Annotated in this window: 55 protein-coding genes and 1 tRNA gene (2 of these 56 running past the window's edge); 37 read left to right on the forward strand and 19 right to left on the reverse strand. The window is 72.2% G+C overall.

All coding sequences use genetic code 11. The features are described from left to right. Positions 1–45, forward strand: partial view of an MFS transporter gene (locus RNC47_RS12925; protein WP_449657347.1) — the 3' portion only. The gene continues 1,101 nt to the left of window position 1, outside the view; the window shows 45 of its 1,146 coding nt (coding positions 1,102–1,146); the start codon falls outside the window, past its left edge; its stop codon occupies positions 43–45. 13 nt (positions 46–58) lie between these two features. Here RNC47_RS12925 and RNC47_RS12930 read toward each other — a convergent pair whose 3' ends face one another. The 3 genes from RNC47_RS12930 to RNC47_RS12940 form a co-directional block, all read right to left on the reverse strand. Continuing rightward, positions 59–1,564, reverse strand: coding sequence for a helix-turn-helix domain-containing protein (locus RNC47_RS12930; protein WP_311598423.1), 1,506 nt, complete (start codon positions 1,562–1,564; stop codon positions 59–61). 103 nt (positions 1,565–1,667) lie between these two features. Next, on the reverse strand, positions 1,668–2,246 hold the full coding sequence (locus tag RNC47_RS12935; RefSeq protein WP_311598425.1) for a hypothetical protein: 579 nt from the start codon (positions 2,244–2,246) through the stop codon (positions 1,668–1,670). Between the two features lie 186 nt (positions 2,247–2,432). After that, positions 2,433–3,317 (reverse strand): LysR family transcriptional regulator, encoded by an 885-nt coding sequence (locus RNC47_RS12940; protein WP_311598427.1) that lies wholly within the window; start codon positions 3,315–3,317, stop codon positions 2,433–2,435. A 70-nt stretch (positions 3,318–3,387) separates the two neighbouring features. Here RNC47_RS12940 and RNC47_RS12945 point away from each other — a divergent pair, with 70 nt between their 5' ends. The 3 genes from RNC47_RS12945 (at position 3,388) to RNC47_RS12955 (ending at position 5,038) form a co-directional block, all read left to right on the forward strand. Next, positions 3,388–3,771, forward strand: a complete 384-nt coding sequence (locus RNC47_RS12945; RefSeq protein ID WP_311598429.1) for a YybH family protein — start codon at positions 3,388–3,390, stop codon at positions 3,769–3,771. 64 nt (positions 3,772–3,835) lie between these two features. Beyond that, positions 3,836–4,663: a transporter substrate-binding domain-containing protein gene (locus RNC47_RS12950; protein ID WP_311598431.1), complete on the forward strand. Its 828-nt coding sequence runs from the start codon at positions 3,836–3,838 to the stop codon at positions 4,661–4,663. A gap of 9 nt (positions 4,664–4,672) precedes the next feature. Beyond that, positions 4,673–5,038, forward strand: coding sequence for a PH domain-containing protein (locus RNC47_RS12955; RefSeq protein WP_311598433.1), 366 nt, complete (start codon positions 4,673–4,675; stop codon positions 5,036–5,038). Between the two features lie 6 nt (positions 5,039–5,044). On the opposite strand, the gene RNC47_RS12960 is transcribed toward RNC47_RS12955, so the two are convergent. Beyond that, positions 5,045–6,478, reverse strand: a complete 1,434-nt coding sequence (locus RNC47_RS12960) for a glycoside hydrolase (protein ID WP_311598434.1) — start codon at positions 6,476–6,478, stop codon at positions 5,045–5,047. A gap of 125 nt (positions 6,479–6,603) precedes the next feature. Between RNC47_RS12960 and RNC47_RS12965 the strand changes: the two genes are divergently transcribed. The 9 genes from RNC47_RS12965 (at position 6,604) to RNC47_RS13005 (ending at position 21,184) form a co-directional block, all read left to right on the forward strand. After that, positions 6,604–7,161 carry a GNAT family N-acetyltransferase gene (locus RNC47_RS12965; RefSeq protein ID WP_311598435.1) on the forward strand — a complete coding sequence of 186 codons (558 nt, stop codon included), beginning with the start codon at positions 6,604–6,606 and terminating at the stop codon, positions 7,159–7,161. Positions 7,162–7,273: 112 nt separating this feature from the next. After that, entirely contained in the window at positions 7,274–8,077 is an 804-nt protein-coding gene (locus RNC47_RS12970; protein ID WP_311598437.1) for a TIGR03936 family radical SAM-associated protein, read from the forward strand. A 204-nt stretch (positions 8,078–8,281) separates the two neighbouring features. Then, complete coding sequence (locus RNC47_RS12975; protein ID WP_311598438.1) at positions 8,282–12,196, forward strand: Rne/Rng family ribonuclease; 3,915 nt, start codon at positions 8,282–8,284, stop codon at positions 12,194–12,196. Between the two features lie 245 nt (positions 12,197–12,441). Beyond that, a complete protein-coding gene (gene rplU / locus RNC47_RS12980; protein ID WP_132928975.1) occupies positions 12,442–12,771 on the forward strand; it encodes a 50S ribosomal protein L21 in 330 nt (109 codons plus the stop codon). Positions 12,772–12,785: 14 nt separating this feature from the next. Next, entirely contained in the window at positions 12,786–13,046 is a 261-nt protein-coding gene (rpmA, locus tag RNC47_RS12985) for a 50S ribosomal protein L27 (protein WP_311598442.1), read from the forward strand. Positions 13,047–13,168: 122 nt separating this feature from the next. Further along, positions 13,169–14,623 (forward strand): GTPase ObgE, encoded by a 1,455-nt coding sequence (obgE, locus tag RNC47_RS12990; RefSeq protein ID WP_311598444.1) that lies wholly within the window; start codon positions 13,169–13,171, stop codon positions 14,621–14,623. A 164-nt stretch (positions 14,624–14,787) separates the two neighbouring features. Next, a complete protein-coding gene (locus RNC47_RS12995; protein ID WP_394814771.1) occupies positions 14,788–16,302 on the forward strand; it encodes an SDR family NAD(P)-dependent oxidoreductase in 1,515 nt (504 codons plus the stop codon). After that, a complete protein-coding gene (locus RNC47_RS13000; protein ID WP_311598448.1) occupies positions 16,299–18,353 on the forward strand; it encodes a hypothetical protein in 2,055 nt (684 codons plus the stop codon). The genes RNC47_RS12995 and RNC47_RS13000 overlap by 4 nt, the downstream gene beginning before the upstream one ends. Before the next feature lie 62 nt (positions 18,354–18,415). Then, positions 18,416–21,184: a CDP-glycerol glycerophosphotransferase family protein gene (locus RNC47_RS13005; RefSeq protein WP_311598449.1), complete on the forward strand. Its 2,769-nt coding sequence runs from the start codon at positions 18,416–18,418 to the stop codon at positions 21,182–21,184. A gap of 81 nt (positions 21,185–21,265) precedes the next feature. On the opposite strand, the gene RNC47_RS13010 is transcribed toward RNC47_RS13005, so the two are convergent. Further along, positions 21,266–22,351 (reverse strand): acyltransferase family protein, encoded by a 1,086-nt coding sequence (locus RNC47_RS13010; protein WP_311598451.1) that lies wholly within the window; start codon positions 22,349–22,351, stop codon positions 21,266–21,268. A 77-nt stretch (positions 22,352–22,428) separates the two neighbouring features. Here RNC47_RS13010 and RNC47_RS13015 point away from each other — a divergent pair, with 77 nt between their 5' ends. After that, the gene (locus tag RNC47_RS13015) at positions 22,429–23,064 is read left to right on the forward strand and encodes an alpha/beta hydrolase family protein (protein WP_311598453.1); all 636 of its coding nucleotides are present in this window, start codon (positions 22,429–22,431) and stop codon (positions 23,062–23,064) included. On the opposite strand, the gene RNC47_RS13020 is transcribed toward RNC47_RS13015, so the two are convergent. Continuing rightward, a complete protein-coding gene (locus RNC47_RS13020) occupies positions 23,018–25,048 on the reverse strand; it encodes a hypothetical protein (protein ID WP_311598455.1) in 2,031 nt (676 codons plus the stop codon). The genes RNC47_RS13015 and RNC47_RS13020 overlap by 47 nt on opposite strands. A gap of 264 nt (positions 25,049–25,312) precedes the next feature. Between RNC47_RS13020 and proB the strand changes: the two genes are divergently transcribed. The 5 genes from proB to RNC47_RS13045 all read left to right on the forward strand — a co-directional run bounded on the left by proB (position 25,313) and on the right by RNC47_RS13045 (position 30,505). Beyond that, positions 25,313–26,434 carry a glutamate 5-kinase gene (proB, locus tag RNC47_RS13025; RefSeq protein ID WP_311598457.1) on the forward strand — a complete coding sequence of 374 codons (1,122 nt, stop codon included), beginning with the start codon at positions 25,313–25,315 and terminating at the stop codon, positions 26,432–26,434. Positions 26,435–26,547: 113 nt separating this feature from the next. Beyond that, positions 26,548–27,051, forward strand: a complete 504-nt coding sequence (locus RNC47_RS13030) for a hypothetical protein (protein ID WP_394814769.1) — start codon at positions 26,548–26,550, stop codon at positions 27,049–27,051. Between the two features lie 73 nt (positions 27,052–27,124). Then, positions 27,125–28,411, forward strand: coding sequence for a glutamate-5-semialdehyde dehydrogenase (locus tag RNC47_RS13035; RefSeq protein ID WP_311598459.1), 1,287 nt, complete (start codon positions 27,125–27,127; stop codon positions 28,409–28,411). A gap of 49 nt (positions 28,412–28,460) precedes the next feature. Next, on the forward strand, positions 28,461–29,252 hold the full coding sequence (locus tag RNC47_RS13040; RefSeq protein WP_311598461.1) for an SCO2584 family spore wall biosynthesis protein: 792 nt from the start codon (positions 28,461–28,463) through the stop codon (positions 29,250–29,252). A gap of 158 nt (positions 29,253–29,410) precedes the next feature. Further along, positions 29,411–30,505, forward strand: coding sequence for an SCO2583 family membrane protein (locus RNC47_RS13045; protein ID WP_311598462.1), 1,095 nt, complete (start codon positions 29,411–29,413; stop codon positions 30,503–30,505). Here the strand turns inward: RNC47_RS13045 and RNC47_RS13050 are convergent. Further along, complete coding sequence (locus RNC47_RS13050; RefSeq protein ID WP_311598464.1) at positions 30,471–31,652, reverse strand: M48 family metallopeptidase; 1,182 nt, start codon at positions 31,650–31,652, stop codon at positions 30,471–30,473. The two genes, RNC47_RS13045 and RNC47_RS13050, sit on opposite strands and share 35 nt — an antisense overlap. A gap of 149 nt (positions 31,653–31,801) precedes the next feature. On the opposite strand from RNC47_RS13050, the gene RNC47_RS13055 reads away from it, so the two are divergent. From RNC47_RS13055 to RNC47_RS13075, 5 genes are all read left to right on the forward strand, one after another. Next, on the forward strand, positions 31,802–31,960 hold the full coding sequence (locus tag RNC47_RS13055; protein WP_311598466.1) for a hypothetical protein: 159 nt from the start codon (positions 31,802–31,804) through the stop codon (positions 31,958–31,960). Between the two features lie 9 nt (positions 31,961–31,969). Continuing rightward, the gene (nadD, locus tag RNC47_RS13060) at positions 31,970–32,614 is read left to right on the forward strand and encodes a nicotinate-nucleotide adenylyltransferase (protein WP_311598467.1); all 645 of its coding nucleotides are present in this window, start codon (positions 31,970–31,972) and stop codon (positions 32,612–32,614) included. Positions 32,615–32,634: 20 nt separating this feature from the next. Beyond that, on the forward strand, positions 32,635–34,344 hold the full coding sequence (locus tag RNC47_RS13065; protein WP_311598469.1) for an LCP family protein: 1,710 nt from the start codon (positions 32,635–32,637) through the stop codon (positions 34,342–34,344). Positions 34,345–34,427: 83 nt separating this feature from the next. Beyond that, on the forward strand, positions 34,428–34,874 hold the full coding sequence (gene rsfS, locus RNC47_RS13070; RefSeq protein ID WP_311598471.1) for a ribosome silencing factor: 447 nt from the start codon (positions 34,428–34,430) through the stop codon (positions 34,872–34,874). Between the two features lie 35 nt (positions 34,875–34,909). Continuing rightward, the gene (locus RNC47_RS13075; RefSeq protein WP_394814770.1) at positions 34,910–35,527 is read left to right on the forward strand and encodes a histidine phosphatase family protein; all 618 of its coding nucleotides are present in this window, start codon (positions 34,910–34,912) and stop codon (positions 35,525–35,527) included. Here the strand turns inward: RNC47_RS13075 and RNC47_RS13080 are convergent. Beyond that, a complete protein-coding gene (locus RNC47_RS13080) occupies positions 35,524–36,351 on the reverse strand; it encodes a helix-turn-helix transcriptional regulator (RefSeq protein ID WP_311598572.1) in 828 nt (275 codons plus the stop codon). The genes RNC47_RS13075 and RNC47_RS13080 overlap by 4 nt on opposite strands. Before the next feature lie 111 nt (positions 36,352–36,462). Here RNC47_RS13080 and RNC47_RS13085 point away from each other — a divergent pair, with 111 nt between their 5' ends. The 3 genes from RNC47_RS13085 to RNC47_RS13095 all read left to right on the forward strand — a co-directional run bounded on the left by RNC47_RS13085 (position 36,463) and on the right by RNC47_RS13095 (position 38,488). Next, the gene (locus RNC47_RS13085; protein ID WP_311598473.1) at positions 36,463–37,896 is read left to right on the forward strand and encodes an MFS transporter; all 1,434 of its coding nucleotides are present in this window, start codon (positions 36,463–36,465) and stop codon (positions 37,894–37,896) included. 155 nt (positions 37,897–38,051) lie between these two features. Then, the gene (locus tag RNC47_RS13090; protein ID WP_120760294.1) at positions 38,052–38,285 is read left to right on the forward strand and encodes a hypothetical protein; all 234 of its coding nucleotides are present in this window, start codon (positions 38,052–38,054) and stop codon (positions 38,283–38,285) included. Positions 38,286–38,415: 130 nt separating this feature from the next. Continuing rightward, positions 38,416–38,488 (forward strand) — tRNA-Ala (locus RNC47_RS13095). Between the two features lie 185 nt (positions 38,489–38,673). Here RNC47_RS13095 and RNC47_RS13100 read toward each other — a convergent pair. The 5 genes from RNC47_RS13100 to RNC47_RS13120 all read right to left on the reverse strand — a co-directional run bounded on the left by RNC47_RS13100 (position 38,674) and on the right by RNC47_RS13120 (position 41,917). Next, positions 38,674–39,828 carry a site-specific integrase gene (locus RNC47_RS13100; RefSeq protein WP_311598476.1) on the reverse strand — a complete coding sequence of 385 codons (1,155 nt, stop codon included), beginning with the start codon at positions 39,826–39,828 and terminating at the stop codon, positions 38,674–38,676. After that, positions 39,825–40,055: a helix-turn-helix domain-containing protein gene (locus tag RNC47_RS13105; RefSeq protein WP_311598478.1), complete on the reverse strand. Its 231-nt coding sequence runs from the start codon at positions 40,053–40,055 to the stop codon at positions 39,825–39,827. Before RNC47_RS13105 ends, RNC47_RS13100 begins: the two co-directional genes overlap by 4 nt. Then, positions 40,052–40,255, reverse strand: a complete 204-nt coding sequence (locus RNC47_RS13110) for a hypothetical protein (protein WP_311598480.1) — start codon at positions 40,253–40,255, stop codon at positions 40,052–40,054. The genes RNC47_RS13105 and RNC47_RS13110 overlap by 4 nt, the downstream gene beginning before the upstream one ends. A gap of 277 nt (positions 40,256–40,532) precedes the next feature. Beyond that, positions 40,533–41,489: a hypothetical protein gene (locus RNC47_RS13115; protein ID WP_311598482.1), complete on the reverse strand. Its 957-nt coding sequence runs from the start codon at positions 41,487–41,489 to the stop codon at positions 40,533–40,535. 77 nt (positions 41,490–41,566) lie between these two features. Beyond that, positions 41,567–41,917: a hypothetical protein gene (locus RNC47_RS13120; protein WP_311598484.1), complete on the reverse strand. Its 351-nt coding sequence runs from the start codon at positions 41,915–41,917 to the stop codon at positions 41,567–41,569. Positions 41,918–42,150: 233 nt separating this feature from the next. On the opposite strand from RNC47_RS13120, the gene RNC47_RS13125 reads away from it, so the two are divergent. Together RNC47_RS13125 and RNC47_RS13130 are read left to right on the forward strand one after the other, a co-directional pair. After that, complete coding sequence (locus RNC47_RS13125; RefSeq protein ID WP_311598486.1) at positions 42,151–42,429, forward strand: hypothetical protein; 279 nt, start codon at positions 42,151–42,153, stop codon at positions 42,427–42,429. Positions 42,430–42,507: 78 nt separating this feature from the next. Next, positions 42,508–43,527, forward strand: coding sequence for an NAD-dependent epimerase/dehydratase family protein (locus tag RNC47_RS13130; RefSeq protein WP_311598488.1), 1,020 nt, complete (start codon positions 42,508–42,510; stop codon positions 43,525–43,527). A gap of 5 nt (positions 43,528–43,532) precedes the next feature. On the opposite strand, the gene RNC47_RS13135 is transcribed toward RNC47_RS13130, so the two are convergent. Then, positions 43,533–44,864, reverse strand: a complete 1,332-nt coding sequence (locus tag RNC47_RS13135; protein WP_311598489.1) for a hypothetical protein — start codon at positions 44,862–44,864, stop codon at positions 43,533–43,535. 244 nt (positions 44,865–45,108) lie between these two features. Between RNC47_RS13135 and RNC47_RS13140 the strand changes: the two genes are divergently transcribed. The 7 genes from RNC47_RS13140 (at position 45,109) to RNC47_RS13170 (ending at position 50,328) form a co-directional block, all read left to right on the forward strand. Beyond that, on the forward strand, positions 45,109–45,252 hold the full coding sequence (locus RNC47_RS13140) for a hypothetical protein (protein ID WP_311598491.1): 144 nt from the start codon (positions 45,109–45,111) through the stop codon (positions 45,250–45,252). Beyond that, on the forward strand, positions 45,245–45,994 hold the full coding sequence (locus RNC47_RS13145; protein WP_311598493.1) for a hypothetical protein: 750 nt from the start codon (positions 45,245–45,247) through the stop codon (positions 45,992–45,994). Before RNC47_RS13140 ends, RNC47_RS13145 begins: the two co-directional genes overlap by 8 nt. After that, complete coding sequence (locus tag RNC47_RS13150) at positions 45,978–46,208, forward strand: hypothetical protein (protein ID WP_311598495.1); 231 nt, start codon at positions 45,978–45,980, stop codon at positions 46,206–46,208. The genes RNC47_RS13145 and RNC47_RS13150 overlap by 17 nt, the downstream gene beginning before the upstream one ends. A 121-nt stretch (positions 46,209–46,329) precedes the next feature. Further along, the gene (locus tag RNC47_RS13155; protein WP_311598497.1) at positions 46,330–47,523 is read left to right on the forward strand and encodes a hypothetical protein; all 1,194 of its coding nucleotides are present in this window, start codon (positions 46,330–46,332) and stop codon (positions 47,521–47,523) included. Next, positions 47,520–48,446 (forward strand): lactate/malate family dehydrogenase, encoded by a 927-nt coding sequence (locus RNC47_RS13160; protein WP_311598499.1) that lies wholly within the window; start codon positions 47,520–47,522, stop codon positions 48,444–48,446. Before RNC47_RS13155 ends, RNC47_RS13160 begins: the two co-directional genes overlap by 4 nt. After that, complete coding sequence (locus RNC47_RS13165) at positions 48,443–49,615, forward strand: phosphoenolpyruvate carboxykinase (ATP) (protein ID WP_311598501.1); 1,173 nt, start codon at positions 48,443–48,445, stop codon at positions 49,613–49,615. Before RNC47_RS13160 ends, RNC47_RS13165 begins: the two co-directional genes overlap by 4 nt. A gap of 107 nt (positions 49,616–49,722) precedes the next feature. After that, positions 49,723–50,328: a hypothetical protein gene (locus RNC47_RS13170; protein ID WP_311598503.1), complete on the forward strand. Its 606-nt coding sequence runs from the start codon at positions 49,723–49,725 to the stop codon at positions 50,326–50,328. Positions 50,329–50,468: 140 nt separating this feature from the next. Here RNC47_RS13170 and RNC47_RS13175 read toward each other — a convergent pair whose 3' ends face one another. The 5 genes from RNC47_RS13175 to RNC47_RS13195 all read right to left on the reverse strand — a co-directional run bounded on the left by RNC47_RS13175 (position 50,469) and on the right by RNC47_RS13195 (position 55,305). After that, the gene (locus RNC47_RS13175) at positions 50,469–50,957 is read right to left on the reverse strand and encodes a hypothetical protein (protein ID WP_311598505.1); all 489 of its coding nucleotides are present in this window, start codon (positions 50,955–50,957) and stop codon (positions 50,469–50,471) included. Positions 50,958–50,997: 40 nt separating this feature from the next. After that, positions 50,998–51,828 carry an IclR family transcriptional regulator domain-containing protein gene (locus RNC47_RS13180; RefSeq protein ID WP_311598507.1) on the reverse strand — a complete coding sequence of 277 codons (831 nt, stop codon included), beginning with the start codon at positions 51,826–51,828 and terminating at the stop codon, positions 50,998–51,000. 87 nt (positions 51,829–51,915) lie between these two features. After that, positions 51,916–52,860: a quinone oxidoreductase family protein gene (locus RNC47_RS13185; protein ID WP_311598509.1), complete on the reverse strand. Its 945-nt coding sequence runs from the start codon at positions 52,858–52,860 to the stop codon at positions 51,916–51,918. A gap of 653 nt (positions 52,861–53,513) precedes the next feature. Next, on the reverse strand, positions 53,514–54,170 hold the full coding sequence (locus RNC47_RS13190) for a hypothetical protein (RefSeq protein WP_311598510.1): 657 nt from the start codon (positions 54,168–54,170) through the stop codon (positions 53,514–53,516). Positions 54,171–54,291: 121 nt separating this feature from the next. Next, entirely contained in the window at positions 54,292–55,305 is a 1,014-nt protein-coding gene (locus RNC47_RS13195; protein WP_311598512.1) for a C40 family peptidase, read from the reverse strand. 578 nt (positions 55,306–55,883) lie between these two features. Between RNC47_RS13195 and RNC47_RS13200 the strand changes: the two genes are divergently transcribed. Further along, positions 55,884–56,086 carry the 5' end (the start) of a hypothetical protein gene (locus RNC47_RS13200; protein WP_311598514.1) on the forward strand. The gene runs 376 nt beyond the window's last position, so only the first 203 of its 579 coding nucleotides appear in the window; its start codon is at positions 55,884–55,886; the stop codon falls past the right edge of the window.

A 56,086-nucleotide genomic window follows, 5' to 3' on the forward strand; every position in this document is an offset into this window, starting at 1 on the left:
ACCCTCCGTACGAGGCCCACGCCGGCCCCGACGCAGGTGGCCTGACCGCCGAGCCCCCTCAGGCCACCGTGAGCACGGGGGTGTCCTGGGAGATGCGGAGGGCGTGGACGAGGTCGTGGACGCCGGATCCGGTGTCGCTCAGCAGGGCGCGGTGCAGGAGCCGCTCCGCCGAGCGCACCCGGGCTCGTACCGTGTTCCGGCTGATGCCGAGGCGCGTGGCGGCCCGCTGGGCGTCGGTGTTGGCGCCGATCCAGGCGCGCAGGGTGGCGTCGAGGCCGCGGTGGTCGGCGTCCCGCAGCGGGCTGAGGAACGCCTCGGCCCACACGACGGCGGGCTGGGCGCGGAACAGTTCCTCCAGGGTGGGCGCCGGCTGCTCGACGTCGCCACCCGCGGCGAGCGGGGGGCCGGCGATGCCCAGTGCCAGGGCGAGCGCGGCGCGCGAGCTGACGTCGTTCAGGCCCGTCCCGAGGGCCTCCTCCGCGCGTCGGACGTGGGCCCGGACCGTGTTGCGGCTGATGCCGAGCAGGCGGGCGATCCCGGCCTGCGGCACGTCGGTCGCGAGGCGTGTCACGTTGATCGTGAGTCTGGGCGCGGAGCTCAACGGTCGCAGGAAGGCACGGGCCCAGGCGAGAGCCTCCTGCTCAGGGAGCAGGTGGACGAGCGGTGACTGGCCCTGGTAGTCGGCGACCCGGGTGGGACGGTCGCGGGCCACCGCCAGCGCGTTGGCGGCCTGGGCGTACGCCTCGGCCGTCGCGGCCAGCGGATGCGGGCCGCTGATCCCGAGCGTGTAGCCGGGGTTCTCACGGACCAGGCGGAGCAGCGTCTCCCGGTGGCCGTGGGCGTCGTTCGCACCCTCGGCCAGGACGCAGATCAGGTGATGGTTGTAGACGGGGCAGCGCACCAGGAGGTCGGGCCCGTGGAACCCCGTATGGTCCTGGTACGCCTCGGAGATCAGGTCCCGGTCGGCCGGCCCGCACCGCAGCAGGTAGACCCGGACGGCGGCGGCGTCCAACACCGCCGGGACGGCGCCAGCCATCATCCGCCGGGCCAGGAACGGCTGCCCCTCCATCAACGCGCTCAGCACGGCGAACCGTAACTGCCGCGCCCGATCCCGGCTGATCCTGGAAGCCGCGGCGGCCTCGCGCGTCCCGTGCAGCGCGGCCAGCACGCCGCACGCGGCCGAGACCAGCGAGCGTGACTCCTCGCTCGGCGCCGACGAGTCGATCACGACCAGCACCGGATGCGGCACCCGCGGCCCGATGGCCTCGCAGCGCACCCGCAGCCCGCCGGACTGTTCGGCCGCCGTCGCCAAATCCCCCAGGGCCAACCGGGGGAACACGCGCGCCAGCCAGTCGGGCATCCGCCGTGGGAACCCGGCGGTGCCGGCCGCCACGACCCCGCTCCCCGTCAGAAGACCGACCTCGGCACCGGTCCGCCGCCCCAACCACTCGACGACCTGACCGACGTCCGGCGCGGCGTCCCGTGACATCTGCCGCGTCAACTCCCGCAGCAGCTCCCGTTCCCCGTCCCCCCGCCGCGACGTCTCCTCGTCACGCTCGACCATGATCCGCCCCCTTTGTCCCCGTCCTCTCCCCAGAGGACCACGACACCGGCCGCCGTTCCAGACCCCGCCCCCGCGCCGCCGGCCGGTGTCGGTCGGGAGTGGCTCAGCTCAACTGGAGGGAGCTGGCGCGGTTGTTCCAGTTCAGCACCGTCGGGCAGTCGCCCTGTCCGGAGCCGGTGAGGTTGGTGCAGTAGTCGATCCAGCCGGACCGGGGCCCGTCGGGGTTGTTGTTGACCCAGTCGGAGAGCCTGACGTCGCACCGTTCGTGCGTGATCAGCGAGCTGATGGAGTCGTTCATGGAGACGCCGTCGGGGTTCGCGATGTTGTAGGTCAGTTGGTAGAGCGACGGAATGGCGTAGTCGACGTCCTCCGTGGTGGCCGTGCAGGGAGAGTCGCCGTAGAAGTAGGCGTACGGGCCGTCGGTGTTGAGCCCCACCCAGTCGTAGACCTCCAGCACGATCAGGGCGGCCTGTGCGTCGACGTGGGCGGTCGCCTCGTCCTCGGTCTCGAAGCAGAGGCTCTCCTGAGCCAGGTCATCGAGGTCGATCACGCAGTGCGCGCCGTCCGGGTCGGCGGCCGGCGCCGCCGCGGCGGCCGAGCCGGCGGTCGCCACCGTCACCGCCAGGACGGCGCTCGCCGCCATCGCCAGGCCCGCTAACGGGAGGCGCTTCCGTACGGTCATGTCCCCTCCTTGGTGTGCTTCGACTGATGACTTCGACTGATGACGGGGCCCCGGTAGGCACGAGCGTAGGGAGGCGGCGAGGGCGCCACCACGGTGCACGGTGGGCAGTCGGACCGGGTGGGGTGGGCACGGCGCTCAAGCCGATCACGGTCGACGACACGGCGTCGGGCCGAACCGCCGCCGCGGCTACCCGACCGGAGGCCACTCGCGGCGGGTGGCGGTCAGGAAGGCGCGGGTGGCGGCGCTCGGCGGGGGGTTCCAGACCATCGCCAGCAGGGCCGGCGTGTCGGCGTCCTCGATGGCGCGCGCGGTGAGGCGGTCGGCGTACGCGGGGGCCATGGACTCGCTCAGCACGGCCACGCCGAGGCCCCTGGCGGCCAGGTCGGCGATCGCGTCGGCGGCGCTGGCCTGGAGCGCGATGGTCGGCCGCGCGCCGCGCGCGGCGCAGGCGCGGTCGAAGGCGGTGCGCAGGCCGGTGCCCGGCGGCATGCAGATGACGGCGTGCTCGGCCAGCGCGCGCAGCGTCAGCCGGCGGCGACCGGCGAGCGGGTGGTCCGGCGGCACGGCGGCCACCAGCCGCTCGCTGAGCAGCGTCGACGAGCCGAGGTCCGCCGGCGCCGCCTCCGCCGCGCCGATCAGCGCCACGTCGAGCGTGCCGGCGCGCACGCCCTCCACCAGCCGGTCGGAGCCGTCCTCCAGCAGGGAGACCGTCACCCCGGGATGGGCCCGGTGGAAGGCGGCCAGCGCCTCGAACAGCGGGGTGAGGGTGCAGCCGACGACCATGCCGAGCGTGAGCCGGCCCCGGATCAGCCCGGTCACCTCGCCCACCGCCTGGCCGACGGAGGCCGCCGCCGCCAGCGCCGCCCTGGCCGGCTCCAACGCGGCCTTCCCCGCCACGGTGAGGGTCACCGCCCGCGCCGAGCGGTCGAAGAGCTCGGCGCCCAGCTCCCGCTCCAACTGCCGTATCTGGGCGCTGACCCCGGACTGGCTGATGTTCACCCGCTCGGCCGCCCGGGTGAAGTTCCGCTCCTCGGCGACCGCCACGAAGTACTCGAGCTGCCTCAGTTCCATGACCAGAAATTCTAGGTGCCAGCAGAACCAGCTGTTGGACTTCTGGTCTCCCGGGGGCCAGGCTGGGGACATGACCGAGAACGCCACGGACTACGACCGGTACGAGAAGGCCATGCGCCCCGAGGACATCACCCGCCTCTTCGTCGAGCGCTCCAACGCCGGCGACGCGGCCGGCGTCGCCGCGCTCTACGAGGAGGACGCCGTCCTGGCCTACCCGCCGGGTCAGCGGACCGTCGGGCGGGAGGCCATCCGCGCGCTCTGGGAGAAGGTGCTCGCGGGCCGCCCGCACTTCGAGCCCGAGCCGCCGCTGCCCACGCTGGTCAGCGGCGACCTGGCCCTGACCGCCACCCCGCCCAGGGACGAGGCGGGCGCCAGGGCCCAGGTGGTGCGCCGCCAGTCGGACGGCAGCTGGCTGCGCGTCCTCGACCAGCCCGAGTTCGTCCAGCCCCAGTGATAACGCCCCTTCCCGTGGCCATACTTGGCGGCGATCCAGCCACCCCCACCGGGAAGGGGCCGCCATGCGCCCGCTCCACCGCCGCACCGCCCTCTCCGCGCTCGCCCTCACCCTCGCCACCGCCGCCGGCGGCGCCGTCGTCGCCACCGCGGGCGAGCGGCCCGGCCGGCCGCCGGCCGACCGCACCCTGCTCGACACGGTCCGGGCCAGCGGCGAACTGCGCGTCTGCACCACCGGCGACTACCGCCCGTTCACCCATCTCGACCCCGCCACCGGCGAGTTCACCGGCATCGACGTCGACATGGCCGCCGACCTCGCGGAAAGCCTCGGCGCCGAGGCGGAGTTCGTGCCCACCACCTGGGCCGAGCTGCTCGACGACCTGACCTCGGACGCCTGCGACATCGCCATGGGCGGGGTCTCCGTCACCCTCGACCGCGCCCAGGAGGCGTACTTCAGCGTGCCCTACCTCGTCGACGGCAAGGCCCCCATCGCCCGCTGCGAGGACGCCGACCGGTACCGGACCCTGGAGGACATCGACCAGCCGGGCGTCCGCGTCATCGTCAACCCCGGCGGCACCAACGAGCGGTTCGTGAACGAGAACATCGAACGGGCCACCGTCGTCCGGCACCCCGACAACACGACCATCTTCGAGGAGATCGTCGCCGGCCGCGCCGACGTGATGATCACCGACGGCAGCGAGACCCGCTACCAGGAGACGCTCCATCCCGAACTGTGCGCCATCGCCCCCGACGACCCCTTCACCTTCGCCGAGAAGGCGTACCTGCTGCCGCGCGGCGACGAGGAGTTCCGCGCCTATGTCGACCAGTGGCTGCACCTCGCCCTCAACGACGGCACCTACGACGGTTACGCTGCCGAGTGGCAGAACAACTGAGGGGGCGCCATGGCACTGTTCGGCAACGCGCACGCGATCGACCCGGCCCAGGCACACCAGGAGTACGCGCGGCTGCTCGGCCCGCAGGAGCAGGTGCTGGCCGCCTACCTGCTGATCCGGGACACCATCCTGCTGACCGACCGGCGGCTGATCCTCGTCGACAAGCAGGGCATCACGGGTCGCAAGATCGAGTACCACTCGATCCCGTACAAGAGCATCAGCCACTTCGCCGTCGAGACCGCGGGCCATTTCGACCTCGACGCCGAGCTCAAGATCTGGCTCTCCGGCAACCCGACCCCGATCGAGAAGACCTTCACCAAGGGCGTCGACATCTACGAGGTGCAGGCCATCCTCACGCAGTACGTCGCCCGCTAGGGCCGGTCAGCGGTCCAGCACGATCGTCGTCAGTGAGCGCGGCGGCAGTTCGACCGAGAGCCTGCCGCCCGCCACGCTCGCCCGGCCGGTCCGCTCCAACGCGTGCGTGTTGTCGGTCAGATAGACGTCGCCGCGGGCCGGGCCCCGCACCCCCGACACGTCGAAGGACTGGCGCACCGGCGCCGCGTCGTAGTTCAGGATCTCCACCACCCGGCTGCCGTCCGCGTTGCGGAAGGCCGTCACCTCCACCGAGTCGTGCCCGGACGCGGCGTCCACCCGCACCGCCTCGGGCCGGATGAACCTGCTGTACGCGGCGAGCGCCCAGAGCCGCGAGGAGACGTGGTAGTCGGGTCCGTCCAGCTGGATCGCCGCCCTGGTCGCGCCGATCGACGCGCCGAACCAGTACAGGTACGCGTTGACCCCGGCGTCCGCGAGCGCCTCGTGGACGTCCTCGGCCAGGCTCATCCCGTCGTACCCGGTGCCGTCGTCCCAGCCCTCCGTCCACTGGTCGCCGGTCGGGTTCCACTCCGACATCCACACCGGCCGGTCGGTGGGCAGCGGGCTCGTCGCCGGGTTCCGGTACGGGTGGCCGGTGTGCAGGTCGACCAGCTCCGACGCCTCGGGGTGCGCCTCGATCGCCTCCGTGTAGGCCCGCTGCTCCGCCCAGCCGGCCGCGTCGCAGCAGGCCACGTTCATCCCGGCCAACTCGGACTCCGCCACCGTCCGGCCCAGCACCGCGGCCATGTCCGCCGCCTGCTCGGGAGTGAACCGCATCGACGCGTAGGAGGTCGTCAGATCCGGCTCGTTGGTGAAGTTGAGGTCCGTGATGTCGATGCCCTCCCGGGCGTAGAAGCGCGCGTACTGCACCAGGTACTCCGCGTACGCCCGCCGCCAGTCGCCGCTCGCGCAGTCGGTGCCCGGCACCCCGCACAGCTCGCCGCCGTTCGCGTCCGAGCCGTTGGTCTTCATGTAGCCGGGCGCGCTCCACGCGTTGGCGTAGAACCGCTCGACGCCGTACCCCTGGGCCTCCCGCGCCAGCCACACCTGGCCGCCGTCGTCGCCGTCCCACTCGTAGCGCGGCTCCGCCTCTGGCCCGCCGGGGTCGGTGGGCTGGATGGACCGCATGTGGTCGTAGACGTCGTCCGCCGAGGAGCCGATGCCGAGCCGCAGGATGCTGAAGCCGGCCCCCGACTCCCGGTCGAACAGCAGGTCGAGGACCTCCCGCTGGTGCTCCGGGGTGAGACCGCGCGCGCCGTGCATCACGTCCGCCCGCTGGAACGCCTGGGAGATGCCGAAGCCGTCGATGGCCTGCCGGTCGTCGCGGAAGTCGATGCTCCCCCTGGCGCCGACCGCCCGGCCGTCGCCCGACTCGGCCGTCGCCGAGGCCATCGGAAGCAGCGACGCCGCCAGCGCCGCCGCCAGCACGGTACGGACTCTCATGCGAACTCCCCAGAGTGGTCGTCGACTTGGCCCGAGGCATCAGCCTCTTGTCCTGCCCCGAACACGTCAATCCCCCGGGAGGGAGATCGTTGATCTCGTCCCGCCCCCTGACGCAGGATGGGACCGTGCCCGAGCTCGTCAGACCCACCACCGCCGTCCACGCCTCGTACCTGGAGGCCGTGGCCGAGTTCCAGGCCGAGGGCCGCGGCGCGCCCGACGACAACTCCCTGCTCGGCCGCGACGTCCGCACCTACGGCCGGCACTGGCACGAGCCGGCCGGCTTCGCCGCCTTCGTGGCCGCCACCATCTCCGACGCCGAGGAGGACGCGCCGCGCCCACCGGGCTTCGTCCCCTCCACCGTGCTGTGGTGGATCGACGGCGACACCTTCATCGGCCGGCTCTCCATCCGCCACCGGCTCACCCGGCGGCTGCTCGACTGGGGCGGCCTCATCGGCTACGACGTGCGCCCCACCGCCCGCCGCCGCGGCCACGCCACCGCCATGCTGCGCGCCTCGCTCCCCGTCGCCCGCCGCCTCGGCCACGAGCGCGTGCTGGTGACCTGCGACCACGACAACGTCGCCTCCCGCAAGGTCATCGAGGCCAACGGCGGCGTCTTCGAGGACCGCAGGGCGGAGAAGCTCCGCTACTGGATCGACACCGGGGGCCCGAGCGGCCTGGCGTAACCTGGACAGCAGGCAACGACTCGCGACCGGCCACGCCGTCCGCGATCCGCGACCAAAAGGACTGAGAGAACTGGGCAAGCGACAGCCCGTAGGCCCGGCGCCCGCACCGGCGGTGCAGCGCGTACGACTGCGGTACACCAAGCGGGGCCGCCTGCGGTTCACCAGCCATCGCGACTTCCAGCGGGCCTTCGAGCGCGCACTGCGCAGGGCCGAGGTCCCCATGGCCTACTCGGCGGGCTTCACGCCGCACCCCAAGGTCAGCTACGCCAACGCCGCGCCGACGGGTACCGCGAGCGAGGCCGAGTACCTGGAGATCGCCCTCGCCGAGCGGCGCGATCCCGAGGAGCTCAGGGCCAGCCTGGACGCCTCGCTGCCGCCCGGCCTCGACATCGTCGACGCCGTCGAGGCCCGCACCCCGGACTTCGCCGAGCTGCTCAACGCCTCCCGGTGGGAGCTGCGGCTCGACGGCGTCGACCCGGCCGAGGCCGACCGCGCCGTCGGCGTCTTCCTCGCCCAGGAGACGGTCGAGGTGCGGCGGCAGACCAAGAAGGGCCTGCGCGCGTTCGACGCGCGAGCCGCCGTGGTCTCCCTGACGGCACTGGAGCCCCAGGAAGCCCGCCAGCGCCACATCGGTGGGTCCGATGGGCCTGACCCCACACTTTGTGCGATACTGCGGCTGGTAGTACGGCATCACACACCCGCCGTACGACCCGACGACGTCCTGTCCGGCCTCCGCGCTACGGCCGACCTGGCGCCGCCGGTCCCCGCAGCGGTGACCAGGCTGGCGCAGGGGCCGCTCGATGAGGAGACCGGCACGGTGAACGACCCGTTCGCGCCTGACCGCGACGCTGTCTTGGCCGCCTCACCCACGGCCGCCGGACAGCAGGCCGCGGCGGCGCCGGGGATCACCGGATAGCGATGCCGTTGCCGCGCCGCCTAACCACCAGGTGCCAGGGAGCCACTCGGGTCCGGTAGTTCCGGGCGACGCACCGACCAGGAGACTTTCGCCGAAGCCGGGCCCAGCGGGTCCGGAACCGGCGAGCTACACGACAGCTCCCGAGCGGCGCCGCCCGCTGTGACCGGTGAAGCGCCCGGGAGCGTGGACGGGAGAAACGCCCGCATGCACGAGCCCAACGAGCCCGCCGTCGAGGCGAGCGACAATTCGACTACACCGGGTGACGTCCTTCCCCCGCGCCGTCGCGCGTCTGCTCCTGCCGGAGCGAGCGGCTCGAAGGGCCGCGCGTCGGCGGAGCCGGACGCGGCCGGGGCGGAGCAGGCCGCCACGGACGAGGCGCCGCGCAAGCGGCGGCGCGTGACGCGCGCCACGGCGTCGGCCGAGCCGACGTCCGAGCCCGCCGCGGAGGAGACCCCCGAGCCGGCCGCCGAGCCGCGCAAGCGGCGCCGTGCGACGCGTGCGGCGGCCGCGCCCGAGCCGGTCGAGGCGGCGGAGGAGCCTGCTGAGCCACAGAGGCGGCGTCGGACGACGCGCGCCGCCGCGGCGCCTGAGCCGGTGGCGGAGCCGGCGTCTGCCGAGGAGACACCTGAGCCCGCGGAGCCGCGTAAGCGGCGGCGTGCGACGCGTGCGGCGGCCGCGCCGGAGCCGGTCGAGGCGGCGGAGGAGCCCGCCGAGCCGCAGGGGCGGCGTCGGACCACGCGTGCCGCGGCCGCGCCCGAGCCGGTCGAGCCTGCGACCGAGGAAACGCCCGAGCCGGCCGCCGAGCCGCGTAAGCGGCGCCGGGTGACGCGTGCCACGTCGGCCGCCGAGCCGGCTGCTGAGCCGGTGGCGGAGGCCGAGGAGACCGCGCCGGAGCCGGCGGAGCCGCGTAGGCGGCGGCGTGCGACGCGTGCGGCGGCCGCGCCTGAGCCGGTGGAGGCCGAGCCGGTGGTGGCCGCGTCCGAGACCGCCGAACCGGCGGAGCCGCGTAAGCGGCGGCGTGCCGCGGCCGAGCCGGCCGTTGAGGCCAAGCGGCCCAAGCGACCCGCCGACGAGCCGGACGCGTTCGATGTGACGCGCGTCGAGGAGCAGCCCGCGCCGGCGCTGCTCGGACGGCCCGTCTTCCAGGCCCCGGTGTTCCAGGCGCCCATGTTCCAGACTCCGCAGCGCGCCGCCGAGGAGGCCGCCGAGGCCGAGGCCGAGGTCGAGCCGCTGACCGAGGACGAGGAGGAGCTGGAGCAGGAGCCGGTGCTCGACGAGTCGCAGGACGTCGTCGAGGAGGACGAGGACGAGGCACACGCCGACCGGCCCGCGCGCCGTCGCCGGCGCGGCGGTCGTCGTCGCCGCCGCGGCGAGACCGCCGAGCGCGCCGCCGAGCAGGCCGCGGAGGCCGCCGACGAGGAGCCGGCGGCCCGCGCCCCGGAGCCCGTCGAGCCCGAGGCCGAGCCCGAGGCGGAGGAGGAGACCGCCGAGGCGGAGTCCGAGGAGGACCAGGAGACCGGCGGTGGCTCGCGTCGTCGCCGGCGGCGCCGTCGCCGCAGCGGTGAGAGCGGCGAGGAGGCGACCGGGACCGACGACCCGGAGCGCACCGTCGTCAAGGTCCGCGAGCCGCGTCGCAAGCGGGAGGAGAACGAGGCCCCCGACGGCGTGCAGTCCATCAAGGGCTCGACCCGCCTGGAGGCCAAGAAGCAGCGCCGCCGCGAGGGCCGCGAGCAGGGCCGTCGCCGGGCGCCCATCATCACCGAGGCCGAGTTCCTGGCCCGCCGGGAGGCCGTCGAGCGGGTGATGGTCGTGCGGCAGCAGGGCGAGCGCACCCAGATCGGCGTCCTCGAGGACAACGTGCTGGTCGAGCACTTCGTCAACAAGGAGCAGTCGTCCAGCTACGTCGGCAACGTCTACCTCGGCAAGGTGCAGAACGTGCTGCCCTCGATGGAGGCGGCGTTCGTCGACATCGGCAAGGGCCGCAACGCCGTGCTCTACGCCGGCGAGGTCAACTTCGAGGCGCTCGGCCTCGGCAGCGGCCCGCGCCGCATCGAGTCCGCGCTGAAGTCGGGGCAGCCGGTCCTGGTGCAGGTCACCAAGGACCCGATCGGGCACAAGGGCGCCCGCCTCACCAGCCAGATCTCGCTGCCCGGGCGCTACCTGGTCTACGTCCCCGAGGGGTCGATGACCGGCATCAGCCGCAAGCTGCCCGACACCGAGCGCGCCCGGCTGAAGCAGATCCTCAAGAAGATCGTCCCCGAGAACGCCGGCGTGATCGTGCGCACGGCCGCCGAGGGCGCGAGCGAGGAGGAGCTGACCAGGGACGTCGAGCGGCTCCAGGCCCAGTGGACCGAGATCCAGAAGAAGGCCAGGAAGGGCAACGCGCCGTCGCTGCTCTACGGCGAGCCCGACATGACGGTCCGGGTGGTCAGGGACATCTTCAACGAGGACTTCTCGAAGGTCATCGTCAGCGGTGACGAGGCCTGGGAGACGATCCACGGCTATGTCTCGCACGTCGCGCCCGACCTCGCGGACCGGCTCCAGCGGTGGACCTCCGAGGTGGACGTCTTCGCCACCTATCGGATCGACGAGCAGCTGATGAAGGCCCTCGACCGCAAGGTGTGGCTGCCCAGCGGCGGCTCGCTGGTGATCGACCGGACCGAGGCGATGGTCGTCATCGACGTCAACACCGGCCGGTTCACGGGCCAGGGCGGCAACCTCGAGGAGACGGTCACCAGGAACAACCTGGAGGCGGCCGAGGAGATCGTGCGGCAGCTGCGCCTGCGGGACCTCGGCGGCATCATCGTCATCGACTTCATCGACATGGTGCTGGAGTCCAACCGGGAGCTGGTGCTGCGGCGACTGCTCGAGTGCCTGGGCCGGGACCGGACGAAGCACCAGGTGGCGGAGGTCACCTCGCTCGGCCTGGTCCAGATGACCCGCAAGCGGGTCGGCCAGGGGCTGCTGGAGTCGTTCTCCGAGCCGTGCGTGCACTGCAACGGGCGCGGCGTGATCGTGCACGTCGAGCACGTGCCGACGGCCGGCGGCGGTGGCGGCAAGAAGGGCCGCAAGCGGGGTCGTGGAGCCGAGGCCCCTGCCGGGGCGGTCGCTCCGAAGGAACCGGAGGCCGTGACCGTGGTGCCGGAGCCGGTGGGCCCGGTCGAGCCGAGCGAGCCGGGGACGGAGGAGCCCGTCGAGCCGGTGGTGTCGCTGGAGTCGGTCGAGCCGGAGTCCGTCGAACCCGAGGTGACGGAGCCGCGGCGCCGCCGCCGGGTGGCGCGCAAGGTGAGCGCGCCGGCCGGGCCGCCGAAGGCGGCCGAGGAGCAGCCGGCCGTGGTGGCTGAGCCGGAGCCGACGCCCGAGCCTGAGGCCGTCGCGCCTGAGGCTGAGGCTCCGGCCCGGCCGAGGCGTCGGGTGACGCGCAAGGCCAGCGCCCCGGCCGGTCCGCCGAAGGCGGCCGAGGCGGCCGAGGTGGTGGAGCCGGCGGCCGAGACCGTCGCTCCCGAGCCGGAGCCGGCTGCCGTGCCGGAGCCGGAGGCGGAGGTCGCGCCGCGGGCGAGGCGTCGGGTGACGCGGAAGGTGAGTGCGCCGGCCGGTCCGCCGAAGGCGGCCGAGGTCGTCGAGGAGCAGCCGGTTGTGGTGGCTGAGCCGGAGCCGACGCCCGAGCCTGAGGCCGTCGCGCCTGAGGCTGAGGCTCCGGCCCGGCCGAGGCGTCGGGTGACGCGCAAGGCCACCGCGCCCGCCGGTCCGCCGGAGGCGGGGGAGGCCGAGGTCGTGGTCGTGCCCGCCGCGGAGCGGCCGGAGCGGCCCGCCGAGACCGTCGTCCCCGAGCCGCAGCTGACGGCCGTGGCGCCGCCGCCGCGGCGGCGGGTCTCCGCGCCGGCCGGGTCGCCCGAGGGCGCCACGGAGGCCGTGGTGACCGTCGTGGCCCCCGGCGCGGGCAAGAAGGCCCCGGCCAAGACCGCGAAGAAGGCGGCCAAGAAGACGGCGAAGAAGACCGCCGCCAAGAAGACCGCCAAGAAGGCGGCGGCGAAGAAGTCGACGGCCAAGAAGGCGAGCAAGAGCGCCGCGGCCGAGCAGTCGCAGCCGCCGTCGGTCTCCGCGCAGACCGGCGAGTAACGAAGGAAACCGCACGGCCCTCCCCCGGCTCGGCCCGGGGGAGGGCCGGCCCGTGCGGGGGCGAATTTGACCCCCTTGTCGGCACCTCCGTATTGTTGGCCGTCGGCATGTCACCAGGCAGGCCGATCGCTCCTGAGCAACTACCTTCCCGCGAGGCGCGCGGCGTCGCCGCTCGCGCCGGGGGAGAGGCCGGGTTCGCCCGCTGCTGGCGTCAGGGGTTCCGAATCGAGAAGAGGGAGTTCCGCGTGTACGCGATCGTGCGCACCGGCGGCCGTCAGCAGAAGGTCGCTGTCGGCGATGTCATCGAGGTCGACCGGCTGGCCGGCAAGAGCGCCGGCGACACCGTCGAGCTCTCCACGCTGCTCGTGGTCGACGGCGAGACCGTGACCAGCGACCCGTGGGTGCTGGCCGGCGTCAAGGTCCAGGCCGAGGTCGTCGACCACCACAAGGGCGACAAGATCCGGATCCAGAAGTTCAAGAACAAGACCGGCTACCGCCGGCGGATGGGTCACCGTCAGCTGCTCACCCAGCTGAAGGTCACCGAGATCCCCGCCCCGGCCGCGAACGCGAAGTAAGGGACTTAAGGCAGATGGCACACAAGAAGGGCGCGTCGTCCACCCGGAACGGCCGCGACTCGAACCCCCAGTACCTCGGCGTGAAGCGCTTCGGCGGTCAGACCGTGAAGGCCGGCGAGATCCTGCTCCGCCAGCGTGGCACCCACTTCCACCCGGGCGCGGGCGTGGGCCGCGGCAAGGACGACACCCTGTTCGCGCTCCGCGCCGGCACGGTCGAGTTCGGCACCCACCGCGACCGCCGCGTCATCAACGTGGTCCTGGCCACGGCCGAGTAACCAGCGGCTTTCCACCGAGGGCGGACCGACTTCCCGGCAAGGCCGGGAAGAGCGGGTCCGCCCTCGGCGTTTCACGAGCGACGTTCACCACATCACCGACCCCCGCCTGGAGGCACACCGTCATGACCACCTTCGTGGACCGCGTCGAGATCCATGTCGTCGCGGGTAACGGGGGCCACGGCTGTGCCTCCGTGCACCGGGAGAAGTACAAGCCGCTCGGCGGCCCCGACGGCGGCGACGGCGGGCGCGGCGGGGACGTGGTGCTGGTGGTCGACCGGGACGTGACCACGCTGCTCGAGTACCACCACCGGCCGCACCGCAAGGCGACCAACGGCAAGCCGGGCGCCGGCGGCAACCGCACCGGGGCGGCCGGCGAGGACCTGGTGCTGCCGGTCCCGGACGGCACCGTGGTGCTCGCCGCCGACGGGACGCCGCTCGCCGACCTGGTGGGCGAGGGCACCACCTACGTGGCCGGGCAGGGCGGCCGCGGCGGGCTCGGCAACGCGGCGCTGGCCTCGCCGCGCCGCAAGGCTCCCGGCTTCGCGCTGCTCGGCGAGCCGGGCGAGGAGCGCAGCATCGTCCTCGAGCTCAAGACCGTCGCCGACGTGGCGCTGGTGGGCTTCCCGAGCGCCGGCAAGTCCTCGTTGATCTCGGTGCTCTCGGCGGCCAAGCCGAAGATCGCCGACTACCCGTTCACCACGCTGGTGCCGAACCTGGGCGTGGTGACGGCGGGATCCACCGTCTTCACCGTCGCCGACGTGCCGGGGCTGATCCCGGGCGCCAGCGAGGGCAAGGGGCTCGGGCTCGAGTTCCTGCGGCACGTGGAGCGCTGCTCGGTGCTGGTGCACGTGCTGGACTGCGCGACGCTGGAGCCGGGCCGTGACCCGTTGACCGACCTGGACGTGATCGAGGAGGAGCTGGCCAAGTACGGCGGCCTCGACGACCGGCCGCGGATCGTGGTCCTCAACAAGACCGATATTCCGGAGGGGCAGGATCTGGCCGAGATCGTTCGGCCGGATCTCGCCGCTCGTGGCCTGCGGGTATTCGAGGTGTCGGCGGTCTCGCGCAAGGGCCTGAAGGAACTCTCCTTCGGGCTGGCCGAGCTGGTCACCCGGGCTCGGGAGGCGCGGCCGAAGGAAGAGTCGACACGCATTGTGATCCGCCCGAAGGCCGTGAATGACGCCGGCTTCACGGTAACCGCCGAAGGTGAAGGTTTCTTCAGGGTCCGGGGTGAGAAGCCGGAGCGTTGGGTGCGGCAGACCGATTTCTCGAATGCCGAGGCCGTGGGCTATCTCGCGGACCGGCTGAACCGGCTCGGCGTCGAGGAGGCACTGGCCAAGGCCGGCGCCAGGGAGGGCGACGGGGTGGCCATCGGCGGCGACGACGACGCGGTCGTGTTCGACTTCGAGCCCGCGATGGTGGGCGGCGCCGAGATGTTGGGCCGGCGTGGCGAGGATCACCGGATGAACGAGGTGCGGCCCGCCGTGGAGCGGCGCAAGGAGCGCGACGCGCGCCGCCGGGAGGCCCGACAGGACACCGCCCAGCGGGAATTCGAGGAATTCGACCCATTTGACTGAGCGTGTCCCCCGTTCCCCGGTGGCATCGCTGAGTAACGCGCCAACATCACAAAGCGATAACAGTCGACAACGGTTCATCCGGTTTAGGGGTCAAGCTTCTACGGGGGTTAACCTTCTCCTCGCGTAGCCGACACCTTTTGATACCGGCAGGAGCTGCCTTGTCCATCCAACCCGAAGGACCGTCCCCACACACCACCGCGGTCGTTCTCGCTGGCGGCACCGGACAGCGAGTGGGTCTCTCCATACCGAAGCAGCTGATCAAGATCGCGGGAAAGGCGGTCATCGAACACACGCTGGCGGTCTTCGAGGAGTCAGCCGACATCGACGACGTCATCGTGCTGATGGCCCCGGGCTACGCGGGGGACGTGGAGCGGCTCATCGCCAAGAGCGGCCTGACCAAGGTCAGCCGCGTCGTCGAGGGCGGCGCCACGCGCAACGAGACGACCCGCCGGGCCATCGAGGTGCTCGGCGAGGGCCTGGCCGAGGGGGAGGACCGCAACGTCCTCTTCCACGACGCCGTGCGCCCGCTGCTCTCCCAGCGCGTCATAACCGACTGCGTGCGGGCCCTGGAGCGCTACCAGGCCGTGGACGTCGCGATACCGTCCGCCGACACCATCATCGTGACCCGCACCCACGGCGAGGACGGCGAGTTCATCACCGACGTCCCCGACCGCTCGCGCCTGCGGCGCGGCCAGACCCCGCAGGCCTTCCGGCTCTCCACCATCCGCCGCGCCTACGAGATAGCCGCCGGCGACCCGAACTTCCAGGCCACCGACGACTGCTCCGTGGTCCTGAAGTACCTGCCGGACGTGCCGATCCACGTCGTCCCGGGTGACGAGTTCAACATGAAGGTCACCCAGCCCGTCGACGTCTTCATCGCCGACAAGATGTTCCAGCTGGCCTCCACCGCGGCCCCCCAGCAGTCCGACGAGGCCGCCTACCGCGAGCAGCTGTCCGGCAGGACGATGGTGGTCTTCGGCGGCTCCTACGGCATCGGCAAGGACATCGCCGACCTCGCCGCCCGCTACGGCGCCACCGTCTACCCGCTGGGCCGCTCCACCACCGGCACGCACGTCGAGAACCAGGGCGACATCGCGGAGGCCCTGGAGAAGGCCTACGCCGAGACCGGGCGCATCGACTACGTGGTGAACACCGCGGGCGTGCTGCGCATCGGCAAGCTCGCCGAGACGGACGACGCCACCATCGAGGAGGCGCTGACCGTCAACTACCTGGCGCCGGTCCGCATCGCCCGCGCCGCCCACAAGTACCTCGCCGAGACCTCGGGGCAGCTGCTGCTCTACACCTCCAGCAGCTACACCCGCGGCCGCGCCGAGTACAGCCTCTACTCGTCCACCAAGGCCGCCATGGTCAACCTCACCCAGGCCCTGGCCGACGAGTGGGCCGGCGACGGCGTCCGCGTCAACTGCGTCAACCCGGAGCGGACCGCCACCCCGATGCGCACCAAGGCCTTCGGCCAGGAGCCCGCCGGCAGCCTGCTCTCCTCCGAGGCCGTCGCCAGGACCTCGCTCGACGTGCTGCTGTCCGCCATGACGGGCCACGTCATCGACGTCCGCCAGCAGGACCCGACCGCCGAGGCCAGCAACGCGGGCTCCTTCGAGCGCGCCCTGGCCGCCGCCCTCAACGCCGAGCAGGCCGACGCCGCGGGGGAGGTGGCATGATCGCAAGTCTCCTGCGCCGCCTCGTCGGGGTGGCCTCCGGCGTCGAGCTCGTCGCGGCGCTGGTGATGGCGGCCGGCTATCCGCTGATGCTCGCCACCGCGCTGCTGCCGTCCGCCGGCGGCTTCGCCGTCGCCGCGGTCTGCTCCTACCTCGGCGACCACTTCCTGCACCGCCGCGGCTCCTACGTGCTGGTGCGGCTCGGCAAGGCCAGGCTCGGCCTCACCATCCGCTTCCTGATCAGGCAGCTGCTGCTGATCCTGCTGCTCGTCCGCTCCGACTGGGGCGACGAGGCGGTGTACTACGTCGTCGGCCTGCTCGTCTTCTACGGCCTCCAGGCCCCGCACACCGCCCTGGTGATGGTGCTGCGCCGTAAGCGCCGGCTCCCCATCACCACCCGCAACATCGACCTGTCGACCCTGCCGGTGCCCGACGGGCCGCCCCGCTGGCTCACCCACCGGGCCGTGGAGAAGGTGCTGCACACCGAGGTGCCGATGTTCCTCGGCCTGCTCGCCGCCGCGGCCACCGACGAGATGGTCTACGCACAGGCCGGTATCGCCGCCACCATCGCCCTGGTGCTGGTCTACATGCTGGTGCTGCTGCCGTTCTTCAGGTCGAGCAAGCTGCCGCCCGACCCGGACCGCACCCTGGAGTGGTTCGACGAGTGGCTGCGCGCCGAGCGGCCCACCGTCGCGCTCTACTTCTCCGGCTCCAAGGACTCCGCCTACCAGGCCAACATGTGGCTGGAGACCCTGGAGAAGCTGGACGAGAAGGCCATCGTCATCCTGCGCGAGCGGGCCATCATGGCCCGGCTCGGCACCACCACGCTCCCCGTGGTCTGCGTGCCGAGCGCCGTGCACCTGATGCAGATGGACCTGTCGATGCTGCGGGTCGGCCTCTACCCGGCCAACGTCGGCAAGAACCTCCACCTGCTGCGCGTGCCCACCATGAAGCACGTCTTCATCGGCCACGGCGACAGCGACAAGATCGCCAGCATCAACCCCTACGCCAAGGCGTACGACGAGGTGTGGACCGCGGGCCGGGCCGGCCGCGACCGCTACGCGCTCGCCGACGTCGGGGTCCGCGACGAGGACATCGTGGAGGTCGGCCGGCCGCAGCTGGCCCCCATCGCCACCGGCACCGGGCAGCCGCCCGCCGGCCGCATCCCGACCATCCTCTACGCCCCCACCTGGGAGGGCTGGACCGACGACCCGGGCAACACGTCGCTGCTGCTCGCCGGCGAGAACATCATCCGGCGACTGCTCGACTCGGAGCGCCCGGTCCGCGTGCTCTACAAGCCGCACCCGTTCACCGGCACCCGCGACCGCGCGGCCGGCGTCGTCCACCAGCGGATCGTCGCCATGATCGAGGAGGCCGCCGCCAGGCGCGCCGCCGACCCGCGCTGGGCCGCGGAGGCCGAGCGCACCGCGCGGGAGCGGGCGCACGCCCAGGCCGCGCTGCGCGAGCTCACCGCCGCCCGGCCGGCCCTCACGCTGGCCGCCAGCTGGGACGACGCCTCCGCCTCGCGCGACGCGCAGACCCCGCTCGACCAGGCGCCGGAGGAGGAGCGGCGGTTCCGCGAGTGGAACGAGCTCTACTGGCGCTCCCAGGGCTGGTGGGAGCACCGGGTGATCACCGGGCCCGAGCCGCGCCTGTTCGACTGCTTCAACGAGTCGGACGCCCTGGTCTCCGACATCTCCAGCGTCGTCTCCGACTGGATCGCCAGCGGCAAGCCCTACGCCGTCACCGACTCGGCCGGTCTCGGCGAGGACGAGTTCAAGCGGCAGAACACGGCCGTGCGGGCCGCCGTCATCCTGTCCAACGACGCCGCCCAGCTGGGCGAGCTGCTGGACGCGGTGCACGAGCCGGCGGCCGACGTGCTGGCCACCCAGCGCGCCGAGCTCAAGCAGTACCTGCTCGGGCCCGACCAGCCGCCCTCCCAGGAGCGGTTCGCGGCCGCGGTGCGCGCCCTGGCCGCCAGGGCGTCGGCCCGTAACCGGGCCCAGGGCGAGGCGGGCGCCGACGACGCGCCGGCCGCGGTGCCGGCGCCGTAACGCCAGGCCACGCCCGAGCCAACAGGAAGAGACGTGGAAGAGCGGGAAGAGAAGGCACTGACGTGGTAGCCAAGCCAGAAGACATCATCCCCGAGGAACTCGCGCGCCGGTTGCGGTTCCTCCCGGAGGCCACGGACGAGGACCAGCGTGCGTTCCTCGACGCGGCCGCCGAGTTCCTGGCCGCTGCCGACTCGGCCAAGCTCCGCAAGCTCCCGCCCATCGCCCGCATCAAGTGGGAGCTGGTCCGCGAGCGCAGGCTCGCGGACCTGCTCACCGTCATCGACTTCGAGCGGGTCAACCCCTCGGCCTTCCCCGTCCGCGGCCGGCTGCGCCCCTACGTGGCGATCCCCGGCGTGGACAGCCGCAGCCTGCCCGCCTCCGTCACCCGGCTGCGGCTGCGCGAGATGCCGGTGCGGGCCAAGGCGACCGAGGTGCTGTGGCAGGACGGCAAGATCGTCGTGCACGGCTACGCCTTCGTCGCCAACCTGCCGAACGGCCCCGGCACGCTGCCCAGGCTGGCCTGGCTACGCGCCCCCGGCGGGCGCCGGATCCCGGTCCGCTTCCGCGCCCAGGAGTCGCTGCGCGCCACCCGCGACTCCAAGCAGGCCCTGCACAACTACGACAACGCCGGCTTCGAGATCACCATCGACCCGGCCAAGCTCAAGTCGCGCGGCAAGTGGAAGTCCGGCACCTGGGGCCTGACGCTCGCCCTGCCGCGCCCCGGCGGCTATGTGCCGGGCAAGGCCCAGCGCGTCGACGTCGGCTCCGCGGGACACTCGCAGGCCCGCTACCTCGGTGACGGGGCGCGGCTGATCGCCGGGTTCCACGAGGACGTCTTCCAGCTCACCATCGACGTCCCCGAGGCCGAGGTCACCGACCAGACCGCCACCGCCGACGCGCTGCGCCTCGGTCTCCGCTCGCCGGCCGGCGGCAAGCGGCCCACCAAGCTGCGGGTGGTCCGCAAGGGGCAGCAGGGCGGCGTCGAGTACCCGCTGGCCCCGCAGGAGGCCGGGGACGGCGACCAGCGGTGGGCCCGCTGGGGCGCCGAGATCCCGTTCGACGACCTGACCGTGGCCACCGAGCCGACCGAGAAGACCCACGACTTCATCACCCACATCGAGTTCGCCGACGGCTCCTCGCGCCGCGCCACCGTGCTCGAGGGCTTCCTGCCGGGCCGCTACCTGCGCCCGGGCGGCCGCGAGATCGCGGTGACCACGGACGGCCCAGGGCTGCTCAAGCTGCACGACCGGGCCAGGCAGGCCGTGGTGGACCGGATGGAGTGGACCCGTGACGGCGTGCTGCTCGTCGAGGGCTCCTACACCGGGCCCGGCGACCGCAAGCGCTTCGTGCTGCGGCACGGCGAGCGGTTCGAGGAGCACGTGCTGCCGCTCAACTGGACGGACTCCGAGAGCCGGTTCAGCGTGCGGATCACCCCCGACAAGATGACGTCGTACGACGCGGTGCTGCCGCTGCGCGCCGGCCGCTGGTACTTCTCGCTGCGCGACCAGGACGCGTGGGGCAACAAGGGCGACGTGCCCGTGAAGCTGCGCGCCGACCTGATCGACACGCTGCCGCTGAAGAAGCGGGTCGCCGGCCGCACCTACGCCGTCAACCGCCGCTACTTCGACCGGCTCTTCCTCGGCTCGGGCCCGGTGCTGCGCGGCGAGGAGCGCGGCGCCTACCGGCAGCGCGAGCTGCGCCAGGTGCACACCCCGGCGTTCAAGCGGGAGCCGCTGACCGAGAGCGTCTTCTACAACAGCTTCGGCGGCAAGCAGTTCTCGGACTCGCCGCGCGCCATCTACGAGGAGTTCGTGCGGCGCGGCATCGAGGTCGAGCACCTGTGGTCGGTCGCCGACGCGCAGGTGGACCTGCCGCCCGGGGTCCGCCCCGTGGAGTGGCACAGCCGCGAGTGGTACGAGGCGCTGGCCCGCAGCCGGTACGTCGTCACCAACGTCGGCCTCGGCGACTGGTACGAGCGGCGCGACGGGCAGTGCGTCGTGCAGACCTGGCACGGCACGCCGCTGAAGAAGATCGGCGCCGACCTGCTCGGCACCCCGAAGGCCAACCTCCAGTACATCGCCAGCCTGCCGCACCGGTTCCGCCAGTTCGACTTCGTGGTCTCGCCCAACGCGTTCACGACGCCGATCATGCGCAACGCCTTCCGCTGCGAGGGCGAGATCCTGGAGTCCGGCTACCCGCGCAACGACATCTTCCACCGGCCCGACCGGGAGAAGATCGCGCAACGGGTGCGGGCCACCCTCGGCATCCCCGAGGGCCGCAAGGTGGTGCTGTACGCGCCGACCTGGCGGGACGACCAGCGGCACACGGCCTCGAAGTTCAAGCTCGACCTGCGGGTCGACCTGACGGCGGCGCGCGAGGCGCTCAGCGACGACCACGTCTTCCTGTTCCGCAAGCACCCGAAGATCCTGGACGCGATCCCGGGCGCCGGGCAGGGCTTCGTGTACGACGTGTCGGCCTACCCGGACATCGCCGAGCTCTACCTGATCACCGACGTGCTGATCACGGACTACTCCTCGGTGCTGTTCGACTTCGCGCACTCCGGCAAGCCGATGCTCTTCTTCACCTACGACCTGGAGCACTACCGGGACACCCTGCGCGGCTTCTACTTCGACTTCACCGAGCGGGCGCCCGGGCCGCTGATCAAGACCTCGGCCGAGCTGATCCACGCCATCCGGACCGCCGACACGGTGCGGCGCACCTACGACGAGAAGTACGCGGCGTTCGTGCGGGACTTCTGCGAGCCGTCGGACGGCCTGGCCACCGCCCGGGTGGTGGACCGGATGCTGGAGATCGGGCAGGCCAAGGGCTGAGCCGGGCCACCGCGTGACGAAGGCCGCCGGGGCCCTGCCCCGGCGGCCTTCGGCGTCTCGGCGCTCCCGGCGTCCCGCGTCTCAGGCCCGGTCGCCGCGGCGGAACAGCCAGTCGAGCCTCGGCTCCATCACCGGCTTGAAGAGGCGCCGCACCGGCGGGGTGCAGAGCACGGTGATGACCACGGCCGCCACCGCGGTGGTGACCGGCAGCGCGAAGTAGATCCCGCTCATCCGCTCGCCGTCGTACCAGCCCCACTCGATGCTGGCCCTGGCGAGGAAGCCGTGCAGCAGGTAGCCGGAGATGGTGCCGGCGCCGAGCGCCGTGAACCACATCCGCCGGCCGGGCACCAGCGCGAAGAAGCAGGCGATCAGCACCACGGCGCAGCCGAACATCAGGAGCGTCATCACCGGGCCCATCCACCACGGTTCGCCGAACTCCTGTGCGGACTGCTTGTGGTAGAACCACTGGTACGGCAGCCGGGGCTCGGCCCAGTACGCCACCAGCAGCGCGCCGGCGAACACCGGCACCGCGAGCAGCCGCACCGCCGCGCGGCGCACCAGCTGGAAGTGCTCCTGCCGCAGGACCAGGCCCAGCACGAAGAACGGCATGAACTGCAGCACCCGCTGGATCTGCAGGTCGCTGCCGAGGGAGGGCGAGGCGGTGGCCACGGCCGCCACCAGCAGGGAGATCGGCAGCGGCCAGCGGACCGCCTTCCACACCGGCACGGTCAGCCGCCAGATGAACAGGGCCAGCAGGAACCACATCAGCCAGCGCGGCTCGAACAGGCCGACGTAGGTGTCGTCGTTCTCGCCGTCCGCGAGCCGGCGCAGCACCAGCGTGTAGGCGACCTGGAAGACCACGTACGGCACGAGAACGCCGGTGACCAGCCGCTGGACCCGGTCGGCGCGGCCGTCGAAGCTGCGGGACAGGTAGCCGGAGATCACGATGAACGCGGGCATGTGGAAGGCGTAGACCGCCATGTACAGCGCCGAGGCCACGCGCGAGTCGCCGCGCAGCGGCTCCCAGGCATGCCCGATCGCGACCAGGACGATGGCCAGGTACTTGGCGTTGTCGAAGAACGCGTCCCGCTGCTTGGCCCCGCCGGCGGCCTGCCGGGGTACGGCGGCGGTCTCCTGGGTTCCCGTGAGTTGTCGAGTCTCGTTCATCAATTCGGAACCATAGCGTCAGCCGGCGTTAAGGCGCGGCCGGGGGCGGCGGCCGCCGGCTGCCACAATCAGGGCCTATGACGCGAACTGTGCACACGCCCGTGGGAGACGCGCGGATCACCTGGCACGCCGCCGCCGGCGCCCGTGCCGTGCTGGCCCTCGGGCACGGCGCAGGCGGGGGCGTCGAGACCGACGACCTCCAGGCCCTGGCCGCCGCCCTGCCGGCCCGGGGGATCACCGTGGCGCTGGTCGAGCAGCCGTGGCGGGTCGCCGGCAAGCGCGTGGCGCCCGCGCCGCGGACCCTCGACACGGCGTGGCGGGCGCTCTGGCCGGCGCTGGCCAAGCCGGGCCTGCCGGTGCTCGCGGGCGGGCGCAGCGCGGGCGCGCGGGTGGCCTGCCGCACGGCGAGCGAGCTCGGGGCGCGCGCCGTGCTGGCGCTGTCCTTCCCGCTCCACCCTCCCCCAGCTAACGCTGGGAGGTGCCCCCATGGCCGCCCCGAGAAGTCACGGGCCGGGGAACTGACCGGGGCCGGGGTGCCGGTGCTCGTGGTGCAGGGCGGCTCCGACCCCTTCGGCCGGCCCGAGGAGTTCCGGGAGCTGCCGGCCGACGCGGAGCTGATCGAGGTGCCGGGGGTCGGGCACGGCCTGTCCGCGCCCGAGCCCCCCGTCATCCGGCGGATCGGCGACTGGCTGACCGCTCGGCTGGCTCGCTAGCCCGGCACTCGCTCTGTCCCTGTCCTTCCCCCTCGCTCTCCCGCTGCCGAGCCCGCCGGGCCTCGGCCGCCGCGTACAGGTCGTCCACGGCCGCCCGGAAGCGGACCAGCGACGGCGGCTCGGCCGGGCCGAGCAGGTACTCGGTGAGCTCGGCGCGGGCCACCGCCATCGTGTCGAGCGCCGGCTCTGCGACGGCGTCGAGCAGCGCCGGCAGCCCCGCCGCGTCGGGCGGCAGGATCGTCGCGGCCCGCACCGTGGGATTGGCGGCGCGGAACTCCTCCTCCGACAGGCCGCTGGTGTTGACGACGGCGTACGGCTTGCCGCTGGCCAGGAAGTCGGCGACGACGCTCGACACGTCGGCGATCAGCACGTCGGCCTGGTTGAAGCAGCTGTAGATGTCCGGCCGCGGGCCGGTCAGCACCAGGTGCGCGCGGTCCGACTGGGCCGCCCAGAACGCGGCGGCCGCGCCGGCCGCCTCCCCGATCCGCCCCGGCTCCGGCACGCCCTGCGCCGCCATCCGCTCCATGTCGTCGCCGCCAGGGCGTGGCGCGCTCCGCCGCGGCAGGTCGCCCCCGGCGCCGCCGGCCGCCGGGTCGGCCTCCGGCTGCCCGTCGACGGGCGTCGCCGCCGCGATGTGGGCGCGGATGGCGGCGTCGGCCGCCGCCGCGGCGCGGTTGACCGTGCCGGTCATGGGGTGCGGCTTGTAGAGCAGCCGGACCCGTGGGTCGCCGAGCAGCGCCCGGACGATGTTCTCGCCGGCCAGGATCACCGACGTGTTGCCCGGGTCGTCGGTCCAGCCCTCCCAGGTCGGCGCGTACAGCACCGTGATCGGACCCTCGGGCGGCGGCGGGCCCGCCGCCCTGCGGATCGGGGCCAGCTGCGGCCGGCCCACCTCCACCACGTCCCGGTCGTCGACCCCGACGTCCGCCAGCGCGTAGCGCCGCCGCGCCGCCGGGCCCGCCACCCACACCTCGTCGTACACCTTGGCGTACGGGTTGCAGCTGGACAGCTTGTCGCTCTCGCCGTGGTTGACGAACGCGTGCTTGATCGTGGGAATCCGCAGCACCTGCGAGGTCTTGGGCGCGTTGGCCGGGTGGATCAGCACCCGCAGCGACGAGTGTTCGAGCAGCATCAGGTGGGCGACCCTGGGCAGGCACACCACCGGCAGCTCGGTGGCCGCGATCTGCTGGACCATCGACCGCTCCCGCAGCACCACCATCGCCCTGCGGTCGAGCGCGGCCATCGTGGAGAGCCACATGTTGGCCTGGTAGGCGGTGCCCGAGCCGCCGGAGAAGTACAGGCCGACCTCGGGCCGGTACTCGGCCAGCCAGCGCCTGAACCACTCCAGCACCGCCTCCTCGCCCGGCGGCCGCCTGCCGGGCAGCAGCCAGGTCGCCAGCCGGGCGGCGGCCCCGGCGAGCAGCCCGAACGTGACGCCGACGCCGAGCAGCCCCCACAGCGCGCGCCCGGTGGCCACGGTGGCCAGCAGCCCGGCCGTCGCCGGCACGGACATCAGCGGGATCCGCCGGGCCGGGGCGGTCAGCAGCCGCGGCGGGGCGGGCGAGAGCCGCAGCTCGCCGGCGTCGATGTTCCTGGTGAGCACCGGCAGCGTGCGCTGCCGCCGCACCACCATCCCGATCGCCCGGCACAGGAAGTGCGCCGCGTAGCCGGCGAGCAGGCCGCCGACCAGCAGCAGGCGCGTCGCCCCGGCCACGTCCGTGAGGTGGAGCAGGCCGAGCACGAACAGCAGGTCCCGCAGTAGCTGTCTGACCGTCTCGTCGCAGCGGACCCGGTTGAGCAGCGACAGCGCTCCCGGGCGCCAGCGCCGCACCGCGAGTTCGAACGCGAGGCCGCCCGCGCCCGCCGCGCACAGCAGCGGCGCGTTCGGCAGCAGCGCGCCGAGGAACTGCGCGGTGAACAGGGCGAGCAGGGCGCCGGGGGCAAGAGCTTGCGTGCCGCGACGAGACGGCGATGCGACGGGCAAGGTGGGGCTCCCGTGGTGCGTCGTGGGGGTGTGCGAATGACAGAGCAGGTGACCGGCCGCAAGGCCATGAAAACCGGCGGCGGCGAGAAACGCGACCGAGGACGGACCCCGCGGCCGGGGACCGGGGGTCGGAAAAGGCGCGGCGGTGAACCGCGAGGTTACGGTTGTATGAGCGCAGCGGCGATCTTCGGGCACGCGGGGGTCGCGTAGATTACGCCCGACAGCTCGGCTCGACCGGGCACGAACGAACGCAGGGGTACCACGGTGGCAGCGGCACCACGGCAGGACGTCTCCGACGCCCGCAGGATCGTCGTCAAGATCGGCTCATCCTCGCTGACCACCGCGGCCGGAGGGCTCGACGCCGACCGGGTGGACGCACTCGTCGATGTGCTGGTGAAACAGGACGGGAGGCAGATCGTACTGGTTTCGTCCGGTGCGATCGCCGCAGGGCTCGCCCCGCTCGGCCTGTCGCGCCGCCCCTCGGACCTGCCCCGCCAGCAGGCCGCCGCCAGCGTCGGACAGGGCCTGCTGCTCGCCCGTTACACCGCCTCCTTCGCCCGCTACGGGCGGCGTGTCGGCCAGGTGCTGCTCACCTCGGACGACACCAGCCGCCGCGCCCACTACCGCAACGCGTACCGCACCCTCGACCAGCTGTTCACCATGGGCGTGGTCCCGGTCGTCAACGAGAACGACACGGTCGCCACCGACGAGATCCGGTTCGGCGACAACGACCGGCTCGCCGCCCTCGTCGCCCACCTGGTCCGCGCCGACCTGCTGGTGCTGCTCTCCGACGTCGACGGCCTCTACGACGGGGACCCGGCCAAGCCCGGCACCAGCCGGATAGCGGAGGTCAGCGGCCCCGAGGACCTGGCCGGCATCGAGATCGGCCGGGCCGGCCGGGCCGGCGTCGGCACCGGCGGCATGGTCACCAAGGTGGAGGCCGCCGCCATCGCCACCGGCGCCGGCATCCCCGTCGTCCTCGCCTCCGCCAGCCAGGCCGCCGACGCCCTCTCCGGCGCCCCCGCCGGCACCTACTTCCGGCCGACCGGGCGCCGCTCCGCAGGGCGGCTACTGTGGCTGGCCCACGCCTCGACCCCGCGCGGCTCCGTCACGCTGGACTCGGGCGCGGTGCGGGCCATCACCGAGCGCGGCAGCTCGCTGCTGCCGGCCGGGATCACCGGCGTGGCGGGCGACTTCACCGCCGGCGAGCCGATCGAACTGCTCGACGAGTCGGGCCACGCCGTGGCCCGCGGGCTCGTCAACTTCGACGCCCGGGAAATCCCCCGGTTGATCGGCCGCTCCACGCACGACCTGGCCCGCGAGCTCGGCCCGGCCTACGAGCGGGAGGTCGTCCACCGCGATGACCTGGTGCTGTTGCGGGCATGATCCCCTCGTCCGCCGTATACGTGACGGACACCCGGCCGGTGCCGGATCTGTGAAAGATCCAGTCTTTCCACCGAAGGTTCCGGGAAACGGCCCCCGCCGCGCCCCGTGAGCTGATGCACTCGACGGGTGGCTCTCCGCGCGTCACCCGCCAGGGAGCCAGCAGGCAGCAGCACGAGCACCACGTCAGGAGGCCGCCGGTGAGGCGACTGGCCAGCGTCCAGGGAGGCACCGGGGCGGTGGGGGAGGAGCAGCCGCGGGCCGACGCCCAGCAGCCCGCCGCCCGGCTGTGGCACATCACGCTCAGCGTGGCGGGACCCGCCGCGCCGTTGCAGGACGTCCGTCGCGGCCTCGAACGGCTGGCGAACGACCACCCCTTCCTGCTCACCAGCCGCTACGCCCGGGACCACGCCGAGATCAGGTACTGGGAGGAGGCCCGCGACCTGCACGACGCGGCGGCCGTCGCGCTGCGCCTGTGGGGGGAGCACCGGCGCACCGCGCAGCTGCCGCCGTGGGAGATCGTCGGCCTGGAGGTGATCGGCCGGGAGACCTACCACCAGCGCGTCGCCGAGGGCTACGGGCCGCCGCCGGCCGCACCCGTCGGCGTCCACCCGTTCTGACCCGGCCGGGCCGCGCGGACCGCCTCGTGGAACGGGTTCGGCCGCCGGCGCGCGGGCGACTACCCTGCACACCATGACCAGCAGCGTGCCCGCCTCCGCCGACTCGCCCGTGATCGCCACCGCCCGCCGCGCCAGGACCGCGGCCGCCGCCCTGGCGCCGCTGCCGCGCACCGCGCGGGACCGGGCGCTGCTGGCCGTCGCGGACGCGCTCGAGGCGCGGGCCGCCGAGGTCGTCGAGGCCAACGCCGCGGACCTGGCGAGGGCGCGCGAGGCCGGCACCAGTGAGACCGTGATCGACCGGCTCACCCTCACCGTCGAGCGGATCGCGGCCATCGCCTCCGACGTGCGGGACGTCGTCGCGCTGCCCGACCCGGTGGGCGAGGTGGTGCGCGGCTCGACCCTGCCGAACGGCCTGGAGCTGCGGCAGATCAGGGTCCCGCTCGGCGTGGTCGGCATCATCTACGAGGGCCGGCCCAACGTCACGGTGGACGCCGCCGTCCTGTGCCTGAAGTCGGGCAACGCGGCGCTGCTGCGCGGCTCGTCCTCCGCCTACGCCTCCAACGAGGCCCTGGTCGGCGTCCTGCGGGACGCGGTGGCCGGCGCCGGCCTGCCGGCCGACGCCGTGCAGCTGGTGCCGGGCACCAGCCGGGACTCGGTGCGCGAGCTGATGCGGGCCCGCGGCCTGGTGGACGTGCTGATCCCGCGCGGCGGCGCCTCGCTGATCGAGACCGTGGTGACCGAGTCCACCGTGCCGGTGATCGAGACCGGCACCGGCAACTGCCACGTCTACGTCGACGAGTACGCCGACCTGGACATGGCCGTCGAGCTGCTGGTCAACTCCAAGGCGCAGCGGCCCAGCGTGTGCAACGCGGCGGAGACGGTGCTGGTGCACGCCGGGATCGCCGACCGCTTCCTGCCGATGGCGCTGGCCGCCCTGACCGCGGCCGGCGTGACCGTGCACGGGGACGAGGCGTGGCGGAAGGCGGGGGACGGCGCCGGCGTCGAGGTGCTGCCGGCCACCGACGCCGACTGGGAGACCGAGTACCTGAGTTACGACATCGCGGCCGCCGTGGTGCCCGACCTGGACGCGGCCGTCGCGCACATCCGCCGCTGGACCTCGGGCCACACCGAGGCGATCGTCACCCGGGACGGCACGGTGGCGAAGCGGTTCGTCTCGCTGATGGACTCGGCGGCCGTGATGGTCAACGCCTCCACCCGTTTCACGGACGGCGGCCGGTTCGGCTTCGGCGCCGAGATCGGCATCTCGACGCAGAAGCTGCACGCGCGCGGCCCCATGGGGCTGCCCGAGCTGACCACCACGCGCTACGTGGTCACCGGCGAGGGTCACACCGTGGAGTGAAATCCGGATGGCCCTCCCCCTGGCCGCTTATTCGGCCTACGCTGGATGCGTGCCGGACGACGTGGGGGGCCTGCCGTCGCCGAATGGCGAGGGGCCCAACAGCGAGGACATCGGGGCCGCCGAGGAGGCGTTCGCCTCGGTGGTGCTGGACGAGGCATTCATCGAGGCGGCCGAGGTCCACGAGCCGACCGCGGCCGAGCGGATCCTCTACGCGGCTCTGGAGCGTGCCGAGTCCGAGGCCGAGGCCGAGTTGGAGGCCGAGGCGGGCGGCGAGATCGGGTTCTACCGGGACCCCGACCTCGACCCGGGATCCTCGGACGGCCTCGGCGGGTTCGAGCCGGGCGGCGCCCCGGCCGGCTTCCTCGACGACGACGATGACCCGGACGGCGAGGACCCGGACGACGAGGGCCGTTTCGACCGCTCCGACTACACCCGCTACCTGCCGGAACTGCCGGACGGCGAGTACGACGAGCAGGCGGAGCAGGACGAGTTGGCCTTCGGCGGGCCCTATCCGCCCTACGGCGGCGGCTATGGCGCGATACCCGGTTCCGGCGCCGCGGCACCGGGGCCCACGCCCGCCGAGGCGCCCGCCGGCTGGCGGCCGGTGCGCTGGCAGCGGCCGGTCGCCTGCGTGCTGGCCATGGTGATGGGCATCAGCGTCATCGCCTTCGCGCTGATAGCCATCCAACGCGCCGGCTCCGGGCCTTCACGGCTGCCCGGGCCGACGCCGCCGGCCCCCACCGAGCCCTCGGCCCCCGACGCGGCGGAGGAGGCGGAGGGAGAGGTCGGCGAGGGCTCGGCCGTGGAGGCCGAGTTCACCGACGAGGACGGCTCCCTGTAGCCCCCGGTGGGGCGTTGGGCGGCCGGACCACCCCATGACCGCCACGCGCTCGTGCCCGGGCGTGGCACCCGGCGGCGTGCGCCGGCGCACGGCGAGTCGGACAAAATCGCCGCCGACTGGGGCTGTTGACCGCCCTCTCGGAGATTTACGCTGGACAGGTGGCCGGGCGCACAGATCCTCCCGAGGGGATTCCCGGGGGCACCCCGGGAGCCGGGGACGAGGAGTACCAGTCGACCGTCTTCGACGAGTCGTTCGTCAAGGCTGCCCGGCTGCAGGAGTTCTCGGCGCAGGAGCGCCTGGAGGACCACACGACGGCCGTGCGCCGGCGCGACCCCGAGCCGGCCGGGGGCCGGGCGGTGCCCAGGCAGGGCATAGCGCTGGCGCTGATCATCCTGCTGGCCTTCGCGGCCGCCATCTACCTGGGCAACAACAACCCCTACGACGCCCCGGTCCGGCTCAACTCCGACCCGCCGGCCGCCGACACCGTCGTGCTGGTCCCCGAGGGCGACGTGCCGGGCGGCGCCGACGCCGAGGCGGCGTTCGCCGGCACCCCGGCCGCCGGCTACGGCATCGGCGCCGGCGGCGTCCACCTGCCCGATCCCCGGGCCACCGACCACTTCTCGCGCGAGCAGGTCCTCACCGCGCTGACCCTGGCCAAGGAGTACGTGGTGGCCAGCGCCCTCACCCCCGAGGTGCTCGGCGGCGACACGGTGACGCCGGTGCGCGAGCTGCTCGGCGCGGAGCAGCAGCGGCAGTTCGACAGCGCGATGCGCGGCCACGGCCTCCAGTCGGTGCCGACCGACTGGCTGGTCCGCTTCGACCCGGCCGAGGTCGCGCTGGCCGACGGGCAGGTCCGGGTGGACGGCGGGTTCACGTTCGTGGAGACCAACGACGACACCCTCCAGGTCACCGCCCGCCACGTCCTCGCCTACGCGCTGCGCGCCGCCGGCACCGGGGACGGCGCGCCGGCCACGGTCGCCGCGTTCACCGTGCAGCGGCAGCTGCGGCTGCAGTTCGGCCGGGAGGAGCTGCGCGACCGCAACGTGCTGGTGCGCGAGGTCGAGCTGATCGTCGGGCCGAGCGACTGCGCGCTCGACCCGTCGGACGCGCTGCGGCCGCTGCTGCCCGGCGAGCGGGCCGAGCCGCCGGCCGCGGCGCCCGTCGACCCGTTCGCGCTGGACGGCGGCCGGGCGGTGCTGTGCGGCGCGTACGCCCCGCTCAGCGATCCCCGGGAGGCGGCGCGGACCCACTAGGCCCACCGGGCCCGTCGTCCCCTCCGTCACCCGTACCGGCGCTCCCCGGGTCGGTGGTGCCCGCGCCCTTCGTGCCCGTGCCCCGGGACCTGCCCTGCCCGGTGGCGAAGTCCCGCAGCCGGCCGCCGAGTTCGCCGGCCCCGCCGGCCACGTCGCTGACCAGCTTCATCAGCGGGTCCCTGCTGGTGCGCACCCGCTCGCCGAAGTGCCCCGCCGACTCGCGGAACGCGCCGCTCACGGACGCGTCCTTGTCCCCGTCGCGGCGCGGGTAGTGGCCGTCCATGATCCGCTGGTAGTCGCGGCCACGGGCCCACCGGCGCAGCTCGGCGGCGCGCACCGCGGCGAACGGGTGGCTGCGCGGCAGCACGTTGAGGATCTTCAGCACGGAGTCCCGCAGGTCGCCGCCGGCCTCGTACTCCTCGGCCTGCGCCAGGAACGCCTCCACGTTCATCTCGTGCAGGTGGTTGCCGCCGGCCAGCTTCATCAGGGCGCGCAGCGACACCTCCTCGTCCTGACCCACCAGCAGACCGGCCCGGTCGGCCGAGAGCTCCGACTTGCGGAACCACTCGCGCAGCGCCGTGACGATCGCCATGATCGCGATGTTGCCCAGCGGGATCCAGGCCACCCGGACCGCGAGCGAGGTCAGGAACAGCAGGATGGTGCGGTACACCGCGTGCCCGGAGAGCGCGTGCCCGACCTCGTGGCCGATGACCACCCGCGTCTCGTCCTCGTCGAGCAGCTCCACCAGGCCCGTGGTGAGCACGATGATCGGCTGGTCCAGGCCGATGCACATCGCGTTGGGGTTGGGGTCCTGCGTGACGTAGAGCGGCGGCACCCGCTCCACGTCCAGGACCCGGCAGGCGTCGAGCAGCATCTCGTGCAGGTGCGCGAACTGCTCCTCCCCGACCCGCACCGAGTCGGAGAGGAAGAGCAGCCGCAGGCTGCGCTCGGGCAGCATGCCGCTGAGCGTCCTGAACACCGTGTCGAAGCCGGTGAGCTTGCGCAGCGCCACCAGCGCCGAGCGGTCGGCCGGGTGCTCGTACGCCCGGGAGGAGATGCCGGGGAAGCTCCGCCGCCCGCCGTCCCGCTCCACCGACTCCTCGGCTATGCCGTCCGTGCTGTCCGTTCCGTCCGCGTTGTCCGTCATCCGGCCCCCTCGGTCTGGTGCGCCGGACCCGGCCCGCGCCCGGCGCACCGCGCTCCGAAGCGGTGGGGGCGGGAGGCCGCGGCCGGCTCGTCCGCTTACGATGACCCTACGTTTCAGCCGTCAGTCACGTTCCCGGATAGGCCAGCCTCATGACGCTCTCCGCCTCGCCCGCCGCCGAAGCCCTGGTCACGCTCGCCAACGAGGGCGGCGGTCACGACAGCCTGAACCCCTACGCCATCGGCGGCGGCGCCCTGGGCGCGCTGCTGCTCCTGCTCTGGATCACGACCCGCCTCAACCGCGACCGCTAAGGTCGGCGCATGCGAGAGCGGATACCCCGTCCCAAGCGCCGGATCGGCGTGATGGGCGGCACGTTCGACCCCATCCACCACGGGCACCTCGTGGCGGCGAGCGAGGTCGCCGCGCTGTTCCACCTGGACGAGGTCATCTTCGTGCCGACGGGGCAACCCTGGCAGAAGGACCACAGGTCGGTCTCGCCGGCCGAGGACCGTTACCTGATGACGGTCATCGCCACCGCGTCCAACCCGCAGTTCTCGGTCAGCCGCATCGACATCGACCGCGGCGGCAAGACGTACACCATCGACACGCTGCGCGAGCTGCGGGCCGAGCACGCCGAAGCCGACCTGTTCTTCATCACCGGGGCCGACGCGTTGGCCCAGATCCTGGGCTGGCGGGACGCGGCGGAGCTGTTCTCGCTCGCCCACTTCATCGGGGTCACCAGGCCGGGGCACCCGCTGGCCGACCCGGGTCTGCCCAGCGGCGGGGTGTCGCTGGTCGAGGTGCCGGCGCTGGCGATCTCCTCCACCGACTGCCGCGAACGGGTCGCGAGGGGCGACCCGGTCTGGTATCTGGTGCCGGACGGGGTGGTGCGCTACATCAACAAGCGTGCCCTCTACCGGGACTGCGCGGAGGACGCGGAGGGACCGACACAGGCGGCGCGCTGAACGGCTGAAGGGCGGCACTGGTGAACGACCGACAGGACCCGTACGGGCAGTTCGGGCAGCCCGGGCAGATCTACGGCTACGACGAGTACGGCCGTCCGATCTACGGCACGGAGCCGCAACAGCCGCCCGCGCAGGGCGAGTACGACTACGGGTACGGCACCGGGGGACAGCAGGACTACGGCTACGGCTACGGTCAGGACACCGGCCAGCAGGCGCCCGTCCAGGACCAGGGTCACCAGCAGGGGCAGTATCCGCAACAGGACCAGTCCCAGGGCGGCTACGGGTACGGCTATGGCTACGGCTACGGCGGGGACACCAGCTACGGCACGGCGCCCGCCGGCCACGACACCGGCCAGCAGGCGCCCGTCCAGGACCACGGGCCGGAGCCGGCGGCGCCCACCGCCGGCCCCGCGCCGGCCACCCAGGACCCCCCGGCCACCCCGTCCGTGCCGCCCGCGCGCGGCGCGGAGCCCGCCGACGGCGAGTACCAGACCGAGCAGTTCGCCTTCGTCGAGGAGGAGGACGGCAAGGCCGAGGACGTCATCGACTGGCTGAAGTTCAGCGAGAGCCGCACCGAGCGCCGCGAGGAGGCCAAGCGCCGCGGCCGCACCCGTAAGCGGCTGCTGGTCGTCCTCCTGGTCCTGGCCGTCCTCGGCGGCGTCGGCTACCTGTACGCTACCGACCGGCTGCCGTTCCTCGCCGACTCCGGCACCGGCGGCGAGACCGCGACCGGCGCCCAGGTGCGGGACGTCGTGGTGGTCCACCTGCGGCCGCTGGACTCCGACGAGACCTCCACCGTGCTGCTGGTCGGCAATGAGACCACCGAGACCGGCACCACCCTGCTGCTGCCCAACGAGCTCTCCGTCACCCCGGACGGCGGCACCACCACCCTCGGCCAGGCCGTCGCCAACGAGGGCGCCGCCTCCGTCCGCGAGGCCGTCGGCGGGCTGCTCGGCGCCGACATCCAGGGCACCTGGCGCCTCGACACCCCCTACCTGGAGACCCTGGTCGAGCTGGTCGGCGGCATCACCCTCACCACCGACGCCGAGGTGCCGGGCGAGGACGGCGAGGACCCACTGGTGCCGCGCGGCGAGGACGTCCAGCTGGCCGGCCGGGCCGCCGTCGCCTACGCCACCCTGCGCGGCGAGGACGAGCCGGGCAGCGCCCAGCTGGCCCGCTTCGGCCAGGTGCTGCAGGCCGTGCTGGAGAAGCTGCCCGCCGACGAGGCCGGCGCCACCCGGGTGGTCGAGGGCCTCAACCAGATCGTCGACCCCTCGCTCACCGAGGACCAGCTCGGCAACCTCCTCGCCCGCCTCGCCGGCTACGCCCAGGGCGACGCCTACGAGACCACCCAGCTGCCGGTCGAGGTGGACGGCTCCATCAGCGACGAGACGGCCGAGGGCCTGGTCTCCGAGGTCCTCGGCGGCACCGTCAGCAACGCCGACCCGAACGGCGCGCCACGGATCGGCGTCCGGGACGCGAGCGGCGTCCAGGGCAACGCCGAGACGGCGAGGATCGCGCTGGTCAACGGCGGCTTCACGGTCGTGGACAGCCGCGCGGCCGGCGGGACCGAACCGTCCTCGCAGGTGGTGTACGGCGACGAGGCGCACCGTGAGACGGCCCTGGAGGCGGCCAGGACCCTCGGCCTGCCCGAGGAGGCGGTCACGCAGGGTGACGGCGCCGGAAATGTCGATGTGACGATCATCCTGGGAGAGGACTATGGAGGCTGACCGCTCCGGGGCCGTGTCAGCGCGGCGTGAGACCCTGGACGGGTGACGACGCCTGCCACCGAGCCGAGGAGACCACAGCACCAGTGACCGCCACGGACCGCGCCACCGAGCTGGTCGAGGTCGCCGCCCAGGCGGCGGCCGACAAGCTCGCGCACGACATCATCGCCTACGACGTCAGCGACGTCCTCGCCATCACCGACGCCTTCCTCCTCGCCTCCGCGCCCAGCGACCGCCAGGTCAAGTCCATCGTGGACGGGATCGAGGAGCGGCTGCTGAAGGACCTCGGCGTCAAGCCCGTCCGCCGCGAGGGCGAGCGCGAGGGCCGCTGGGTCCTCCTGGACTACGTGGACATCGTGGTGCACGTGCAGCACGCGGAGGAGCGGGTCTTCTACGCCCTGGAGCGGCTGTGGAAGGACTGCCCGGTCCTCGAGCTGCCGGCGGACGCCCAGGCCACGAAGGGCCGCGCCGCCGCCCACGCCGACGAGCACGAGGCCGCCCAGAGCGGCGCGCCGGGCGGTGAGCTCCGCTGAGCATCAGCAACGCCGGCAACGGCTCCCGCCGGATCGTGCTCTGGCGGCACGGCCAGACCGCCTGGAACCTGGAGCACCGCTTCCAGGGCACGATGGACATCGAGCTCACCGAGACGGGCCGGGCCCAGGCCAGGCACGCCGCCGGCCTCCTCGCCACCCTCAGGCCGCACACCATCATCTCCTCCGACCTCAGCCGCACCCGGGAGACGGCCGCCGAGCTCGCCGCCGTCACCGGGCTGCCGGTCACCCACGACGAGGCCCTGCGCGAGTCCTACGCCGGCGACTGGCAGGGCCTCACCCACGAGGAGATCCGCGCCCGCTTCGGCGAGCAGTACGCGGCCTGGAAGCGCGGCGAGCCGGTGCGGCGCGGCGGCGGCGAGCTGGAGACCGAGGTGGCGGACCGGGCCGCGCCGCTGGTCGAGCGCGCGGCCGAGAAGCTGCCGCCCGGCGGGGTCCTCGTCGTCGTCAGCCACGGCGGCACCATCCGCACCACCATCGGCCGCCTGATCGGCCTCACCCCGCCCAGCTGGGAGGCGCTCGGCGGCCTCTCCAACTGCTGCTGGTCGGTGCTCGGCGAGAGCGTCCGCGGCTGGCGCCTCCTCGAACACAACGCGGGATCCCTCCCCGAGCCCGTCCTCGGCGACGACGTCTAACAGCGTCGCAGCAGCTCCACCGCGGCCCGGCTCTCCTCGTCCCCCGGGACGTAGACCACCATCCGGGCCTCGGGCACGCCGTGCACCGAGAGCGACTGCGAGCGCAGCCGCAGCTCGCCCACCGCCCGGTGCCTGAAGGTCTTGACCCTCGGCCCGGGCGGCACCACGTCGCCGCTCGCCCACATCGCCGCGAACTCCGGGCTGGCCACGGACAGTTCCCGCACGAACCGCTCCCAGGCCGGCTCGCCGACATGGTTGCCGTAGGCCGAGCGCAGGGTGGCCACCATGACCCGCAGCTCGGCCTCGCGGAACACCAGCGGACACTCCTCCAGCCGCCCCGTGAACAGCTGCCACAGCGCGTTGCCACCGGCCGACGCGGGGGACTCCTCGGGGTAGAAGATCGCGCGGTAGACGCCGTTGGTCCCCAGCACGTCGTAGCGGGCGTTGTAGACCACCGCGGGCAGCGGCTCCAGGGTGTCGAGCATCAGCCGCACGTCAGGACCCACGCTGTCGGTCTGCGGCACCGGATCGGGCGTCCAGGGCACCTCGGCGAGCCGGAACAGGTGCTCCCGCTCCGCCGCGTCGAGCCGCAGCGTCCTGGAGACGGCGTTGAGCACCTGCGCGCTCGCGTTGATCGGTCGCCCCTGCTCGAGCCACGTGTACCAGGTGACCCCCACCCCGGCCAGCTGCGCGACCTCCTCGCGCCGCAGCCCTGGCGTCCGCCGCCTGACCCCCGGCGCCATGCCCACCTCGGCCGGCGTGATCCGCGCCCGCCGGCTGCGCAGGAAGGTGGCGAGCTCCGGCCTCCGGCGCACCGTCGTCATGGTCGTCACCTCCCCACGCTGGCACGGCGCCCGGCGCGTTGCCAGGTGTCTGCCGGTACCAGTATCGGCGGGCTCTCTCCACCCGTACCCGACGGGGCGCAGGGTCCTGCCATGACCCTTTCCACGGCCCCTGCCACGCCCCCCGCGGCCCCGGTCCGGGGGCGCCCGGCGCTCCTCCTCACCATCGTCCTGCTCGCCCAGTTCATGTCCCTGCTCGACGTCTTCATCGTCAACGTCGCCGGGCCCACCCTCCAGGCCGAACTCAACGCCTCCGGCAGCGAGTTGCAACTGATCATCGCCGGATACACCATCGCCTACGCCGTGTTGCTGGTCACCGGCGCCCGGCTCGGCGGCCGCCACGGCCCGGGCCGGCTGTTCCTCACCGGCCTCGCGCTCTTCACCGCCTCCTCGCTCGCCTGCGGCCTGGCCGGCTCCACCGCCACCCTCGTCGCGGCACGCCTCGCCCAGGGCACCGGCGCCGCGCTGATGCTCCCGCAGGTGCTCAGCCTCATCCAGCTGACCTTCGCCGGCCAGGCCAGGATCAGGGCGCTCACCGGCTACGCCGCCGTGGTGGCCACCGGCGCCGCGGCCGGCCAACTCGCCGGCGGGCTGCTCGTCAGCGCCGACCTGTTCGGCTGGGGCTGGCGCGCGGTCTTCCTGGTGAACGTGCCCATCGGCGTCACCCTGCTCTTCCTCGTCCCCCGCGGCCTGCCGCTCTCCCGCCCCGCGCCCACCAGCCGCGCCCGCGGCCTGGACCCCGCCGGCCTGCTCGTCCTGACCACGGCCGTGACCTTGATCACCGTGCCGCTCGTTCTCGGCCAGGAACGGGACTGGCCCCTGTGGTGCTGGCTGTCGTTCGCCGCCGGCGCCGCGCTCGCCGCCCTGCTGGCCCACCACTCGACCCGCCTCGCGGCGCGCGGCGGCGAGCCCCTGATCGCCCCCCGGGTGCTGACGAGCCCCGGCATGCCGCTCGCCGTCCTGCGGATCTTCCTCACCATGGCCATCAACGGCGGCAACCTCTTCGTCCTCTCCCTGCACGTCCAGGCCCCCGAGGCCGCCGGCGGCCTCGGCTACGGCGCGCTCCGCGCCGGCCTGGTCTTCCTCCCGGCCTCGCTGGCCTTCGGCGCCGTCTCGCTCCTGTGGCGCCGCGTCCCCGCCCACCGGCAGCCCGCCCTGCCCGCCACGGGCCTGCTGCTCTCCGCCGCCTCCCTGCTGACCTGCGGCCTCCTGCTCCGCGACGGCGCCGACATCGGTGTCGCCACGATGGCGGTCTTCGCCCTCACCGGCGTCGCCCTGGCACTCGCCTACGGACCCACCCTGACCGGCGCGCTCGCCCTGGTCCGCCCCGAGGACGCGGCCGACGCCAGCGGCGTCACCATGATGACCACCCAGCTGGGCATGCTGACCGGCATAGCCGCCATCGGCACCCTCTACCTGGACCGCGGCGACCCCTGGCCCGCCATGCTCGCGCTCGCCCTCGTCGCCACCGCGGCGGCCGCCGCCGGAGCGGTTGCCCGACCCGCGACGCGGGTAAAGAGGCGTTGATCGTCGTGTATCGATACCGTCTCCGTGGCCATCAGGTCGGATCACCGGCTTAACCGTCCGCGGACGGCGTGGCAGAATCGGACCAAGCCGGGGCTCTGACGGAGGGGTTTACCCACGTGGGCACGGCCCGCGACCGAGGGTGGAGCTGATCGCTCATGGGTGCACACAGCAGAAAATGCGACTGGTGTGGAGCCGGCACCCCGATCGTCCGGGACCTCCAGCCGGTCAACGCGGCCTACCAGTACTGGTGCGTCGAGTGCGCCCGCGCGCTGATCATCAAGGGCGACCCCATCGAGGTCTACCGTGAGCTGGAGGGCGAACCGATCTACGGCCGCCTCCTCGACGAGCACTGCGCCCTCAAGCGCTTCTACTCCTTCGCCAGCGTCTGACCCCACCCCCCGGCCCCCCTCCTCGCCCCCGCCGGAACCGATTTGGCAATCCACCGGGGTGGGTGTGTAAAGTAGGCATCGCCGCCGAGGGGGAAGCCCGAAAGGGAAGAAACCAAGGCGGACCAGGCAAGGGGCTATAGCTCAGTTGGTAGAGCGCTTGCATGGCATGCAAGAGGTCAGGAGTTCAATTCTCCTTAGCTCCACAGGTCAGAGGCCCCCTCCCACAAGGGAGGGGGCCTCTGCGTGACTAACTGAGTGACTAGCGCTCTTGAGCCAGACGCAAGTGTCCGAAACGCGGCATTTGACCGTCAATCTCTCGCGGCCGTTCCCCCGTCGAACTGCCTTCCGCCTCTCCGTGCGGGCCCGGCACGCGTCCGGCTCGGTCGGTTCAGCCGTGGAAGATGCGGTCCATGGTCAGTGCTCCGGTCTGGATGACGGGGCGGATCTGCTTGCGGTAGACCTTCTCGGTGGTCTCGGTGCTGGAGTGGCCCACGAGCCGGGCGATCTCCTCGACGGGGACGTCGTTGTCGGACAGCAGGGACACGAAGCTGTGCCGCAGCTCTCTGGGTGTCCACTCGGTGGGGTTGATGCCGTCGGCCTTGGCGATGGCCCGGCGGAAGGCGCGGCGGACGTTGGCGGCGTCCAGGACCGTGCCCACGTCGGAGGCGAAGACGAGGTTGTTGTCCTGCCACCCTTTGCCGGCGGTTCTCCGCTGTCGTTCCTGTGCTCGGCGGTGCCGTCGCAGGGCGGAGACGCAGCGGTGGGGCAGGGCCAGCGTGCGTCGGCTCTTCCGGGTCTTGGTGTCGCCGCTTCGGCGGACGGAGTGCCAGACCGCGATGTGCGGGGGTACCGGCGGATCGGCGTGGGGGCGACCTTCGAGGTCGACGTGGTCCCAGGTGAGCGGGCGCAGTTCCTCGGTTCGCGCGCCGGTGAGGAGCGAGACGACGATGTAGGCGTGCATCGGGTCGCCCTCGACCGCCTTGAGGACGGCTTCGGCCTGGGAGAGCGTTATGGCCTTGGAGGGCCTTCCGGGCTGCCCGGTCGGTACCGGGCACAGGGCGACGACGTTGCGGCTCACCTTTCCGCGGACCATCGCGCGTTGCACGGAGCGGTTCAGGCAGGAGTGGATGCCCTGCAGGGTGCGGGTGCTGAGCGTCCGCGCCTTCGACGCCAGCCACCTGTCGACGTCGTCGACGCCGAGTTCGCGGAGCTTCCGGTGGCCCAGGTCGGCGATGACGTGCGTGCGGGAGAGGATCGTGTACAACTCCACCGTCTCCGGGTCCTTTCCCGCGAGGCCGTACGCCAGCCAGTTGGTGACCGCCTCCTCGACCGTGTCGTCGGTCGAGTCGACACCGAGGTCGGTCGCGTACTCGCTGAGCAGATCCTTGAGCTTGCTCTTGGCCTCGGTCTTGGTCTTGGCGCTTCTGCGTCTGACGATGCGGTTGCCGGCGTCGTCGTACCCCAGGCTCACGGTGGCGATCCAGCGTTGGCGCCCGGTGTCCCAGTGCAGGCCGCCGTCTCCTCGGTCACGGCGCGCGCTCATCGCTCTCCTCCGGCCTCGCGTTCGAGCAGCGCGACGTAGTCGTGGAGCGCGGAAGCGGGGATGCGCCTCGACCGTCCCTGACGAACCGTCCGCAGGCGCCCGGTTCGCATCAGGTCGTAGACGACGGACCGACTGAGGTTGAGCAGTTGTACGGCGTCTGAGACGCGGTACAGGAAGGGAAGGTCCGGAACGGCGCGTTCGGTCGCCGGAGGCTGAGGCCCTGTCACCGGGCCTCCATGTCGAAGGTGACCGTTGCGCGGACGGTGCTGCCGGTCGGCTCGACGGGGTGAGCGACCTGGTGTGCGGCGCAGCGGACCAGGGTTGTCTCACGTGAGCCGTCGATGCACCGCAGGCCGGTGGTGATGGCGACGGTGTGAAAACCGCCGCAGTTCGAGCACGATGGCAGGTCTGGGGCGGAGTCGGGCATGATGGGGGGCTTCCTTCTCGAATCGACGCGGTTCGGGTGAGGAGAGGCCCCGCCGGGCGGCGGATGCTTGGCGGTATCGGCGCCGCCCTGCGGGGCTGACCGGCGGTTCTTACTTCCGCCGGCCTGCTGAGAGTCGGTTGGTTCGCGATGCCGCAGAGCGTGCGTCGCATTCACAATTGTTTGTGGATCGGTGCATTACGGCGGCAGCCGCGCTGTCGCCCGTATCGGCGATTCACCGAGTCTGCCTATTCGGGCGGCAGTTTCTCTTAACGTTCGTTTATGGATTCCGGGTGCGACTGCGGGTTGCTGGGCTGGTCGTGCCCCATGCATGCCGAGGAGGTGGCGGGGGTGACCATGGCGGCCGGCCTGGTGACAGTGTCGAGCGGGCGGGTTCCGAGCGGTCGGCGCGCTCCTGGGAACGGGGATCAGCATCTGCCAGCCGTCCTAGTTCGGCCAGCAGACTTCTCGCGCTCGACCACGAGACGCCCACGCGATTGGCGACGAAGTTCGGGCTGAGGGTCGGTCGCCCCGGTGCCAGAGCCTCGACTTGTCTGAGCAGCTCCCGTCGGCTCCGTCGTGCTCCTGCTTTCGCCTTGGTCGGGGTCTCACCCGGACTATCGTCGGCAGCGCTGCTCGGCGTTTCGATCGCGGCCGATGTCGCTTCCGGGAGGCAAACCGCCGGGGTCGGGGTGGCGCCGGTTCCCCGGTCCGTCTTCGTCGGCGCGACGCTGGTCGGGGTGGGGCCAACGAATCCTTGCGCCCTCGTGGAGTCGGCCCCGACCAAGGGGGATCGTTCCGCGCGCGCTGCCCCGCAGTCGGCGATCTCCACCCCTCGGTCCATCAAGCCAGCCACCAGCGCCCATCCGCCGCCGCACGCTACGGCGGCCACGACCATCGTGATGACGGTGTCGATGCCATCCCCGTAGTAGACGTGGGCTCCGACCTCGACGCCGTACCCGGCGGCCGTGGCCGCGGCGCCGCTGGCCATGATCCACCGCCGCCGCAGGATCGAGTTCAGCACCATGGTCGCCTCGCCCACGATGATGAAGGCCTGGACGGCGACGGGCACCGCCCACATGGCTCCAGGCAGCGAGCCCGGCTGGTCGAGGTAGGTGTGCATCGCCATGACGGTCACCCATCCCGTCCAGACAGAGGTGAGGACCAGGGTGACGAGTACCAGTGGCAGGAGAATCGTGAACGCGTAGGTGGCGATGAGGGCCATCTGGGTCTGCACGCGTGCCTGCACCGGCGGAGTCGTCGTGGAGGGAGCGGATGCGACGGCGTCCTCCGGTTTAAAGCCCCGTGGCGACATCACTGGCCCTCCTTGGGTCGGTTGCCCGACGGCCAGACGCGGAACCCGCAGCTGGAGCTCAGCGGACAGCCATCGCAGACTGCGGCGGCGTCCAGGCGGTCCTCGTAGGTGACGCTGCTGCCGCCGTCTTCCACGAGTTCGAAGAGTTCCGTGTGCTCCGAGCAGGCTGCCCTTCCCTGATCGCTGGTCGGCACCGTGCGCACGGCCTTCTTGCTCCGACGGGACCTCGCCGTCGTCGCCGTGCTCTTCTTCGCGACCGTCGGCTGCGCGGTCGGCGTGGTGGCCGACTCCGCGTTGCTCGGCGGGTGGTTGTCGGGCTGGTGGTCGTCGGCGGCGCTAATCTCGCGCATGGCCTCTCTCCTCAGTGTTGGTGAGGTGAGGGCCAGGCCCTTCGGCCGGCGGTCGCGACGCTGGCCGAGGGGCTGCTCCATGTCCTGGTGCGTCCGGCCCTCGATATGCAATCAGAGATTGCATATCGATGATGCAAACAGGGATAGCTACGCGCGGGCAAGTGATCTGCCGGGGGATCACACTTACGGGGGAGCGCAACGTCGGAGGGCGCGCCCGCTGGCACCATGTCGGTGTGACCGATGAGCCGACCGCAGAGCAGCAGGCCGCGATGGACGAGCTGGACCAGCTCTCGGCCGACTACGCCGAGGCCCTGAACCGCCTCGAAGACGCGCGAGACCGGTTGGCCCAAGGGGTGATTCGACACCTACGCAGTCGCACCCTGCGTCCTACGCAGGTAGACGCTCATGTGCCCTGGGACCGCAACTACGTGGCCAAGATCGCCCGCAAGGCCGGCGTCCCTCCCCTGAGGGAGTCGACGGTGACCGGCCGCCGTAAGCGAGAGGCGAATTGATAGGCGACACATAGCTCGTCAATGCACGGTCGAGGGAGACGCACGGCGTCCGACGCCTCCATGGGGCAGGATCGTGGCATGCGGATTCTCGTACTCGGCGGCGGGTGGTTTCTGGGCCGCCGCATCGCAGAGCAGGCGCTCGAACGGGGCTGGGAGGTCAGCACGTTCAGCCGAGGTCGGTCGGGCCGGGACGTCCCGGGCGTGCGGGCGATCCGTGGGGATCGCACGGTGGAGGAGGACTTGAAGCGGCTGGCGGACGCCGGTCCGTGGGACGCCGTGGTGGACACGTCGTCGGCGGACTTCGCGCCGCGGCGGATTCTCGCCGGGGCTCGTGTGCTGGAGCCGGCGGTCGGGCGGTGCGTGTACGTGTCGACGGTCAACGCCTACGTGGGCTGGCCGTTCGAGCCGCTGAGCGAGGATTCGCCGCTGCTGGACGCGCCGCCGGACGCGGGGGAGGAGTTCGGTCGGGACGGGTCGTCGGCGGCGTACTACGGGGTGCAGAAGGCAGGTTCGGAGCGCGCCGTCGTCGAGGCGTTCGGCGAGGGGCGGGCGCTGATCCTGCGGCCGGGCGTCATCCTCGGCCCCGGAGAGTACGTGGGCCGGTTGCCGTGGTGGCTGCGGCGGGCGGAGCGGGGTGGGGAGATCCTGGCGCCCGGGGAGCCTGGGCAGAGCATTCAGCCGGTGGATGTCCGGGACGTGGCTGCCTTCGCGTTGGACCAGGCGGCGATCGGCGGGGCCGGGGCGTTCAACATCGCGGCGCCGATCGGGCGGGAGACGATGGCCGGTTTCCTCACCGCCTGCGTGGAGGTCACCGGCGGTGGGGGTGAACTGCGCTGGACGCCGGACGACGTATTGCTCGCCGCCGGGGTGCGGCAGTGGACCGAACTGCCGCTGTGGCGTGCCGCGCCCGGTTCGTGGCGGGTGGACGCCAGCCGGGCGCAGGCGGCCGGATTGACGTGTCGGCCACTGGCGGAGACCGTGGCCGACACGTGGGCCTGGCTCCAGGGCGGAGGCATGCCGGTGGAGCACCCGCGGTGGGGGGAGCACGGCATCGCTCCGGAGCGCGAGGCCGCGATCCTCGCCGCCCTCGAGCGGTGAGCCGATCAGGCTTCGAGTGCCAGCGGCCCGGTTGGCCCGAGGCTGTGGGTGGCCGCGCCGGCGGCGGTGAACTCCTCGACACGCTCGCCGAGGGCCTTCGCGGCCGTGGCGTTGGCGAGCGGGCTGCGGATCAGGTCCTGGCGCAGCCCGGTCATCCGCTCCAGGACGCCCAACGTCCGCCATCCCGTCTCCAGGGCGAACACCGGGTCGACCGCCTCGGCGGCGCCCTCCAGGTCGCGCCGGAGCATCCGGGCGCGGGCCAGGTCGACGGCCGCCTTGCCGCGCAGAGCGGGCTGCTCGGCGGTGGGCCGCTCGTTGATGAGGCCAAGCGCCCGTTCGGCGGCGACCTCCGCGCCGACCGCGTCGCGCAGTAGCAACATCGTCGTGGCGTTGGACACGGCCGCCCGCGCCGGTGGCATGCCGAACTCGCCGCCGACATCGTCGTGGAGGTCGTCGCGGCGGCCGGTGGCCAGGTCATCGAGCGATGCGATGGCGCGCCCGGCCGACTCGTGGTCACCGAGGTGGGCGTGGGCACGGGCGCGGATGGTGGTCAGCCTGATCGCCGCGGTGTCGCCGAGGCCGCCGAAGCCCTGGCCGGTGGTGACCAGGCGTAGCGCGTCGGTCGGGCGGCCGTCCCAGTAGGCGAGGTAGGCCAGGGCGCCGTGCGCGTAGGCCTGGAGTGGGCCGTGGTCGATGACCTCGCCGTAGAGGGCGGCCGTGCGGGCCAGTTGAACGGCGGCCGGCAGGCTGCCCAGGTCGAAGGACGCACTGGCCATCACGGCCGCGGTGGCGCCGGCCTGGAGGTAGAGCCGCTGACGCTGCCGCGGGCGCTGAGTGCGGTCGAGCATGGTCCTGGTCAGCTGGAGCAGTTCGGCCCCGCGACGGTAGGAATCGGCCGGGGCGGTGGCCAGGTAGCTCCTGGCGAGCCGCCGCACGTCGTCCTCGATCTGGTCGATGGTCAGGTCCGGCAGGGCCCAGGCGGCGGCCTCACCGGCGTGGTCGGCTGCATCCCGTGCGGTCATCCTGATCTCACTCTCATCAATGGCGGGTGCACTCGGCAGCGACGCGACGCCTTCCTTCGGCGCGGCCAGCAACTCGCTCGCCGGCCTGCGGAAGATGTGCTCCAGGATCGTCGGCGCCGGCTCGTTCGGCAGCGTCCGGACCGAGCCGGACGTCCACCGGCGGAAGGTCGGTTCTGCCACGGTCGTGCTGGCGATGCGGGGATCCCCCCGCAACTCCGCGACCTCCCGAGCACCCTGCTCGTAGGCTCGCCGGAACCGGTCGTAGGACCAGCGGAGTTGGCGGACCAGCAGTTGGAGAAGCGTCTTCGCTTCCACGTTTCTGCCCCCTGTGAACGAGTTCGTGACGAGCCGGGGTGCGCGTCTCTGCCCGGTGCCAGTGTGCGGTCGTCGGCTCACTGGGCGGTCGGCGACCGACTGAGGTGACACCAAGGTGATGCCCCGGTGAGAGGCCGTATCACCAGTGGAGGGACGAGATGAGACCCCTGGTGGCATGGCCGTGACGAAGGGTTGACGGCCACGCTCTGTCGTGCCGCTGACACCACGAGCGAGGAGGCTGGGGATGGCGACCACCCCACCCGTGTTCCGGACGCCCGCCGCCGAACGGAACGCCCACGCCATACGGGACGGCCGCCGCGCGCTCCAGCGGCTCGGGATCGTCGGCGATCTGCTGGTCCTGGCGCGGAGAGGGGCACGTGATGCCTGATCGCCCCTCTCTGGTCGCGGTCCACAACGGGATCGGCCGGCAGCCGGCGGAAGCGCCTGACGTGTTGTCGTTCTTCCCTGAGCTGGCCTACGTCGCCGACGCGGTGAAGGTGCGACTCGATGGTCTGGCCTGTGCCCGGTGCGGCTGGACGGCGGGGCTGCGGCCCGGCGGCTACGCCTTTACCCGTACGCCGGGTGGGTGTCTCGGCTGGGCGGTGCGGGTCTGCCAGGCGTGCCCGCCAGCGGCGCCGATCGGAGGCGAACCGGCCTCGGCCGTCGCCTGGGCGTTGGCGGCCGGCGCGGTCGAGGATGACGTGCTTGCCGCGTGGGGGCGGCGTCAGGCGGTGTCGGTGCCGGTGGGGCGGCTGTGGGACATGGTCCGGGTTCCCCGAGCGGTCGGCTTCGGGGTTCTGGCGCGGCTTCCGCGTCAGGTGGCCGCGATCGGGCCGGTGTTGGAGGTGCCGGCGCGGGAGACGGTGGAGTTCCTGGTCCCGCCGGGTACGGCGGCGACCTGGCCGTCCTGGCAGCCGGAGTTGCACAACGTGTTCTGCGTCGGTCCGGGCGGGGTCAGCCGGTTTCCGGCCCCCGCTCTCACGCTGGCCGACGGGCGGCGGGCGCGTTGTGGCCGCCGCTGGCTCACCCGCGTGGAACCACAGCGTAGGCCCACCACGCACGCCGCCGGACTGCTGGAGTGCCTGCTGGCCGAACTCCGCTCGGGGAGCCGTGGTGACGCCTGCCGATGACAGCGTCGCCACCACGCGACGGGTGGGGGTCGGGCTTCGGGCCAGCCTCCAGTGCTGGTGTTGCGGCGAGAGCGAGGAGCCGCTGGCCAACAGCGGCGAGGTCGTCGGCGAGCTGGGCACGGTGCCGCTGTTCTGCTGCCCCGACTGCGCGCGGCGGCTGGAGTGGCTGTACCGCGCGGCGCTCGGCCAAGTCGCTCCCGAGGCGCCGTGCTGACCGTCGTGCTGGTGGGGGCCGCCGCGTTGGCGCCTTCCGTTGTCTTCCTCATCTCCCTGTGCTTCGTGCATCGCTTCGTCCGCCGTGTCGAGGCGGCCAAGACCCCTGATTCGGAGGTCCCGTGTCCCAACAATCCCCGCTCCTCCTCAACGGCCTGAGCATCGACGAGGTGCTCGACCACGCGGCTGAACAGGTCTTCGAGGCCGCCGTCGCGCTCTGGCCGGGCCAGCAGGTGAGACTGCTGGAATCCGTGCCCTCGGTCACCGGCTACGTCCGGCTCGTTGAGGTCGGCGATCGGCGGCTGTACGCGAAGGCGTCCGTGCTCGACACCTCGTTGGTGTCCGTGCTGCGTGGCGTGCACGGCGATCTCCGCCGCGTGCGCGAGGCCCAGCGTGCTCACGGGGCTCGCGACGACCGTCTGCCGCTGCGGGAGGCGGCGCAGTTGCGTTGGCTGACCGACCTGGGGCGGCCGAGGGTGTGCCGGTTGGTCGGCGAGCACCGGGCCGTACTGTTCACCGAGCCGGTTCACGGTCCTTCGCTGGCTGAGGTGTTGGCCAGGCAGCCGGCCCAGACGGCGGGGTTGCTCGCCGCGGTGATGGAGGAGCTTGAGCCGTTGCGGCGCCAGCATCCCGCTCGGCTTGGCGGCATCGGGATCGGCGAGCGCGGCATCAGCGGCACCTTCGTGCGGAAGTTCGGCGGTGCGGGCCGCACCGCCTATCTCCGCGCGATCGGGGAGCGGCTGTGCTCGCCGGCGCGGCACCGCACTATCGGCAGGCTCCTCGCGCCGGCCGTCCGCGATCTGGCGGGGCATAGCTGGCGGTACCGGGCGTTGTCGGTACTGGTCTACGGCGACCTCAAGCCCGAGCACGTCCTGTGGCCCGACACCTCCGGCCAACCCGTTCTGCTGGACCCGGCCCTGCGGCGCTCCAGCGAGCTGGAGGATCTGGCCCGGCTGGTCGGCAGAACCCTGCTGCTGGCCGGCACCCAGCTCGCCCCGCACGCGGCCCGCCGGGTTGTCGACGGCGTCGACGCCCTCGTCGCGCAGCGGATGCGGCCGATGGGCCGACCGGACGTCGACCGGTGGCTGCGTGACCTGATCACCCTGTGGATGATGGACACCCTCAACATCGTCTCCACCTACCTGACGGCCCCGCCCGGCCTCCCACTGCCCGCCCAGGCCACCGCGGCGATCGATCACGCCGTGCCGCTGGCCGCCCTGGTCCAGCGCGTGGCCGGCGAGTTGGCCGGTGGCAGTCCATCGCCCGGGACGTGGGACCGTGCGTTGGAGCGCGTGCGGGAGATGGCGCGGCCATGACCGACATGCCCGCCATCGGAGTCCTCGGGGCTGGCGCCGTGGGCCAGGCGATCGCCGGAGCCCTGGTCACCTCCCGGTTCTGCGGAGAGCTGCTGATCGCCTCCCGCACCATCGACCAGGCCGCTGCGCTCGCCGACGACCTCGACGACATGCGGCTCACCCTCGGCTCGCCGACACGTCCTCGTGCCTGCCGGTCCACCGACCTGGCCGGCTGCCACGCCTTGGTGATCGCCGCCCGCGCCCGCTTCACCAACCACCACCGGGCCGATGTGCGGATGGGCGGGGCGGTGGCCAACGGCGCGCTGATCCGTGCCCTGGCCCAGGACGTGGTGGCCGACTGCCCCGGCTCGGTGTTGGTCGTCACCAACCCGGTGGATCTGATGGCCCGGCTACTGGCTGAGACCTCTGGCCACCGCCACGTCTACGGCGTCGGCTCCAGCCTCGACACCGCCCGCTACCGGCTTCTCCTCGCCCGCCACCTGGGCGTGCCGGCCGACCAGATCGCGGGCCATGTCATCGGCGAGCACGGCGACGCCGCGGTGCTCTGCACCACCACAACCACGGTCACCGGCGCCCCGCTGCCCGCGCCGTTACCGCTCGCCGACATCCGAGCCGCGCTCACTCGCCGCCCCGACCAGATCCGCGCCGGCATCGGCCGCACCCGCACCGGCCCGGCCGGCGCCGTACTCGCTGCCCTCCGCCACGTCCTCGGCCGCGGCGGGCACGACCTGATCGAGCTCTCCCGGCCCTGGCGCGACGGCGTCTGGCTCGGCCTCCCCATCAGCTTCGCCGAGCACGAGCCCTGCGTCCGCATGCCCCGACTGTCGGCCGCCGAAGCACACCAACTCGATGCGGCAGTGGCCAAACTCGCTGCCGCCTATCAGCCCCTCGCCCACCTCAACCCAATCGGAGAACCCCTGTGACGACGCTTCCCACCCTGCCCACCGCGATCCGCACCCAGCTCGCCGAGGCCACCGTCACCGTCCTCGGGCCCCGTCCCGTCACCGCTTGGACCGCCCGCTACTTCGGCCCGTGGTGGCCCACCACCGAGGTGCCGGTCGACAGCCACCACGACAGCGAACTCCTCGTCACCGCCCACACCGACCCGATCCACTACCAGGAGTTGGCCGATCGCGTCGGCCTGGAACCCCACCAGACCACCTCGTACGCACGGGAACCCATGCTTGTCACCCACCGCTCGGACGGCACCATCCTCGCTGTCTCGCCCGGCCAGCGACTCGCCTACCGTGCCTACCGCTCCTCGGAACACGGCAGAACTCTGGACATCATCGGCTGCGACGCCGAGCCGGTGGCCACCGCCACAGCACGCCTCGCCCGCGAGGCCGTCCGCGGCCGACTCCTGCGCGCCGGCTGGTGCCTCCTGCACGCCTCCGCCGTCACCCGCGACGGCCGTGCCTTCCTCACCCTCGGCGACAAGGGCGCCGGCAAGACCACCACCGCCCTGACCCTCGCCCGCCAGCCGCAGTGGCAACTGCTGGCCAACGACCGTGTCTTCATCCGCCCCGACCACCACACCGGACAGCTCCAGGTCCTGCCTTGGCCGGCCGCCATCGCTGTCGGCCTGGGGCTGCTCCGCGCGTTCGGCTGGACCGACATCCTCCGCGGCCGTCTCGACGCCGGCGACCAGCTCCACCCCACCCAGGACTCGCGCGTCACTCGAGCTCTGCTCGCTGGCAGCGACGAGCCGCTCTGGGACGGCAAGCGTGAACTGAAGGCCCAGATTTGGCCCCACCAGCTCAGTGACTGGTTCGGCATCGACCTCTCCCAGCGAGGCGCCGTCACCGCACTCCTTTTCCCCGCCCTCACCTACGAAGGGTCGCCCGGCTCCAACCCGGCTGCCGCCCGGCCTATCGAAGACAGCGACTGGCTCGCCGGGAAGACTGAGGACCGCTACCCCGACATCTTCGAACTCGCCCGCGTCCCCCTCGGCGGCACTGACCTCGCGCGCGACCTCGTCACCGCCGAACTCCGCGCCCATCTTCACCAAGGCCTCGCCCTGACCCATGACATTCAGGCCAACGCGCGCTTCCTGGACCAGATCCTCGGCGACTACCTCCGGACTTTCTCGTAGCCACCTGTGAGGGGATCGGTTTTCCGGCTGGCTTTGTCACTGACGAGTGTGATGATCGCTGTCGTTGTGTAAGCGCATGGGTTGGGTGACTCGGGGAGGTGCCTCGTATGGCCAGTCTGCAGGTGCTTTTGGCGTCGGTGGAGGAGCGTCTGCTTGCGATGTCGGCCGGCGAGCGCGGTGTGTTCGTGGCTGGCGTCGCGGAACGGCTCATGTCCTGGCACGAGGCACTTCCCGGAGATCGACGGGCGCCGTTCATCCTGGGCCTCCGCCCGCTTCTGAACTCCGTTTGGGACGGCGTTCTCGGAGACACGACTGCCTTCCGTGCTGTCAAGCGCAGTGTGGCCGAGTACCTGCGCAGCGAGTACTGCCACAACGACGGTCAGGACGGGCCTGATGACGCGGACGAACCCGCTGCGGCGGCAACCTTGCACGCAGCCTCCGCCTATCTGTTCGGCTGCGCCGACTTCGCCATCTGGGCCAGCCAACGCGCTGCGGATGCTGTCGGAGAACAGTTGGAGTTCCTCGCCGAACATGAGGAGGAGATGCCCGACCTTGAGGTCGCTACCGTCGTCGAACTCCATCGCCAACTGAACGACTTGGCTCTGATCGCCAGCCATGCGAGGGAACTCCGCCACTCCGCCCTGGGGCTGGCCATCGACACATCGATACGCCTGCGCGTAGAGCTGCGCGGCCCACTTTCCAAGCGGGACTGACCACGTTCACCCTGCAGACAACGAGGGTCGCCTGCGGCCCCGGCGGGTCTTTCCAGGGTGCTGATTGCGCCTCGAACGTGTGAGCGTCCCCGGGATCCGCCCGAGACCGGCGCGCCCCGTCAGACACTGGCCATGGGGAGTTATGGCTCCTCGTCGTGTGGCCTGAGGCCGGTCTCGGTGGCGAGCCGTCGGTACTCAGCTTCTTCGGCCATGTCCCGAAACGTCACTTTGTGCCACCGAGCATGGTCGTAGCCTTCGCTCTCACACCAGGGGTGAACGATTCCGCACAGCTGGTTCCAATACCCCTGAATCCTGGTGAGTCGAAGCTTCCGCTGGGAGTGTCGCTCGTCCTCGGCCGGCGAGGGGCAAGGGCCGGGCAACGAGGCCGAACGGCCACGGCCAAGCACCCTGGCAGCACCGAGGATCTCCGACTCGAGTGCCAGCGTCAGTACGGACGTGACCTCAGCAAGTCCCACGGCGATGCGGTGCTCCTCAGTGGCAGCGTCGTGAATGCGTTGAAGCGAATCCAGACGTGGCAGCAGAAAATCCGCGATCGCCCAGACGTCGTCCACTGTGACGTCAGAGGCGTGGCGAAGCGTCCGTTCTATCGGGGCGTTCACTCGTGGCACCGACCACAGGATATGGGACGTGTACTGGCGGCCGCCCGCGTCAGCGCATCACTGCCCACGGGGCGGTGGCGATGCGGCTGAGCCGGGCGGCCGCGGCCTTGGTGGCTTCGATGACCGTGTTGGGCGGCTCGGGCATGATGGCGGCGGGTTTGAGGAGCAGCAGGGAGCCCATGATCGAGTCGTCCCACACGATGGGTGCCGCGCAGCTGTTCCACCCGGTCATGCACTCCTGGAGACCGACCGCGTATCCCTGGTCGCGGATGTCGGCGAGGGACGCGAACAGCGTCTCGTTGTCGTGGATCGCTCCCGGGCCGGCTCCTTCGGGAACCGGCTCGGCCAGGACGCGCTGCTGGATCGCCTCCGGGAGATAGGCCAGGATGGTGCGGCCGCTGGCGCCCGTGCGCAGGGAGCGGGTGACGCAGAGGACCTCTCGGGGCGTGAGGCCGTATTCGGAGAGGTCGGAGTCGCCGACGGCCATGTCCACGCACTGCCGCTTCGCTCCGCCGAAGGGAGCCAGCAGGTAGAGCATGACGAGGCCGCCCCGGGTGGCGTCGTGCAGTTCTTCGAGGATCTCGTGCGAGGCGTTGTCGGGAACGTGTGCGAGCGCGTGGATGGCGAGGTGGGCGGTGCCGCGTCCCAGCCGGTATCGGCCGCGGCCGACGCGTTCGAAGACGCCCTGGTAGATGCCGGACTGCAGGATCCGGAAGACGGCGGAGTCGTCGAGACCGGACTCCCTCGCCAGCTCGCCGGGGCCGTGGATGTCACCGCCGAGGCTGGTGAACGCCTGCTGCACGCGGAACACGCGCTCCGCGTGCTCGCTGCCGCCGGAGCGGGTGGTGGGTGATGCCGCTGGTCCGCCGGGGCTCCGCATGCCGACCCTCCCTCCGGGCCCGGGGTCGTGTCGGGTACCTCGACACGACCCCGCGACCTCATAGCGTCATCGCCATGTAACCGCAGGTCACCTCGTGGTGTCCAGGCAGAGCTTGCCGGTATGGGTGCGGGCGGCCAGGGTTTCGTGGGCCGCGGCGGCGTCGGCCAGCGGGAAGGTGCCGCCGAGCACGGGCTTCAACTCGCCCGCCCGCACCGCCTCGAAGAGTGACTCCATGCTCGCGGGCAGCGCGGCGCGGTCGCTGTAGAGGTTGGGGAGCCAGAAGCCCGAGACGGTGAGGGACTTCTCCATCAGCAGGCGCCCGGGCAGGTCGGTCCTGTCGCCGGACGCGTAGCCGTAGAGGGCGAGACGGCCGCGCGGTGCCAGGGCGGCGAGGATCGCGTGCAGGACAGGGCCGCCGGTCATCTCCAGCGCGACCTGCACCGGGCCGCCGGCCGCCTCGACGATCTGTTCCGTCAGGTTGTCCGACGTCGAGTCCACGGCGGCGTCAGCGCCGAGGTCGAGCGCGAGTTGCCGCTTCTCCTCCGTGCTGGCGAGGGCGATGACCTTGGCGCCGGCGTGCTTCGCCAGCTGGACGGCGAGGGAGCCGAGTCCGCCGCCGGCGGCCGGGATGACCACGGTCTCGCCGGCGGTGATCCGCGCGGTGGTGAAGATGAGGTGCCAGGCCGACTGCCCCTGGAGGCCGAGGCAGATGGCCTGGTCGTCGGTGATGTCGTCGGGGATCGACCAGGCGACGCGCCGGTGGACGAGGGCCTGTTCGGCGTAGCCGCCGCCGCGGGTGAGGCTCAGGAACCGTTGCCCGTCGGCGGTGCTGCCGACGACTTCGTTTCCGGGGGTGTAGGGCAGCGTCACCGGTGCGAGGTAGGTGTTGTTGCGTACGTGGGCGTCCGCGAAGTTCACGCCCGCGCGGGTCACGTTGAGCAGGTGGTGGGCTCCACGTGGCTCCAGGTCCGGGACGTCGGTGCACTGGAGTACCTCGGGGCCACCGAATTCCTTCATGACGATCGCGCGCATTCTTCTCCCTGGGGCGTGGGTGGATTGCTTCCGCCTCAACAGATTAGGCCGCTGCGCGTGATATGTCGTCATGCTGCTCACCAGGTTGACGCCTTTTCTCGCCACGCGAGAAAAGGCCATGGCTGGCGCGGCGGGGGTTTCTCGCCAGGTGAGAGAAGGTGATTCTAGGGTCAGACTCCGCGGCCAGCGCGTTGACATGCGACTATTGGGTGGGTAATAAAGAGGTCAAGCGGTCCGCCGAGGAGTGGGCCGACAGTCCCCGGATTTCTCTGGTTGCCGGTCGATGCAGGGCGGTGGAATGGCTTTTATCGCGCAGGGTGCGGTGTCGGGACTCGGGAACAACCGGGTAGCCGCACAGGAACACGCTTCTGCTGGTGGAGTGATGGGAAATGCGGCCGCTCCGCCGGCCAGGCCTCAGGGAAGCGCGTTCGTCCGCCTGGAGATGGGCAGCGATGTCGTCATGCTCATTCCTCTTCAATCGGATCGTGGCGTGCTGGCGGGCGTCAGTGGCGCCGACTCCGTGCCGCGCGGCGTGGATGAAGCGGAAGCGCGTCGCGCGACGCTTGAGGCCGCCCGCTGGTTGATGCCCAGCCTGTCAGCCGAGTTGATCGCTGAGGTTCTTGGGCTCGGCGCTGAGGTGCCGGAGGCTGAGTCTAGTCCGCGCCCGGTTTTTCCAGGCTGTGCAGGTGCCTGACGAGGGCGAGAACGGCCTGTTGGCTTCCCTCGGACAGTTGGGAGGCTCGGACGGCGATCTCGCGCACACTGTCCACCTGTAGGGCCGTGAGGAAACCCGCATCAGTGGCCGCCTCGTCTAGGACCCTTCGCTGGCCGGAGTCAAGGCCCTGTAGTCGAAGGGCCGTTTCTCGGACCTCTTCGCCGCCGAATGTCTCAAGTAGCTGGAGCTTGCCCAGAAGTCCCTGAATAGTGGAGACGTCTGCCTTGGATTCGGCGATCCCCTGGAGCTTGATGTCGCGGACACCGCCGCTCTTCAGGGCGTGGAGGAGTTCCAGTTCCGACTCGAATTGATCGGAATGCGCCTCTGTGTCGGCGAGATATCCCACCGGTACATTGAAGAACTGTGCGAGTGCCTGCAGGTGGTGCAGCTTCGGATTGGTCGTCCGTCCGGTGACGAGCTCCCAGAAATAGGGTCCTGAGATGGATACGCCCGTCAGCTCGGTGATCTGGCGTGCCGTCATTTCGTAGGACGGTGGCTGCTCACCTCGCGGCGTCCTCAAGTCCCTGAGCCACTGCAGCTTCTCTGCCAACGTGCGGGACGGGCTGCGGGTGCCGATGTGCTGAGTGCCCGGCATCGTCGAACCTCCCCTCGGCCGTGATGGGGTCCGGTACGGGGCGCAGCCTATCGGCACAGGCGGTCGCGAAAGGCTGGCCGACCCCATGACGACTGCGTGTCGGACACGGGCCAGCGGCGCCTCAGATGGTGCTTCGACCGCCCGCACCGGGGAAGCTCGGCGCCGCCCAGCCGCGGTAGTGCAGGCGCCAGCGGCCCGCGGTGAGGTCGTCGCGGTTGACGAGGGCGATACGGCCTTCGCCAGGGAAGTCGTCGAGGATGTCGTTGCTGGCGACCTGGTCGTCGCCGAGGTAGAGCGCGACATGGCCGGCAGCCTGTCCGGTGTCGTAGAACAGCAGTGCGCCGGGCGGCGGCGAGTGATCGTCGGGACGGGTGAGCCCGGCGCCGCGCAGCCTCGCCCAGTGCTCGTTGGCCGTGTGGGAACCGCTGTTGAGATATCCGTACGCCTGGGCCACGAACGCGTCGCATCGGCGGTACCAGCCCGTCTGGCCGACGGCCCGCCGCGCCGCGGCGATCGCCTCGGCAGGGGTACGAGGGTTCTCGACGTCGAACTCGACCGCGGCGTCCACGCCGTAGCCAGTGCATGCCGTCGCGGTGGTCGTCGTGGCACCGGAGCTCCACGCCGCGGACACCAGCGCGTCTGCGGGCTCCTCCCACCGTGCGTAGGCCTCGGGGTAGGCGCTGCGCTGCACGGCCTGGGCGACGTCGGCCAACGGGCGGGACTCCCAGCCGTCGACGGCGAGCAGCGCGTCGTAGAAGCGGCCGGCGGCGTAGGCGGGATCAGTCAGTTGTTCTCGGGTTCCCCAGCCCTGGCTCGGGCGTTGCTGGAAGAGCCCGACCGAGTCGCGGTCGCCGTGCGGGAGGTTGACGAGGCTGGACTCCTGGATGGCCACGGCAACGGCGATCACGGCCGCGCGCTGCGGCAGGGAACGAGCCCGGGCGACCTCGGTGATCGTCGCGGCGTTGTGCGTCTGCTCCTCGCTCCATCGTCCGGCGCCAGCCGCGCCCTCGGGCACACGACCGGGTGCACACATCGCCGCAGTGCTCGATGCGTCGGGGCTTCCGGCGACGAGGAGCAGGCAGACGAGCAGCAGAGCCAAGAGCGCGCCCGCGAGTGCGATGCCGGTTCGGCGCACGGGGGACCTCCTCCTGCCCCACCCCACTAAACGAACGTGAATGACAGGATCAGTAGAGCATGGTTGTCGTGGCGCGGTGATCAGGCGCCGTGGGCCGAATGGCTGAACTGTAGGCGCGGGAGCCGTACCGCCCGACGCTCGTTTATCGCGTCTTGACGTGCTTGTTTGCTCTCGTCACGGGATGGGCTCGCCGGTGGGGCGTGCAGTGTCATGGATGCCCCGATGGCATAAACATGTGTTGTCAGCCATTGATCCCATGGGTTGCGGGTGCTTGAGCACGGCCTTGGGCCGTGGCTCCCCGCACTGGAGAGGGAGTGGAATGTTCATGTCGCACCGCCGAACGGTCCCGGCCCTCGGCCGAGGCTCGTTCGTCGAGGTCGAGACGGCCGTCCCGTGTCTCTTGGACAGGGGGCTCTGAGATGCCGCGACTCAGTGGACGGCAGCGGTGCTGGGGCGCCGCTGCTCTCGGAGCCGGCTGCGCCGTCGCGCTGATGCTGGCCCTGGCTCTCAGCCCGTTTCCGGACGAGAGGGGGGAGACGTCCAGTGCGGCCGAGTCGGAAGGGCGCAATGCGGACGTCATGCGGTTGGTCAACGGCGTCCCGGTCGGATATCCGCGCTCGGAGGCCGGTGCGGTCCAGGCCGCCGTCAACTACCAACTCCTCCGCTTGTCGAAGACCTACCGCACCGACACCCAGGTACGCGTGGGCGTGATCGACGCCATCACGGCCTCCGAGGCGGTCGAGGCGCTGTTCCTCAAGGAGGAGCTGGCCACTCATCGACT

Origin of the sequence: Streptomyces millisiae, assembly GCF_031845425.1 — a bacterium.
Lineage (GTDB): Bacteria > Actinomycetota > Actinomycetes > Streptomycetales > Streptomycetaceae > Streptomyces > Streptomyces millisiae.

Coding starts and splice junctions, on each gene's coding strand:
- RNC47_RS12930 (WP_311598423.1), bottom strand. CDS start 1,564: ATGGTCGAGCGTGACGAGGAGACGTCGCGGCGGGGGGACGGGGAACGG.
- RNC47_RS12935 (WP_311598425.1), bottom strand. CDS start 2,246: ATGACCGTACGGAAGCGCCTCCCGTTAGCGGGCCTGGCGATGGCGGCG.
- RNC47_RS12940 (WP_311598427.1), bottom strand. CDS start 3,317: ATGGAACTGAGGCAGCTCGAGTACTTCGTGGCGGTCGCCGAGGAGCGG.
- RNC47_RS12945 (WP_311598429.1), top strand. CDS start 3,388: ATGACCGAGAACGCCACGGACTACGACCGGTACGAGAAGGCCATGCGC.
- RNC47_RS12950 (WP_311598431.1), top strand. CDS start 3,836: ATGCGCCCGCTCCACCGCCGCACCGCCCTCTCCGCGCTCGCCCTCACC.
- RNC47_RS12955 (WP_311598433.1), top strand. CDS start 4,673: ATGGCACTGTTCGGCAACGCGCACGCGATCGACCCGGCCCAGGCACAC.
- RNC47_RS12960 (WP_311598434.1), bottom strand. CDS start 6,478: ATGAGAGTCCGTACCGTGCTGGCGGCGGCGCTGGCGGCGTCGCTGCTT.
- RNC47_RS12975 (WP_311598438.1), top strand. CDS start 8,282: ATGCACGAGCCCAACGAGCCCGCCGTCGAGGCGAGCGACAATTCGACT.
- rpmA (WP_311598442.1), top strand. CDS start 12,786: ATGGCACACAAGAAGGGCGCGTCGTCCACCCGGAACGGCCGCGACTCG.
- obgE (WP_311598444.1), top strand. CDS start 13,169: ATGACCACCTTCGTGGACCGCGTCGAGATCCATGTCGTCGCGGGTAAC.
- RNC47_RS13000 (WP_311598448.1), top strand. CDS start 16,299: ATGATCGCAAGTCTCCTGCGCCGCCTCGTCGGGGTGGCCTCCGGCGTC.
- RNC47_RS13010 (WP_311598451.1), bottom strand. CDS start 22,351: ATGAACGAGACTCGACAACTCACGGGAACCCAGGAGACCGCCGCCGTA.
- RNC47_RS13015 (WP_311598453.1), top strand. CDS start 22,429: ATGACGCGAACTGTGCACACGCCCGTGGGAGACGCGCGGATCACCTGG.
- RNC47_RS13030 (WP_394814769.1), top strand. CDS start 26,548: ATGCACTCGACGGGTGGCTCTCCGCGCGTCACCCGCCAGGGAGCCAGC.
- RNC47_RS13035 (WP_311598459.1), top strand. CDS start 27,125: ATGACCAGCAGCGTGCCCGCCTCCGCCGACTCGCCCGTGATCGCCACC.
- RNC47_RS13050 (WP_311598464.1), bottom strand. CDS start 31,652: ATGACGGACAACGCGGACGGAACGGACAGCACGGACGGCATAGCCGAG.
- RNC47_RS13055 (WP_311598466.1), top strand. CDS start 31,802: ATGACGCTCTCCGCCTCGCCCGCCGCCGAAGCCCTGGTCACGCTCGCC.
- nadD (WP_311598467.1), top strand. CDS start 31,970: ATGCGAGAGCGGATACCCCGTCCCAAGCGCCGGATCGGCGTGATGGGC.
- RNC47_RS13080 (WP_311598572.1), bottom strand. CDS start 36,351: ATGACGACGGTGCGCCGGAGGCCGGAGCTCGCCACCTTCCTGCGCAGC.
- RNC47_RS13085 (WP_311598473.1), top strand. CDS start 36,463: ATGACCCTTTCCACGGCCCCTGCCACGCCCCCCGCGGCCCCGGTCCGG.
- RNC47_RS13090 (WP_120760294.1), top strand. CDS start 38,052: ATGGGTGCACACAGCAGAAAATGCGACTGGTGTGGAGCCGGCACCCCG.
- RNC47_RS13100 (WP_311598476.1), bottom strand. CDS start 39,828: ATGAGCGCGCGCCGTGACCGAGGAGACGGCGGCCTGCACTGGGACACC.
- RNC47_RS13110 (WP_311598480.1), bottom strand. CDS start 40,255: ATGCCCGACTCCGCCCCAGACCTGCCATCGTGCTCGAACTGCGGCGGT.
- RNC47_RS13120 (WP_311598484.1), bottom strand. CDS start 41,917: ATGCGCGAGATTAGCGCCGCCGACGACCACCAGCCCGACAACCACCCG.
- RNC47_RS13130 (WP_311598488.1), top strand. CDS start 42,508: ATGCGGATTCTCGTACTCGGCGGCGGGTGGTTTCTGGGCCGCCGCATC.
- RNC47_RS13140 (WP_311598491.1), top strand. CDS start 45,109: ATGGCGACCACCCCACCCGTGTTCCGGACGCCCGCCGCCGAACGGAAC.
- RNC47_RS13145 (WP_311598493.1), top strand. CDS start 45,245: ATGCCTGATCGCCCCTCTCTGGTCGCGGTCCACAACGGGATCGGCCGG.
- RNC47_RS13160 (WP_311598499.1), top strand. CDS start 47,520: ATGACCGACATGCCCGCCATCGGAGTCCTCGGGGCTGGCGCCGTGGGC.
- RNC47_RS13170 (WP_311598503.1), top strand. CDS start 49,723: ATGGCCAGTCTGCAGGTGCTTTTGGCGTCGGTGGAGGAGCGTCTGCTT.
- RNC47_RS13180 (WP_311598507.1), bottom strand. CDS start 51,828: ATGCGGAGCCCCGGCGGACCAGCGGCATCACCCACCACCCGCTCCGGC.
- RNC47_RS13185 (WP_311598509.1), bottom strand. CDS start 52,860: ATGCGCGCGATCGTCATGAAGGAATTCGGTGGCCCCGAGGTACTCCAG.
- RNC47_RS13190 (WP_311598510.1), bottom strand. CDS start 54,170: ATGCCGGGCACTCAGCACATCGGCACCCGCAGCCCGTCCCGCACGTTG.